The sequence below is a fragment of the Streptomyces sp. NPDC056361 genome (assembly GCF_042262805.1).
Taxonomy (GTDB): domain Bacteria; phylum Actinomycetota; class Actinomycetes; order Streptomycetales; family Streptomycetaceae; genus Streptomyces.
The window spans coordinates 57672-110230 of record NZ_JBHJQI010000008.1 but is presented as its reverse complement, the minus strand read 5'-3'; the positions used below and the strand labels follow the sequence as shown (position 1 = coordinate 110230).

Genomic DNA, 52559 nt, shown 5'->3' with positions numbered 1-52559 from the left:
CGGGCCGCGCCGCCCGCCGCGCGGGAGCCCGCCATAGCGGACCCCGGACAGCTGCCGCTTCGACCCCGGCCCTCCCTGCAAGCCGTGAGGGGCGCTGAGTCCCGCACGGGCGACTCCCGGACGGTGGACCTCACCGCCGAGGACGATACCCAGACGCTGCCCCGGCTCGACTCCCTGGAGCGCAAGCTCAAGGACCTGGAGCAGCAGTTCGGCTGAGCACGGATCGTGGAGCACCCGTAAGACCGGTGGGGCCGCCTCTCAGGCGGCCCCACCGTTCAGTTCGAACCACACCACCTTGCCCACGCCGCTGTCCTCGACCCCCCACGAGTCGGCCAGGGCCTGGACGAGGACGAGTCCCCTGCCGTGCGTACCGTCGTCGGCGGGCGGTGCGGGCGGCGTCTCCAGGCCGGGGACGAAGTCCCGGACCTCGACCCTGAGCTGCTCGGGCACGACCGTCGCCGTGACGACGGCCCCGTGGCCGGTGTGCACCAGGGCGTTGGTCACCAGTTCGCTGGTGAGCAGTTCGGCCACGTCGGAGGCGCCCGGTCCGCCCCACTTCCGCAGCATTTCCCGCAAGGCATGTCGTACCTCCGGCACCGCGGTGAGATCCGCGCCTCCCACCTTCCTGAGCAGTTGAGTCGGCTGTCGCGCCTCCCCGGCCATAACCCCCACCCACAGTCGTCGAACAGGCTCACGGGGATGCATGCCCCGCCGGGGCGCCCGCATTCCCTCAGGGGCGGGGCACGTTCCGGAGGTTGGAGCGGGCCATCTGCAGCATCCGGCCCACTCCGCCGTCGAGGACGATCTTGCTGGCGGAGAGGGCGAAGCCGGTCACCATGTCGGCGCTGATCTTCGGCGGGATGGAGAGCGCGTTGGGGTCGGTGACGACGTCGACCAGGGCAGGGCCCTTGTGCCTGAAGGCGTCCCTGAGGGCGCTCGCCAGCTGCTTGGGCTTCTCGACCCGGACGCCGTACGCCCCGGCGGCCCGGGCGATGGCGGCGAAGTCCGGGTTCTTGTTCGTCGTCCCGTACGAGGGGATGCCGGAGACGAGCATCTCCAGCTCCACCATGCCGAGCGAGGAGTTGTCGAACACGACCACCTTCACCGGCAGGTCGTACTGGACCAGGGTGAGGAAGTCGCCCATCAGCATGGAGAACCCGCCGTCGCCGGAGAGCGAGACGACCTGCCGGTTCCGGTCGGTGAACTGGGCGCCGATGGCCTGCGGCAGCGCGTTCGCCATGGAGCCGTGGGTGAACGAACCGATGATCCTGCGGCGCCCGTTGGGTGAGAGGTAGCGGGCCGCCCAGACGTTGCACATGCCGGTGTCGACGGTGAAGACGGCGTCGTCGTCGGCGAGTTCGTCGATCACCGAGGCGACGTACTCGGGGTGGACGGGGACGTGCTTCTCGACCTTGCGGGTGTACGCCTTGACCACGCCCTCCAGCGCGTCGGCGTGCTTCTTCAGCATCTTGTCCAGGAAGCGCCGGTCGGTCTTGGCGCGGACGCGCGGGACGACGCAGCGCAGGGTCTCCCGCACGTCGCCCCAGACGGCGAGGTCGAGCCGCGAGCGGCGGCCGAGGCGCTCGGGCCGGACGTCCACCTGCACGACCCTGACGTCGTCGGGCAGGAAGGCGTTGTACGGGAAGTCGGTGCCGAGCAGGATCAGCAGGTCGCACTCGTGGGTGGCCTCGTAGGCGGCGCCGTATCCGAGCAGTCCGCTCATGCCGACGTCGTACGGGTTGTCGTACTGGATCCACTCCTTGCCGCGCAGGGCGTGGCCGACGGGCGACTTGATCCGCTCGGCGAACTGCATCACCTCGGCGTGCGCGCCGGCGGTGCCGCTGCCGCAGAAGAGCGTCACCCGTTCGGACGCGTCGATCATCCGTACCAGCGCGTCGATCTCGTCGTCCCCCGGACGGACGGTGGGCCGGGTGGTGACGAGCGCGGTCTCCGCCGTCTTCTCGGGGGCCGGCTGGGAGGCGATGTCGCCGGGCAGTGAGACGACGCTGACGCCGCCGCGTCCGACGGCGTGCTGGATCGCCGTGTGGAGCAGCCGGGGCATCTGGCGCGGGTTGGAGATGAGCTCGCTGTAGTGGCTGCACTCACGGAACAGCTGGTCGGGGTGGGTCTCCTGGAAGTAGCCCAGGCCGATCTCGCTCGACGGGATGTGCGAGGCGAGGGCGAGCACCGGGGCCATGGAGCGGTGGGCGTCGTACAGGCCGTTGATCAGGTGCAGGTTGCCCGGTCCGCAGGAGCCCGCGCAGGCGGCGAGGCCCCCGGTGATCTGGGCCTCGGCGCCCGCGGCGAAGGCCGCCACCTCCTCGTGGCGCACCTGGATCCAGTCGAGCTCCGGGGTGCGGCGGATGGCGTCGACGACCGGGTTCAGACTGTCGCCCACCACTCCGTACATGCGCCTGACGCCGGCGCGCACGAGGATGTCGACGAACTGCTCCGCCACGTTCTGTTTGGCCATGGCTCCATCAACACACGGCCCGGCGCGTTACGCCTCCCAGACGGCGGCCCCCGTGCGGTCGTCGGCGTAGCCGGTCACCCTCAGCTGGGTGTCGGCCAGGAACGCGGCGAGGCCGGGGGGTTCCCGGTCCGTCCAGCGGTCCGCGAGGGCGTGCGCGAGGGCGGGTTCGCCGCGCATCGGCTCGGCCAGACCCGGTGAGGCGAGGAGCAGGGTGTCGCCGGGGCGGGCGACGGAGGCGCGGAAGCGGAACGGCTCGGGCGGCGGCGGTACCGGCTCCTCTATGACCGGCCCGGGCGCGGTCGTGATGCCGAGGTCCATGGTGAGCCGGTCGCCCTCCTCGGTCGCCTCCGCGACCGGCGGCGGTGACCCGAAGCCGAGGACGGGTGCGCCGACGGCGACCGGTTCGGGCAGGAGCGGTTCGAGGTCCTGCCAGGCGCCGTCGCGGAGCCGGAAGAGGCCGCCGCCGCCGATGCCGAAGAAGACCCGGGTGCGGCACTCGGGGTCGGCCGGCAGGAGCAGGCAGCGCAGGGTCGCGGTGTACTCGTCGGGAGCGAGGCCCCGTTCGGCGGCGCGCGCCCTGAGCTTGCCGTACGTGCGGTCGGTGAGCCGGTGCAGACCGGACTTGAGGTCGCCGCGGCGGCCCGACCTGATGTCCTCGGAGAGCCGGGCGTGGCTGCGGCAGACGGCCTCGGCGATCCAGTGGCAGGCGTCGGCGGCGGCCAGGTGGGCGTCCTCGGCGGCGCGGGAGCCTGCGGCGACGGCGACGAGGACGAGCGCGGTCTCGTCGTGGCCGAAGCGGGCGGTGAGCAGGGCGTCGCGGCGGGGCTCGCCCCGGTAGCGGGCGGAGTCGCCGCGGACGGAGGCGGCGCGCAGCGTGCAGGTGCCGTAGCGGGCGCCGTCGAGGACGGTGTCGGGGACGAGATCGGCGAGTTCGCCGGGCCGGGCGACGGGCAGGGCGGTGGGCTCGGCCTCGTAGGTGGGCGGTCTGCTGCCGACGAAGCCGGTCCGCGGCCGGGGCAGGTCCACGGGCACGGAGACCTCGACGGTGAGGTCGGAGTCGCGCCCGGCCGCGGTGTCGGGGCCGGCGTCGGTGTCCGTCCCGGCGTCGGTCCAGGCGTCGGTGTCGGTGTCGGTCCAGGTGTCGGACGCCCGCTCCCCGGCCGTCGGTTCCGGCGGCACCGGCACCTGGACGGTGGGGGTCTCGACGGGCGGGTCGGCGGGTGGCGGCGGCGCCGGGAAGGTCCGCGGCCCCGCTTCGGGCACCTCCCAGGGCGCCCGGCCGGGTACCGGAGGAGGCAGGGCCGGGAGCACGCCGTGCGTGGACGGCGCCGGGCCCGGGAGCGGCGCCGGCTCCGGTGGCGGCGGTGGTGTCCGGCCTGGTGGGCCGGGTGCGGCGCGGGGCGCCGTGTCGAAGTGGTCGTCGAGCGTGTCACCCGAGACCGTCGGGGCCGTGTCCGGCGCCGCGTCGTCGTAGAGCTTGTCCCACCAGTGGTCCCCCTGCTGAGTCATGCCCTTATTGTCCACCGCTCGCGGCGCCCGAAAACGGGACATCGGGAAAACCGCTGCTGCAAATGGGTGGTCCGCACATGGGTGGTCCGCCGGGCGGCCCCACCCCCCACGGGAAGGACGCCCGGCGGACCGGCGTGATCAGCGCACGTCGTAAGCGCGGATCACGGTCTGGGTGACGGAGTTGCCGTTGGCGTCCGTCAGTTCGGTCCTCAGTGTGACCTGCTTGCCGGTCGCGCCCGCGTGGTTCACGGTCGCGGTCCAGCCGCCGCCCTGCTGAGAGACCCGCGCTTCGGTCCAGGTCGTGCCCCCGTCGTAGGAGTACGAAAGCCTGGCCGAGGTGAGCGCTGCGGGAGTGTAGCCCGCGTGACCCGTCGCGGTGAGGCCGATCTGCTGGCCGTCGGTCGCGGCGAGGGTCTTGAGTCCGTCCTCCGGAAGGTCGTACCGGGGGAAGAGAATCGGGATGCCCTGAGAATAGACCGTCTCGTCAAGCTCGGAGGTGAATTTCCATACCGAGTTGACGGACGTGGAGCGGGCCCACACCTTGCTGCCGATCTTCATCGTGTTCTGTTCGAGGGTGTACGCCCCGGCTTCGGCCGGTACCTCGAAGACGCCGAACGGCCAGCTGCTCTCGCCGATGACCTCGCCGTCGCGGCTGAGCCGGACGTTTCCGATGTCGCCGAAGGAGCCCGGCACGGCGTAGTGGGTGCGGTCGCCCCACATGGCGTCGGCGAAGCCGATGAGGTTGCCCTGGCGCTCGGCGACGAGGACCGGCGCGCCGGTCGTGTCGCGCGGGGCCGTGGGGGCGATGACGCCGTCGTACCACTTCTCGGCGCGCTTCTCGCCGGGGGTGTAGGCGTGCGGGGTGGCGACCATGATCTCCCCGAACGGGAAGCTGCTGCCGACCATCGGTTCCCAGGTCGTGTCGCCGGCCGAGTAGTACTCGGTGCGGGTGCCGGGCGCGGGGACCGTCTCCAGCGAGCCGAAGCCGACGCGGACGCCGTCGGGGCGGCGCGCCGCCGGGAAGTCCATGAAGTCGGTGGCGATGCCCGCGGATCCGTAGGTGGAGTCCGTGCGGCCGAGCTCGCCGTCGCGGACGCGGTACGCCTTCTCGTCGCGGATCGCTCCGGTCTCGGGGAACGCGAGGTTGTAGAGGTACGGGCTCTTCGCGGTGGCGTTCCAGGCGAGGGTGACCTCGCCGGCGGCCAGCCTGCCGAGGAGTGCGGTCGCCTCGTCGGCCGGGACGGAGAGTACCGGCAGGCCGAGTCCGGTGAAGCCGCCGCTCGGGTACCAGCGGCCGGGGGCCGCGTGGTGGGTGACGACGGCGACGGCGCCGGCGGCCTTGGCGTTGCGGGCGAGGGTGCCCGCGGCGGTGGAGTCGTCCGGCAGCCGGACGAGGGCGACGCGGCCCTGGACGCCGGCGGCCTTGAGCTCGTCGGGGGTGCCGGTCCCGGCGTCGACGAGGCGGGCGGAGCCGGTGCCGTCCAGGTTGTCGGAGGCGATGGAGGCCGTGAGCGGGTGCAGGGTCAGGCCGTCGGCGGTGCGCAGCGAGGTGATCTGCGGGGCGGCGGCCCGCCAGTAGCTGCCGAACTCGAAGTCGCCCTCGTCGGCCCGGCCTTCGACCGAGGCGTAGTAGCCGCGGATGGTGCGCGGGCCGGAGGCGGTCCCGGCGTGCAGCCAGAAGCCGTCCCAGGAGCGGGCGAACGCCAGGGTGGCGCCGCGGAGTTCGGTGGCCTTGTCGGTCTTCACCGACAGCTTGTGGGCGTCCCGGGCGTCGAGGACGACGGTGGTGTCCTTCTTCAGCTCCAGCTGCGGGCGGCCGAGGTAGCTGAGCGAGTCGGTCAGCCGGGCGTTCTCGCCCGCGTCGGGCGTGGTGACGAAGGAGGAGAGGAAGTAGCTTCCGGGGCGCAGGCGGTAGACCTGGTCGGCGGCCCCGTCGTTGAAGCGGCGCTCGCCGCTCGCGTCGTCGGTGCCGATGACGTCGAGGGAGGACGCGCCGGTCGCCGGCTTGCCCTGACGGTCGATCAACTTGACGCGCAGGGTGACCGTTTCGGGCTCCACGTAGAGCGAGAACGGGGTGGAGACGTGGATGCCGCCGGGGCCGGTGGCGAGGACGCGGCCGGTGACGTCTCCGTACTGGGCGCGCTCCAGGCGGGCGTCGGGGTCGAGTGCGAGGGGGACCTGGACGGTGGCGCCGGCCGGGACGGTGACGGTGCGCGCGCCGAGGCGGGCGACGGCCGTGGGGGTCCCCCCGGACGAAGTCCGGGGGAGGACGGCGGAGCCGTCGTTGCCGGTGACCTTCTCGACGGCCAGCCGCAGGGTGACGGGGGCGTCGGAGGTGTTGGTGTACGGCACGGAGACCGTGGTGCGGTCGCTCCTGTCCTGCGGCCAGGCGAAGGTGCCGCCCTGGACGGCGGGGGCGCCGAGGACCGTCTGGTCGATGGCGGCCTTGACGTCGAGGCGGCCGCCGCCGACCTCGCGGACGTCGCCGGGGAGGTCGCTGTCGGCGGAGGAGACGAGGGCAGCCTTGACCTGCTGGGCGGTCCAGTCGGGGTGGCGCTGCTTGACGATGGCGGCGGCGCCCGCGACGTGCGGGGTCGCCATCGACGTACCGGACATGGACTGGTAGGCGGACACGCCCCGGCCGCCGGCCGCGGCGGCGGAGATGCCGACGCCGGGCGCGGCCAACTCGGGCTTGAGGGTGTGGTTCACGATCGTCGGGCCGCGGCTGGAGAACCACGCGGTGGAGTCGTCGCGGTCGGTGGCGCCGACGGTGAGCACACCGGGCGCGCAGCCGGGCGAGGAGACCGTGTTGAGCGTCGGACCCGAGTTGCCGGCGGCGATGACGAACAACGTGCCCTTGTTCCGGGCGAGTTCCTCGGCGGCGACGCTCATCGGGTCGGTGCAGTCGGTGGGTACGGGGCTGCCGAGGCTCATGGAGACGACGTCGGCGCCCTGGGCGACGGCCCACTCCATGCCGGCGATGATCCAGGAGGCGGCGCCGGAGCCGGAGTCGTTGAGGACCTTGCCGTTGAGGAGCGCGGCGCCGGGGGCGACGCCCTTCTTCCTGCCGCCGCTCGCGGCGCCGGAGCCGCCGACGGTGGAGATGGTGTGGGTGCCGTGGCCCTGGCGGTCGTCGGTGGTCTCGGAGTCGGTGAAGTTCTCCGAGGCGGCGATGCGGCCCTTGAGGTCGGGGTGTTCGGCGTCGGCGCCGGTGTCGAGGACGGCGACCTTGGTGCCCGTGCCGTCGTAGCCGTCGGCCCAGGCCTCGGGGGCGTGGACCTGCTTCGTCGACTGCTCCAGGGTGGCCTCGACCTTGCGGTCGAGCCAGAGCTTCTTCAGTCCGGCGGCGGAGCGGGCGCCGGGGGCCTTGATCTCGGCCCAGAAGACGGCGGCCTGCTTCTTCTCGGCCGTGAGGGCGACGCCGTCGACGGCCTTGAGGACCTGGCCGCGCCGCGCGCCGCGCGGGGCGGCGGGGACGGAGCGGGCGAGGTCGGAGCCGTAGACCGCGATGAGGGGCAGCGTGGTGGTGGCCGCGTCGTCGTAGCCCTGGCGGACGAGGCCGGTGACGTTGAAGAGCTCTTCGTCGACGCGTCCGGCGGCGAGCGCGTCGGCGGCGTCCTCGGGGTAGACGTACAGGTCCTGGCCGGAGCGGCGGGTCTGGACGAGGGGGACGGTGCCGTCCTCACGCGGGAGGACGGTGGCCGCCGGGTCGCCCTGGGCGTCACGGGTGACCAGGACGCGGTCTCCGGTGACGAGGGTCACCGTGGCGGCTCGGCCGCCGGTGCCCTTGCCGGCGCGGGCCGCGGCCTCGCTGCCGACCAGCGGTCGCTTGCCGGTCGTGTCGTCCTGCGGCGCGTCGGCCATGGACGGCGCGACCGCGGTGACGGCCAGGACGGCGGCGGTCGCCGCCCCCAGGGCCGTACGCGAAATCGGGCGCATCGCTCTCCCCATCTGAATTCGGAAAAAGGGCGCAAAAAGCCCTTCTCCGAAGGCTGTTGGTGCTGCGGTGGCGCCACATTGGCAGAGGTGAGGGCGGTGCAGGGATGATGGGCGAGGCGGGAATGCGCCGTGGCCGTTTCCCGCCAGGTCACCAACGGAACGAATGCCTCCGGTGAACGTCCCGGAAAGATCGGGAACGCCCACCGGACGCACGGCGAGGGGTGGGGCATCCATGCTGGGAGCGATAGGACTCGACGAGCGCCAGGAGTCCGCGTACCGGGCCCTGGTGGCGCTGGGCGCCGCCGAGGTCACCGATCTCGCGCACCGGCTCGCCCTGCCCGAACAGGACACCGAGCGGGCCCTGCGCCGACTCGAGTCTCAGGGGCTCGCCGCCCAGTCCTCGGCCCGCACCGGACGGTGGGTCGCGGCGCCGCCCGGGGTGGCTCTCGGCGCGCTGCTCACCCAGCAGCGCCACGAGCTGGAGCAGGCCGAACTGGCGGCGGCGCTGCTCGCCGAGGAGTACCGCGCCGAGGCCGAGGCCGTCGCCGTGCACGACCTGGTGGAGGTGGTGACCGGCGCCAGCGCGGTCACCCACCGCTTCCTCCAGCTCCAGCTGGGCGCGACGGAGGAGGTCTGCGCCCTCGTCACCGGCAAGCCGATCGCGGTCACCGGCATGGAGAACGACGCCGAGGAGCAGGCCGCCGGGCGGGGCGTCCGCTACCGGGTGGTGATCGAGCGCGAGGTCCTCACCCTGCCGTCCGGCCTGCTGGAACTCTCCGCGGCGCTCGGCCGCGACGAACTGATCCGCGTCGCCGACCGCGTCCCCACCAAGCTGGTGGTCGCCGACCGGTCCCTGGCCATGGTCCCGCTGACCGGCCGGGGCGCCGAACCCGCGGCCATCGTCGTGCACGCGAGCGGGCTCCTCGAATCGCTCATGGGCCTCTTCGAGTCGGTGTGGCGGGAGGCCCTGCCGCTGCGTCTCGGGGCCGGCGCGCAGATCATCGAAGACGAGGCGCCCGGTCCTGACGGCATGGACCTGGAGATCCTGTCGCTGCTGCTCGCCGGGATGACCGACGCGAGCGTGGCCAAGCAGCTGGACCTGGGGCTGCGGACCGTCCAGCGCCGGGTGAAGGGGCTGATGGAGCTGAGCGGGGTGACCACCCGGCTCCAGCTGGGCTGGCACGCGTACGAGAAGGGGTGGGTGGCCCGCGGCTGACGTCCGGCCGTATGGGAAGGTGAGCGGCCGGTTCCGCATTCGTGTCCGCGGTCACCCCGGCGACCACCCCGGATTCACCTCAGGATTCGCCTCCGCGCTCACCTCAGGAGTACCCCCATGAACGGAAGGCGCCGTCGCGCCCTGCTCGCCACCGTCCACCCCCTCCTGGAGCCCGGGGAGCGGGTCGAGGTGACGTGCGTCGTGAACCTGAGCAGCGTCTCCGTGCGGCGGACGGCGGCGTTCGCGGTGGCCTCCGCGCTCGCGTCCGGCGGCTCGATGGCGGTGATACCGACGCCCGTGCCGATGTACCTGACGATGACCGACCGCCGGCTCCTCGTCCACCGGGCGGACCCGGTGTTCGCCAAGCCGGTGGAGCACGTCCTCACCGTCGCGCGCGCGGGCCTCGTCCGCTCGGAGATCAAGGAACGGTTCGTCAACTCCTCCTTCGTCGTCTCCCCTGCCGCGGGCGGGGACGGGCTGAAGATCCTCTTCCCGCTGCTCGGCCGCAAGGAGCGCGACCTGGTGGCCGCGGCACTGCCCCTCGCGGCCTGACCGGCACCGGCACCGGCACCGGCAGGACACCCCAGGGCCGGGTGTCCCCCCTTCGGTCCCCCGTCCGCCCGACGCGACCTGCGGAAACCCGTTCCGTCCTGCACCCTGGGCAACGTGGGTGTGTGGCAGCTCCTGATGATCGCGACGGTGATGCTGCTCGGTCTGTTCGGGGTACTGGCCCCCGGCGTGCCGGGGACGTGGCTGGTGTGGGCGGCGATGCTCTGGTGGTCGCTCCACGAGCGGACGAGCCTCGCCTGGATCCTGCTCGTCTCCTCGACCGGCCTGCTGCTCCTCACCCAGGTGATCGTCTGGCAGCTGCCACCACGCCGCTTCCGGGGTGTCGGCATCACCCGCCGGATCGTGGCGTACGCCGGGGTCGGCGCGCTCCTGGGCTTCGTCCTGATCCCCGTGGTCGGCGCCGTCCCCGGCTTCGTCGGCGGCATCTACCTCGCCGAACGGCTCCGCCTCGGCGGCCACGGCCAGGCCCGCGCGGCCACCCGGACCGTCATGCGCGCGGCCGGCACGAGCGTCCTCGTCGAGCTCTTCTCCTGCCTGCTGATCGTGGGCGCCTGGGCGTGCGCGGTCATCTGGGGCTGACGATCCCGGCCGGGGGATGTTCCGGACAGGACCTAGGGCGGAGGGCGGAGTCCGGACCCGTCCCGCCGCCGATCCGCCGGGGGCCCCGAAGCGCGATGCTGGGCGTATGAGGGATTTCGAGGGTTTCAGCGAGGCGGAGCTCGCCTATCTCACGGAGGGCCGGCGGCTCGGCCGGATGGCGACCGTCGACCCGTCCGGCCAGCCACAGGCCAATCCGGTGGGGTTCTTCCCGCAGGACGACGGCACCGTCCTGGTCGGCGGGCTCGCGATGGGCCGTACGAAGAAGTGGCGCAACCTGCGGGAGAACCCGAAGGTGGCGCTGGTCGTCGACGACCTGGCGAGTGTCCGTCCCTGGCGGGTGCGCGGCGTCGAGATCCGCGGTGAAGCGGAACTCCTCGTGGGCCCGCACGAGCTCGGCCCGCACTTCAGCGAGGAGGTCATCCGGATCCATCCGCGCCGGATCCACAGCTGGGGGCTTGAGGAGCCCGGCTAGGAAGGTCGGGACCCGGTTCCGTGTGCCACGGCTCGGGGCGGTTCCCCGAGGTAGCGGGCCGCGTACGAGCGCCACGGCCGCCACTCCTCCGCGTCCGGGCCGTCCGCCGGGGGCACGTCCGGGTCGCCGAGGGCGCGCATCCGGATCAGCGCGGCGGCCCCGGCCGTGACGCCGGGGACGGCGCGCAGGGCCCGCTCGGCGTCGTCGCGGTCGGCGCCGGGGTCGAGGCGCACGGTCCCGTCGGCGAGGGCGCGGGCGAGCGGCCCCGCGACGGGGTGGCCCGTCAGGGCGGCCGGTGCGGGGAAGACGTGGGTGAGGGTGCCGCAGGCCTCGACCAGCGGCGTGCCGTGCGGCACGACGATCCGGGCCGACTCCTCGGGCCCGAGGACCGTCCGCAGGGCGAACTCCTCGGGCTCGGCCGTGCCCGGGGAGCGCACGCCGGGCCGGGCCGCCACCACGGCGGCGAGCCCGGGGGCTGCCCCGAGGCGTTCGGCGACCGCGTAGGGGTCGGCGTCCAGGTCGAAGAGGCGGCGCAGCCGGTGCACGGCGGTGGTGAGGTCGCGCAGCTCGGTGAGGTGGATGCGGGCGTCGAGCCAGCGGCCCGCGGAGCGCTCGTCGACGGAGACGACGCCGGTGCCGTACGGGAGGCGGAGCGTGCGGCGGTAGGTGCGGGCGCCCGGCGCGCCGACGACCTCCTCGACGCGGGGCACCGCCTCGGCCGCCAGCAGGTCGAAGACCTCGCCGGCCGCGTACGGCCCCCGGTGGGCGAGCCGCAGCGGCACCCCGGCGGCGAGCGCGGTGCGGGCTCCCGCGCCGGTGCCCGCTTCGGCGCGCAGCGCGGTCGGGGTGCGGGCGTAGACCGCGCGGATGGTGTCGTTGAACTGGCGGACGCTGGCGAATCCGGCCGCGAAGGCGATCTCCGTGACGGGCAGTCCCGTGGTCTGGAGCAGCAGCCGCGCGGTGTGCGCCCGCTGGGCGCGGGCGAGGGCGACGGGCCCGGCACCGAGCTCGGCGGTCAGCTGGCGCTGCACCTGGCGGGTGCTGTAGCCGAGGCGACCGGCGAGGCCGGGCACGCCCTCGCGGTCGACGACGCCGTCGCCGATCATCCGCATGGCGCGCCCGACGACGTCGGCCCGCACGTTCCACGCGGCCGAGCCGGGCACGGCGTCCGGCCGGCAGCGGCGGCAGGCCCGGAAGCCGTGGCCCTGGGCCGCGGCGGCCGTCGGGAAGAACGAGACGTTCTGCCGTTTGGGCGTGACGGCGGGGCAGCTGGGCCGGCAGTAGATCCCGGTGGTCCGGACCGCGAAGAAGAACTCTCCGTCGAACCGCGCGTCCCTGCTGCTGACCGCCTCGTAGCGGGTGTCGTCGTCCCTCACGCCTCCCAGTGTGCGGCCGGCCGGCGACCGGGGCTCGCGGTTTTCGGACACCACGCTCCCCGGGCGGCCGTACGACCACCACTCCGCACGCGGGGCACTCCCGGGCAGCCGTACGACCGCGGCCCGGTGCGTACGTCGCCTGCCGGGGCCGTACGAGCACGCCCCCGTGCGTACGCGCTGGGCCGGGGCCGTACGACCGCGGCCCCCGTGCGTACGCGCTACCGCACGCGCCCGCTGCGCTTGAACTCCATGGCGGCGCGGCCCGCGTCGCCCTTGCGCTTCCAGTCCTTGCGGATCTCGTTGCGCAGGCGGGCGTCGGTCTTGGCCACGAGACGCTGGTTCTCGCGCAGGAGCTTGCGGAAGCTCTCCAGCCGGCGCACGGGCAGGGTGCCGTCGTCGATCGCGGCGAGGACCGCGCAGCCCGGCTCCGCCTCGTGGGCGCAGTCGGGGAAGCGGCAGTTCCCGGCCAGGTCCTCGATCTCCGAGAAGACCTGGCCGACGCCGGTCTCGGCGTCCCAGAGGCCGACGCCGCGCAGTCCGGGGGTGTCGATGAGGACTCCCCCGCCCGGCAGGACGAAGAGGTTGCGGGTGGTGGTGGTGTGGCGGCCCTTGCCGTCGACGTCACGGGCGGCCTGGACCGTCATGACGTCGTGGCCGACGAGCACGTTGGCGAGGGTCGACTTCCCGGCGCCGGAGACGCCGAGGAGCACGGTCGTGCCGCCGGCGACGGTCGCGGCCAGCGCGTCGAGGCCCTCTCCCGTCGTCGAGCTGACGGGCAGCACCCGGACGCCGGGGGCGATCGTCTCCACGTCCTCGACGAGGTAGGACAGCCCGACGGGGTCGGGCACGAGGTCCGCCTTGCTGAGGACGATCGTCGGCTGGGCGCCGGACTCCCACGCCAGGGCGAGGAAGCGCTCGATCCGGCCGAGGTCGAGTTCGACCGCGAGCGAGACGGTGATGACGGCGTGGTCGACGTTGGCCGCGAGGATCTGGCCCTCGGACCGCTTGGACGAGGTGGAGCGCGCGAAGGCCGTACGGCGCGGCAGGCACGCCCGTACGTAGCGCGGGTCGCTCGCCCCTTCGGGGTCGACGGCGGCCCAGTCGCCGGTGCAGACGACCCGGAGCGGGTCGTGCGGCGTCACGAACGCCGTGTCGGCGCGCACGACCCCGTCGGGGGTGGCGACGTCGCACTGGCCCCGGTCGACACGGATGACCCGCCCGGGGACGAGTCCCTGGGCGGCGTAGGGCGCGAAGTCGGCGGCCCAGCCGGAGTCCCAGCCGTGGGCGTCGAGCAGGGAGGAAGAAGAGGAGAAGTCGCGGGAAAGCGAGAAAGACAAGGGGGACCCTTCAAGGGGCGGCCCCGGCGGAAAGACGAGCAGAGTGAGGTCAGCCGGTGGCCGCGGAGGTGGTGTGGAGGAACATCCGCGTGTGGGCGAGGCCCTTCGTGATGACAGCCATCGGTCACACCTCCTGTGTGTGTCTTTCGCGATCTTGTACGGCATCCACCGTAGCCGGAGCGGTCCGGCGCGCGCCACGGGTTTTTCCGGACCGGATTCCGGCGAGGCCCCGGGCGTCCGGCGGCGCGGCCGCTCGTTCCGCGTCCGATTCGTACAAGACCGTGGCGCCGTGGGCCGCCTAGCGTGCGGGGCATGGACACTGCCCCCCGGGTCACCCCCCGTCTCGACCTCGTCGGCCTCGTCGTCTCGGACATGGCCGCGTCGCTCGCCTTCTACCGCCGGCTCGGCCTGGAGGTGCCGGCCGGGGCCGAGTCGGCGCCGCATGCGGAGGCGGTGCTGCCGGGCGGGCTGCGGATCGCCTGGGACACGGAGGACGTCGTGCGCTCGTTCGACCCGGGGTGGACCCGGCCGACGGGTGGACACCGGATCGAGCTCGCGTTCCGGTGCGGGGCGCCCGAGGAGGTGGACGCCGTGTACGAGGAGCTGGTCACGGCCGGGTACCGGGGGCATCTGAAGCCCTGGGACGCGGTGTGGGGCCAGCGTTACGCGGTGGTGCTCGACCCGGACGGCTCCGAGGTCTCGCTGTTCGCGGACGCGGCGACCGAGCGGGCGTAGGCACCGAGGGTGGTGCCGGCCAGGGCCCGGGTCTCGCGGGCGAGATGGGCCTGGTCGGCGCAGCCGGAGCGGAGGGCCGCCTCCGCATAGGGCACTCCGGCCCTGACCAGGGCGAGGGCCCGCTGGAGCCGGAGGACGCGCGCGAGGGTCTTGGGGCCGTAACCGAAGGCGTCGAGGGAGCGCCGGTGCAGCTGCCGGGCGCCGATTCCGACCGCGTCGGCGGTCTCGGCCACCGGGCGGCCGGCCGCGAGGTGCGCGGCGACGGCCCGGAGCAGCGGGTCGGGGGCGGGACCGTCGGCGGCGCGGCGCAGGACGAGCGCATCGAGGGCGGCGGCCGGATCGGGGGCCTCCGTGACGCGTTCGCCGAGCCGCCGCGCCCGGGCCTCGCCCCACAGCGCGCCGAGGGCGACCCGGCGGTCGCGGAGTTCGTGGGCGGGTACGCCGAGGAAGGCGGGCGCGTCCCCGGGCGCGAAGCGGATCCCGGCGAAGCGTCCGGCGGTCTCCCCCGGCACGTACGCGCGTGTGTCGGGTCCGGCGACGAGCAGGTGTCCGTCGGCCCAGATCAGGTCCATGCAGCCGTCGGGCAGGACGGACGGCGCGGACCGGGTGCCCCGCACGGCGGACCCGGCGGTCCGGGTCCACAGGACGGCTCCGTCGAGCAGGGCGGGGCGCTCCTCGTACATCCTTCGAGCCTAGGCCGTTTCCTTCGGATCACGCCGCGAGCCCGGCGAGGTCCGGAAGGGACGGCCTGGAGCCCGACGGGCGTCAGTCCTTCTCCCAGCCGGAGTGCAGGCGGGACTTCACGTCGTCCGGGGGGAGGAACTTGGACCAGCGCTCGGGGAACTCGGAGGGCATGTCCGGGTCGTCCTCGTCGACGTCGTCCGCCTCGGCGCGGACGCGGGCGACGAGTTCGGCGGCCTGGAGGGCGCGGGCCCGTTCGTTGGCCTCGCGGGCGGCGGCGGTGGCGACGGAGGGCCAGACGCGGTCGATGGCGGCGTTCACGGCGGCGCCGACGAGCACGGCGAAGGCCGAGATGCCGATCCAGAGGAGGACGGCGATGGGGGCGGCGAGGGAGCCGTAGATGGTGGGGCCCTCGACCTGGCTGGTGAGGTAGATCCGCAGCAGGAAGCTGCCCAGGGTCCACATGGCGAGCGCGACGAGGGCGCCGGGGATGTCCTCGATCCACGGCGATCTGACGGGCACGGACACGTGGTAGAGCGTGGTGAGGAAGGCGACCGAGAGCAGGGTGACGGCCGGCCAGTAGAGGACGGCGACGACCTCCGTGCCCCAGGGGACGAGCTCGACGACCCGGTCGGGGCCGACGACCGCGAGGGGCAGCACGACGGCTCCGATGAGCAGCGCCACGATGTAGAGGAGCAGGGCGAGGAGCCGGGTCTTGACGATGCCCCGGTGCCCGTCGAGTCCGTACATGACGGTGATGGTGTCGATGAAGACGTTCACCGCGCGCGAGCCGGACCAGAGGGCGATGGCGAAGCCCAGGGAGATGAGGTCGGGCCGTTTGCCCTGGGTGATGTCGTCGAGGAGGGGTTCGGCGATCTCGTGGACGCCCCGCTCGGACAGGACCGTGCCGGCCGCGTGGAGGATGTTCTCCCGGATGCTGGCGACCGTGTCGGTGTTGGTCCAGTCGTCGGCGTATCCGAGGACGGCGATGAGGCCGAGGAGGAGCGGCGGCAGCGACAGCAGGGTGAAGAACGCGGCCTCGGCGGCCAGGCCGAGGATCCGGTACTCGATGCACGAGTTGACGGTGTCCTTGAGGAGCAGCCAGACCATCTTCCGCTTCGAGACGTTGCGGTAGAGGACGCGCGCGCGGTGGAGCCTGCTCCAGGGCCGCCGCTCGGGCCGTTCGGGTGTTTCGCTTGCTGCCTGCACCTGCTTACCGTATCGGCATGTCAGGGAGCACCCACACAGTGACCAACCAGGCTCCGCCCCTGGTGGGATACGACGTCTTCACGAGCGATCGAGCGCTGGTGGAGGCGGTCGAACGCCACCTCGCGCCGGAGCTCCTCGCGCAGGCCCGCGAGGAGCTCGTCCTGCTGGGCCGGGCGTCCGGGTCCGAGCAGGTGCGGGAGTGGGGAGAGCTGGCGAACGCCTTCCCGCCGCGCCTGCGGACCCACGACCGGTACGGCGTCCGGATCGACGAGGTCGAGTTCCATCCGGCCTGGCACCGGCTCCTCGGCCGGTCCGTGGGCGCCGGACTCACGGACGCGTGGGGCCGTCCGGGTGGTCACGTCCGGCGGGCCGCCGGGTTCCTGGTGGCCTCGCAGCCGGAGGCGGGGCACGGCTGCCCGCTGTCGATGACGCACGCCGCGGTGCCCGCCCTGCGCGCCGAGCCGGAGCTCGCGGAGGTCTGGGAGCCGGCGGCCACGTCGCACGTGTACGAGCGGGGGCTCGCGCCGGTCGCGGAGAAGGCCGGCGTGCTGCTCGGCATGGCGATGACGGAGAAGCAGGGCGGCAGCGACGTACGGGCGAACACGACGGAGGCGCGGCCGCTGGCGGCCGACGGGGAGTACGTCCTGACGGGCCACAAGTGGTTCTGCTCGGCCCCGATGTCGGACGCCTTCCTGGTGCTCGCGCAGGCGCCGGCGGGGCTGACCTGCTTCCTGGTGCCGCGGGTGCTCGCGGACGGCTCGCGCAACGCGTTCGCGCTCCAGCGGCTCAAGGACAAGCTCGGCAACCGGTCGAACGCCTCCGCCGAGGTGGAGTTCGACGGGACGACGTGGGCGCGCCGGGTGGGCGAGGAGGGCCGCGGGATCCACGTGATCATGGACATGGTGGCGGCGACCCGGCTCGACTGCGTCCTCGGCTCCGCGGCGCTCATGCGGCAGGCGGTGGCGCAGGCCGTGCACCACTGTGCGTACCGCGAGGCGTTCGGCGGCCCGCTGATCGACAAGCCCCTGATGCGGAACGTCCTGGCCGACCTCGCCCTGGAGTCCGAGGCTGCCACGGCCCTCGGCATGCGTCTGGCGGCGGCCTACGACGCCGCCGACGCCGGCGGCAGCGACGCCGAGCAGGAGCGCGCCTTCCTCCGTATGACCGTGCCGGTGGCGAAGTACTGGGTGACGAAGCGCTGTACGCCGATGGTGGCGGAGGCGCTCGAATGCCTGGGCGGCAACGGCTACGTGGAGGAGTCCGGCCTGCCCCGGCTGCTGCGGGAGTCGCCGCTCAACTCCGTCTGGGAGGGCTCGGGGAACGTCCAGGCCCTCGACGCGGTGCGGGCGCTGCGCACCGGGCCGGCCGTGCTCGACGCCTTCCTGCGGGAGGTGGGGGCGGCGCGCGGCGCGGACCACCGGCTCGACCGGGCGATCCGGGGCCTGCTCGTCGAACTGGCGGACCTGGAGGGGATCGAGGCGCGGGCGCGCCGGCTCGTCGAGCGGATGGCCCTGGTCCTCCAGGCCTCGCTGCTCGTCCGGTGGGCGCCACCGGAGGTCGCGGACGCGTTCTGCGCCGGGCGCCTCGGCGGGGACGGCGGCACCGCGTTCGGGACGCTGCCGCACACGCTGGACCTGCGCGCGCTCGTGGAGCGGGCACGGGTGGCGGTCTGACGGGCCGTCCGCGGAAAGGTGTGGCCGCGCGTACCAGGGGTGGACCCGGAAGGGTCGGCACGCGCGGAAAAGCGGGGGTGGTGCTGCGCCGACACGGCACCACCCACCGCTCGCACCAGCGTCGCCCACGGCGCCGGTCGATCGCCAGAGTTGCAAAGGGTTGCAGGATTGTGCGAACCGGGCCTCGCGGGACGTCCCGGGACGGCACGATGGGCACCGACACTCCGGACATCTGCCCCGTGCAGAACCGATACAGCACCCCGGGTGGCTGGGAGAGACCGATGAAGAACACGCAGCTCGACATGAGGCGACTGGCCTCCATGGACGCCGCCCAGGCCGCCAGACTGCTGCACCGGGTGCGCGAGGAGACCCTCGCGGGCCGTACGCCCCCGATCGCGCCCCGCGCCGTGATCGACGCGTCCTGGCAGCGGATGGCCCGACTCGGTCTCGACCCCGACCAGAGCACGGACAGCGTGCTGCTCCAGCGGGACGAGCTGGAGGAGCGGCGCAGGACCACGCTCCTGTCCGACGTCATGCACACGCTGAGCGGCGGGCTCGCCGGCATCGCCGACGCCTCCCTCCAGATCATGGTGGTCACCGACGAGCACGGCCGGGTGCTGTGGCGCCAGGGGAACCCCTCGGTACTGCGGCGGGCGAGCGGCATCTGCCTGGAGGAGGGCGCGGCCTGGTCCGAGCACGCCACCGGCACCAACGCGGTCGGCACGGCGCTCGCCATGGGCCGGGCGGTCCAGGTGCACTCCGCCGAGCACTACGTCCAGTCGCTGCACAACTGGACCTGCGCCGCCGCTCCCGTGCACGACCCGCGGGACCAGCGGCTCCTGGGCATCCTGGACGTCAGCGGTCCCGCGTCCAGCTTCCACCCGGCGATGCTGGCGCTCGTCGACTCGGTGGCGCAGCTCGCCGAGGCCGAGATGCGGGAGCGGCACCGCGGGTCGATCGAGCGGCTGCGGGCGGTGGCCGCGCCGATCCTGTGCCGGGTGGGCGGCCGTGCGGTCGCCGTGGACTCCCACGGCTGGACGGCGGCCGTGACCGGGCTCGCGCCGGTGGACCGGATCGCGCTGCCCAAGTCCTTCCGGGCCGGGCGGATGTGGCTCCCGTCGCTCGGCGTGTGCGCGGTGGAGCCGCTGCCGGGCGGCTGGCTGCTGCGGGTCGAGGAGGAGGCCCGGCCCGCGGAGCCCGGCGCGGAGGCGGCGAGCCGGGTCGTCCTCGACCTCAGCCGGCCGCGCCGCTGGACGGTGGCCGTCTCGGGGGTGGCGGGCAGCTGGCAGCAGGAGCTCAGCCCCCGGCACGCCGAGCTCCTCTACGTCCTCGCGCTCCACCGCGACGGGCGGACGGCTGCGGAGCTGGCGGACGACGTCTTCGGCGACCGCACCCGGACGGTCACCGTGCGCGCGGAGATGTCCCGGGTCCGCCGCAACCTGGCCGGGGTCCTCGCGCACCGCCCCTACCGCTTCCGCGAGGAAGTGGCGGTGGAGGTCCTGCGCCCCCGGCTCCCCGCCGACCTGCTCCCCCACTCGACGGCCCCGGCGGTCCGGGCGGGCCGGGCGGGCCGGGCGGCGGCGAACACCTAGGGCCTGCCGAAGAACTCACGGCGCCGCCCTCCGTTCGTTCCGGCCCGGTCGGCCCGGTCGGCCCGACGCCGACGCCGACGCCCGGCACATGACGGATGGCGCATGGCGTCCGAAGCTGTCCAGCATGCGGACGGGCGTCTGTCCGGTGGCCCGCGGGGACGGCCGGGAGCCGGGCCGGTCTGGGAATCCGGCGCTCCACATGATGCGATGGGCCTATGAGCATCACTCTCACCACCTGGTCCCTCGAACAGACCTCGCCGTCCGACCTGCGCCCCGCGACCCCGCCGGCGGGCGACGACGTCACGATCCGACGGGCCGAGGTGCCGTCGGCGGAGTTCAGCCGCTTCCTCTACACCGCGGTCGGCGGCGACATCCGCTGGTCCGACCGGCTGTCGCTGACCTACAAGCAGTGGCAGGAGATCGTGGAGAAGCCGGGCGCCGAGATCTGGGTGGCGTACGAGAAGGGGACGCCGGCCGGGTACGTGGAGCTGGACCCCCAGGACGACGGCGTGGTGGAGATCGTCTACTTCGGCCTGATCCCCGCCTTCCGGGGCCGCCGGATCGGCGGACACCTCCTGTCGTACGGAGTGGAGCGGGCCTGGGACCTGGCGGCGCGCTGGCCGGGCCGCGAGGAGACGAAGCGGGTGTGGCTGCACACCTGCTCGCTCGACGGCCCGCACGCGATGGCCAACTACGAGCGGCGCGGCTTCCGGCTCTTCGACACCAAGGTCGAGGAGGCCGAGGAGGCCGAGACCCCCGGCCCGTGGCCCGGCGCCCACGCCTGAGGCGCGTCCGGAGTACCGTCGAAGCACCGCAAAGGGGCCCTGGTCAGGGCCCCTTTCGCGTGACCCAGAACACATTGTCTCGACAAGCGAGACCACTACGTCCGAATGCTGGACGATGCTGGACTGGGTCCAAAGTCCCGTGACACGCTTCCGTCATGTCTGGAACTGGAATTGCCTTGGTGAGTCGGCGGCACGTCGACCTCGGCCGCATGTCCAGCGCCATCTGTCCGGCGCGCTGAGAGAACCAGCACCGCCGCGATTTCCTTTCAGCCCGACTCTGCCCCACCCTGCTGCGCACTGACGCGCCACCCTCTGACCTGAGCGCGAGTGTGCAGGTCAGAGCCGCCCTCTCGCAGTCCCGAAGGACAAGACGCCATGGCCGCCACCCCGGAAAACCCCACCCCCGCCGCTGCCCGCCGCAAGACCGGGCGCCACCGTGGCGAGGGTCAGTGGGCCGTGGGGCACTTCACCCCCCTGAACGGCAATGAGCAGTTCAAGAAGGACGACGACGGTCTCAATGTGCGGACACGTATTGAGACGGTCTACTCGAAGCGCGGCTTCGACTCCATCGACCCCAACGACCTGCGCGGACGCATGCGCTGGTGGGGCCTCTACACCCAGCGCAAGCAGGGTCTGGACGGCACCAAGACGGGTGTCCTGGAGCCGGAGGAGCTGGACGACGAGTACTTCATGCTCCGCGTCCGCATCGACGGTGGCCGGCTGACCACCGAGCAGCTCCGCGTCATCGGCGAGATCTCCGAGGAGTTCGCCCGCGGCACCGCCGACATCACGGACCGGCAGAACATCCAGTACCACTGGATCCGCATCGAGGACGTCCCCGAGATCTGGAACCGCCTGGAGGCGGTCGGCCTGTCGACCACGGAGGCCTGCGGCGACACCCCGCGCGTCATCCTGGGCTCGCCGGTGGCCGGCATCGCCGCCGACGAGATCATCGACGGCACGCCCGCGATCGACGAGATCCAGCGGCGGATCGTCGGCAACAAGGACTTCTCCAACCTGCCCCGCAAGTTCAAGTCCGCGGTCTCCGGCTCGCCGCTCCTCGACGTGGCGCACGAGATCAACGACATCGCGTTCGTCGGCGTGCGTCACCCCGAGCACGGCCCCGGCTTCGACGTCTGGGTCGGCGGCGGCCTCTCCACCAACCCGAAGCTCGGCGTCCGCCTCGGCACCTGGGTCTCGCTCGACGAGGTCCCGGACGTCTACGAGGGCGTCATCTCGATCTTCCGCGACTACGGCTACCGCCGGCTGCGCAACCGCGCCCGCCTGAAGTTCCTCGTCGCCGACTGGGGCCCGGAGAAGTTCCGCCAGGTCCTTGAGGACGAGTACCTGAAGCGCAAGCTGACGGACGGCCCGGCCCCCGAGCAGCCCGCCGGCCAGTGGCGCGACCACGTCGGCGTCCACCGGCAGAACGACGGCCGCTTCTACGTCGGCTTCGCGCCGCGCGTCGGACGGGTCGACGGCGCCACCCTGACGAAGATCGCCGAGATCGCCGAGACGCACGGCTCCGGCCGGGTCCGCACCACCGCCGAGCAGAAGATGCTCGTCCTCGACGTCGAGGAGGCGCAGGTCGACGGCATCGTCGCCGCCCTGGAGGCGCTGGACCTGCGGGTCACCCCCTCGCCGTTCCGGCGCGGCACGATGGCCTGCACCGGCATCGAGTTCTGCAAGCTCGCGATCGTCGAGACGAAGGGCCGCGGCTCCTCGCTCATCGACGAACTGGAGCGCCGCATCCCGGAGTTCGACGAGCCGCTGACGATCAACATCAACGGCTGCCCGAACGCCTGCGCCCGCATCCAGGTCGCCGACATCGGCCTCAAGGGCCAGCTGGTCCTGGACGACGACGGCAACCGCGTCGAGGGCTACCAGGTGCACCTGGGCGGCGCCCTCGGCCTGGAGGCCGGCTTCGGCCGCAAGGTCCGCGGCCTCAAGGTCACCGCGGCCGAGCTCCCCGACTACGTGGAGCGCGTCCTCAAGCGCTTCCAGGCGGAGCGCGAGACCGGCGAGCGCTTCGCGACGTGGACGGCCCGCGCCTCGGAGGAGTCCCTCTCATGAGCGAGCGTGCCGCCCCGTTCTTCTGCCCCTACTGCGGCGACGAGGACCTGCGTCCGAACGAGCAGGGTCACGGCGCCTGGGAATGCGCAGCGTGCAGCCGAGCCTTCCAGTTGAAGTTCCTGGGGCTGCTCGCCCCGGCGACTTCGAGCAACACCCCTGGAAGGGACGAGATATGACGATCACTCAGCACGAAGAAGGCCAGGAAGCCACCGCAGCCGACCTCAAGGCACTCGCCGAGCAGGCCGGCCGCGATCTGGAGGACGCCCCCGCCCTCGAGATCCTCCGGTGGGCCGTGGACACCTTCGGCGAGCGGTTCTGCGTCACCTCCTCCATGGAGGACGCGGTCGTCGCCCACCTGGCCTCCCGGGTCCGCCCCGGCGTGGACGTCGTCTTCCTCGACACGGGCTACCACTTCGAGGAGACCATCGGCACCCGCGACGCCGTGGACGCCGTCATGGACGTCAACGTCATCACGCTGACCCCGCGGCAGACCGTGGCCGAGCAGGACGCCGAGCACGGCCCCCGACTGCACGACCGCAACCCCGACCTGTGCTGCGCGCTGCGCAAGGTCAAGCCGCTGGAGGAGGGCCTGACCGCGTACCGCGCGTGGGCCACCGGCCTGCGCCGCGACGAGTCCCCCACCCGGGCGAACACCCCGGTCGTCGGCTGGGACGAGAAGCGGCAGAAGGTCAAGATCTCCCCCATCGCCCGCTGGACCCAGGACGACGTCGACGCGTACGTCATGGAGCACGGGGTCCTCACCAACCCGCTCCTGATGGACGGTTACGCCTCCGTCGGCTGCGCGCCCTGCACCCGCCGCGTCGTGGAGGGCGAGGACGCCCGCGCCGGACGCTGGGCGGGCCGCGCCAAGACCGAATGCGGGATCCACGGCTGATGACCACGACCCCTCAGACCTCCCAGACCTCCCAGGAGAACCACGTGACCGGTGCCACCATCTGGCTCACCGGCCTGCCGAGCGCCGGTAAGACGACCATCGCGTACGAGCTGGCCGGCCGGCTCCGCGACGAGGGCCACCGCGTCGAGATCCTCGACGGCGACGAGATCCGCGAGTTCCTCTCGGCGGGCCTCGGCTTCACCCGCGAGGACCGGCACACCAACGTGCAGCGCATCGGCTTCGTCGCCGAGCTGCTCGCCTCGCACGGCGTGAAGGTCCTGGTCCCGGTCATCGCCCCGTACGCCGACAGCCGCGAGGCGGTCCGCAAGCGCCACCAGGCCGAGGGCACCGCCTTCGTCGAGGTGCACGTGGCCACTCCGGTGGACGTCTGCTCGGTCCGCGACGTGAAGGGCCTCTACGCCAAGCAGGCCGCGGGCGAGATCTCCGGCCTCACCGGCGTCGACGACCCGTACGAGGCTCCCGAGACCCCCGATCTGCGGATCGAGTCCCAGAACCAGACCGTGCAGGAGTCCGCGGCGCAGCTCCACGCGCTGCTCACCGAGAGGGGTCTGCTGTGACCACCGTTGCCCATGCTCACGACACCACGGACAGTCCGTTCGCGCTGTCGCACCTCGACTCCCTGGAGTCCGAGGCCGTCCACATCTTCCGTGAGGTGGCGGGCGAGTTCGAGCGGCCGGTGATCCTCTTCTCCGGCGGCAAGGACTCCATCGTCATGCTGCACCTGGCGCTGAAGGCCTTCGCGCCGGCGCCGGTGCCCTTCACGCTGCTGCACGTCGACACCGGGCACAACTTCCCCGAGGTCCTCGCCTACCGCGACCGCGTGGTGGCCGAGCACGGGCTGCGCCTGCACGTCGCCTCCGTCCAGGAGTACATCGACGCCGGCAAGCTGCGCGAGCGCCCCGACGGCACCCGCAACCCGCTGCAGACCGTCCCGCTGACCGAGGCGATCCAGCAGCACCGCTTCGACGCGGTGTTCGGCGGCGGCCGCCGCGACGAGGAGAAGGCCCGCGCCAAGGAGCGGGTGTTCTCGCTGCGCGACGAGTTCTCGCAGTGGGACCCGCGCCGCCAGCGCCCCGAGCTGTGGCAGCTCTACAACGGCCGCCACGCGCCCGGCGAGCACGTCCGCGTCTTCCCGCTCTCCAACTGGACCGAGCTGGACGTCTGGCAGTACATCGCCCGCGAGGGCATCGAACTGCCGGAGATCTACTTCGCGCACGAGCGCGAGGTCTTCGCCCGCAACGGCATGTGGCTGACGGCCGGCGAGTGGGGCGGCCCCAAGGACACCGAGACGGTCGAGAAGCGGCTCATCCGCTACCGCACCGTCGGCGACATGTCCTGCACCGGCGCCGTCGACTCCGACGCCACCACGCTCGACGCCGTCATCGCCGAGATCGCCGCCTCCCGCCTCACCGAGCGGGGCGCGACCCGCGCCGACGACAAGATGTCCGAGGCCGCGATGGAAGACCGCAAGCGCGAAGGGTACTTCTAATGAGCACGTCCACCGAGCAGTTCGCCGACGTCTCGGCCACCACCCTGCTGCGCTTCGCCACCGCCGGGTCCGTCGACGACGGCAAGTCCACCCTGGTGGGCCGGCTCCTGCACGACTCCAAGTCGGTCCTCACCGACCAGCTGGAGGCCGTCGAGGCCGCGTCCATCAAGCGCGGCCAGGAGGCGCCCGACCTGGCGCTGCTCACCGACGGCCTGCGGGCCGAGCGCGAGCAGGGCATCACCATCGACGTGGCCTACCGCTACTTCGCGACCGCCCGCCGCCGGTTCATCCTCGCCGACACCCCCGGGCACGTGCAGTACACCCGGAACATGGTCACCGGCGCCTCCACCGCCGAACTGGCCGTGGTCCTCGTCGACGCCCGCAACGGCGTCGTCGAGCAGACCCGCCGGCACGCCGCCGTCGCCGCCCTGCTGCGCGTCCCTCACGTCGTCCTCGCCGTCAACAAGATGGACCTCGTCGACTACGCCGAGCCCGTCTTCGCCGCCATCGCCGAGGAGTTCACGACGTACGCGTCCGAGCTCGGCGTCCCGGAGATCACCGCGATCCCGATCTCGGCGCTCGCCGGCGACAACGTCGTGGAGCCGTCCGCGCACATGGACTGGTACGGCGGTCCGACGGTCCTGGAGCACCTGGAGACCGTCCCGGTCAGCCACGACCTGACGGCCTGTCACGCGCGCTTCCCGGTCCAGTACGTGATCCGCCCGCAGACCGCCGAGCACCCCGACTACCGGGGCTACGCCGGCCAGATCGCGGCCGGTGCCTTCCGGGTCGGCGAGGAGATCACCGTCCTGCCGTCGGGGAAGACCTCCACGATCACCGGGATCGACGCGCTCGGCGAGTCCGTGGACATCGCCTGGGCCCCGCAGTCGGTCACGATCCGGCTCGCCGACGACATCGACATCTCGCGCGGCGACCTGCTCGCCCCGGTCGGCGACGCCCCGGCGACCAGCCAGGACGTCGAGGCGACGGTCTGCCACGTGGCCGACCAGCCGCTCTCGGTGGGCCAGCGGGTCCTGCTCAAGCACACCACGCGCACGGTCAAGGCGATCGTCAAGGAGATCCCCTCGCGGCTGACCCTGGACGACCTGTCCCAGCACCCGAACCCCGGGCAGCTGGTCGCCAACGACATCGGCCGGGTGGTCGTGCGTACGGCCGAGCCGCTCGCGCTCGACTCGTACGCGGACTCCCGGCGCACCGGTTCGTTCCTGCTGATCGACCCGGCGGACGGGACCACACTCGCGGCGGGCATGGCGGGCGAGTCCTTCGCCACGACCAAGGCCGTCGCCGCGGTGGACGAGGAAGAAGGGTGGGACTTCTGACATGAACCAGGACTTCTACGCCACCTTCGCGAAGGAGGGCGGCCGAGTCGGTTCCGGCGCCCTCGGCGCGGGCCGGGGAGGTGTCGCGCGATGTGCGTGCTGACCTCGATGCGCCGCATGAGCGGTGCGACACGGCTCCACCCGCTCCACCCCGAACGACATAAACGAAGACTTCGCAGAAGCTGAATCGAGGGGAACACTTCCCGTGCCTGCCACCACCCGTACCACCCTGCGCCGCGGCCTCGCCGCCGCCGCCGCCCTTCCGCTGCTGATCGGCGCGCTCGCCTCGTGCGGTTACGGCTCCGAGGCCAAGAACGACGAGAAGAAGGTGGCCGCCGAGGGCGACAAGCTCTCCGCCGACACCGTACGGCTCGGGTACTTCCCCAATCTCACGCACGCCACCGCGCTCGTCGGTGACCAGGAGGGCATCCTCCAGAAGGAGCTGGGCGGCACGAAGCTGGTGCCCACCACCTTCAACGCGGGCCCGTCCGAGATCGAGGCGCTGAACGCCGGCTCGATCGACATCGGCTTCATCGGCCCCTCGCCGTCCATCAACGGCTACGTCAAGACCAAGGGCACCAACCTCCGCATCGTCGGCGGCTCCGCCTCCGGTGGCGTGAAGCTCGTGGTGAACCCGGCGAAGATCAAGACCCTGGACGACCTCAAGGGCAAGAAGATCGCCACCCCGCAGCTCGGCAACACCCAGGACGTGGCCTTCCTCAACTGGATCTCCGAGAAGGGCTGGAAGGTCGACGCCCAGAGCGGCAAGGGCGACGTCTCCGTGGTCCGCACGGACAACAAGGTCACCCCGAACGCCTACGCCTCCGGCGCCATCGACGGTGCCTGGGTCCCCGAGCCGACCGCCTCGAAGCTGGTCAGCGACGGCGCGAAGGTCCTGCTCGACGAGTCCGACCTGTGGCCGGACAAGAAGTTCGTGATCACGAACATCATCGTGTCGCAGAAGTTCCTGGCGGCGCACCCGGACGTCGTCGAGGCGTTCCTGCGCGGCGCGGTGAAGACCAACGAGTGGATCAACGCCAACCCGGACAAGGCGAAGGCCTCGGCCAACGCCAAGCTGAAGGACCTCTCGGGCAAGGCACTGGGCGCCAAGGTGATCGACGCCGCGTGGCCGTCCATCCAGTTCACCAACGACCCGCTGGCGGCCACCCTCCAGGCCCAGGCCGACCACGCGGTGAAGGCCGGTCTCCTGAAGGAGCCCGAGCTGTCCGGCATCTACGACCTGAAGCCGCTCAACAAGGTCCTGAAGGCCGCGGGTCAGCCCGAGGTCTCCGACGCCGGTCTCGGCGCCGAGTAGTACCCCGAGCAGTCGGCTTCGGACACCCGTGCAGCAGCCCGAGTTCAGCATTACCAGGAGGTGACGACCATGGCCACGACCACGACGCTCGCCAAGGCCGAGGAAGGTGCGGCGGTGACCCATGCCGCCCGCATCGAGCATGTCTCGAAGTCCTTCGGCGGACCCGCCGGCGGGCAGCTCGTCCTCGACGACATCTCGCTCGATGTCGCCCCGGGCGAGTTCGTCACCCTCCTGGGCGCCTCGGGCTGCGGCAAGTCCACGCTGCTCAACCTGGTCGCCGGGCTCGACCGGCCGTCCGCGGGGTCCATCGAGACCCCCGGCGGCCGGCCGGCCCTGATGTTCCAGGAGCACGCCCTCTTCCCGTGGCTCACCGCGGGCAAGAACATCGAACTGGCCCTGCGACTGCGCGGGGTGCCCAAGGCCGACCGCCGCACCGAGGCCGAGCGGCTGCTCGACCTGGTGCGGCTGGGCGGCTCGTACGACAAGCGGGTGCACGAGCTGTCCGGCGGCATGCGGCAGCGGGTCGCGCTGGCCCGCGCGCTGGCCCAGGCCAGCGACCTGCTCCTGATGGACGAGCCGTTCGCCGCGCTCGACGCCATCACCCGGGACGTGCTGCACGACGAGCTGACCCGGATCTGGCGGGAGACGAAGCTGTCGGTGCTCTTCGTCACCCACAACGTGCGCGAGGCCGTGCGGCTGGCCGAGCGTGTCGTCCTCCTCTCCTCGCGGCCCGGCCGGATCGCGCACGAGTGGACCATCGACATTCCTCAGCCGCGTCGTATCGAGGACGCCGACGTCGCGGAACTGTCCCTCGAGATCACCGATCACCTGCGTGGGGAGATCCGCCGCCATGGCCAGCACTGAAACCGCCCTGAAGACGGAGAAGGCCGACGACCTCGCCGGCCTCGAAGCCGGCCTGGACGCGCTCGACAGCGTGCAGATCCGGCGGACCCCGGTCCGTGAGGTGCTGCTCAAGAAGGTGTTCCCGCCGGTCGTCGCCGTCGTGCTCGTCCTGGTCGTGTGGCAGCTCCTCGTCACGCTGAAGGTGACGGACGAGTACAAGCTGCCCGCCCCGTCCGCGGTGTGGGACAGCCTGACCGTGATGTGGAAGGAGGGGACGCTCCTCGGCGTCCTGTGGACCAGCGTGTCCCGGGCGCTCTACGGCTTCGTCCTCGCGCTGGCCATCGGCACCCCGCTGGGCCTGCTCGTCTCGCGCGTGAAGTTCGTGCGGGCGGCGATCGGCCCGATCCTGGCGGGTCTCCAGTCGCTGCCCTCGGTCGCCTGGGTGGCACCGGCCGTCCTGTGGCTCGGCCTCAACGACAGCATGATGTACGCGGTGATCCTGCTCGGCGCCGTCCCCTCCATCGCCAACGGCCTCGTCGCCGGCGTCGACCAGGTCCCGCCGCTCTTCCTGCGGGCGGGCCAGACACTCGGCGCGACGGGGCTCAAGGGCGCCTGGTACATCGTGATGCCGGCCGCGCTCCCGGGCTACCTGGCCGGCCTCAAGCAGGGCTGGGCGTTCTCGTGGCGTTCGCTGATGGCCGCCGAGATCATCGCGTCCTCCCCCGACCTGGGCCTCGGCCTCGGCCAGCTCCTGGAGAACGGCCGCAACAACATCGACATGGCCGGGATCTTCCTGGCGATCATCCTCATCCTGATCGTCGGCATCGCCATCGACCTGCTGATCTTCAGCCCGCTGGAGCGCACGGTGCTCCGCCGCCGTGGTCTGCTGACGAAGAGCTGAGCGCACCCGTGAACCGTCCTGCCCTCCCGTCGCCCACCACCGCCCTTGCGGGGAGGCGCTCCGCGCCCGTCCTCCTGGTCGTCGCCCACGGCAGCCGCGACCCGCGGCACGCGGCGACCGTCCAGGCGCTGGTGCGGCGGGTCGGCGCGCTGCGGCCGGGGCTGCGCGTGGAGACGGCGTTCCTGGAGTTCAACCTGCCGTCGGTGCCGGGGGTGCTCGACCGGCTCGCCGCCGACGGGGTGCGGGACGTGGTGGCGCTGCCGCTGCTGCTGACCCGCGCCTTCCACGCGAAGGCCGACATACCCGCCGCACTGCGCCAGGTGCCCCCGTCCCTGAGCATCCGCCAGGCGGAGGTCCTCGGCCCCTCGCCGCTGCTGATCGCGGCGGTGGAGCGGCGGCTGTACGAGGCCGGGCTCACGCCCGGCGACAAGAGCGCGACCGGGGTCGTCCTGGCCTCGGCGGGCTCCACAGACCCGGAGGCGATCGCGGTGATCGCAGAAACGGCGCGGGAGCTGCGGCGCACCGGTTGGTGCTCCGTGCGGCCCGCCTTCGCCTCCGCATCCCTTCCCCGTACGGACGAGGCCGTCCGCGCCCTGCGCGCGGAGCCGGGCGTCCGGCGGGTGGCCGTCGCCCCGTACGTCATCGCACCCGGCCGCCTCCCCGACCGCATCGCGGCCGGTGCCGCGGAGGCGGACGTCCTCGCGGACGTCCTCGGCCCCTCGCCCGAGCTGGCGCGTCTCCTGCTCGATCGGTACGACGGTGCGCGGGCGGCGCGGCACGCGGTGGCGCGTACCGCCTGAACGGCGGGCGTGAATGCCGGCGCGTGCGCCGACGCGTGCGCCGACGCGATGAAAATCACGCCTCCAACCGCACATCCCTTGAGCCCTCTTGTGCGTCTAGTGTGCGCCGGGTCCGTTTCGGACCGGGCGCACACCGACTCCTACCAAGGGCAGAACACTTTGCTGACTTCGACACTCGGCGTACGCCGTGCCGTCACCGTCTCGCTGACGACGTCGGCCGTACTGGCCGGGGGCCTGTTCGCGGGCCAGGCGCACGCCGCGACGCCCGCCCCGTCGATCACCGCCCCGGGCGGCTTCGTCATGAACAACGGGACGGGCGCCACGCTGTACGGGAAGGCCGCGGACACCCGCAGGTCCACCGGTTCCACCACGAAGATCATGACCGCGAAGGTGGTGCTGGCCCAGCGCGGTCTCAACCTCGACGCCAAGGTCACGGTCCAGAAGGCCTACAGCGACTACATCGTCGCCAAGAACGCCTCCTCCGCCCGGCTCATCGTCGGTGACAAGGTGACGGTCCGGCAGCTCCTCTACGGCCTGATGCTGCCGTCGGGGTGCGACGCGGCCTACGCGCTGGCCGACAAGTTCGGCACCGGCACCACCCGGGACGCCCGGATCAAGTCGTTCATCGGGAAGATGAACGACGAGGCCCGCAAGCTCGGCATGCGCAACACCCACTTCGACTCGTTCGACGGAATAAGCAATGGCAGCAACTACTCGACTCCGCGCGATCTGACGAAGCTCGCGAGCAGTGCGATGAAGGACGCCACCTTCCGCACCGTGGTGAAGACGAAGTCCACGAGCCAGAAGGTCACCACGAAGACCGGTGGCTACCGGTACATGTCGTGGACCAACACGAACAAGCTGCTGAGCACCTACAGCGGCGCGATCGGCGTGAAGACCGGTTCGGGTCCGCAGGCCAAGTACTGCCTGGTCTTCGCGGCCACCCGCAACGGCAAGACGGTCATCGGCGCGGTCCTCGGTGCGCCTTCCGAGACGAACCGGGCGGCCGACGTCAAGAAGCTGCTGGACTACGGCTTCAGCAGGTAGGAGGCACCCGCCGGCGGCCGCGGCTAACCGAAGTCGAGGCCGCCGGTGCGGGTCCGCTTGAGTTCGAACAGGTCCGGGTGGTTCGCGAGGACCCGGAAGCCGTCGAAGAGTTCGGCGGCGCGCTCGCCGCGCGGGATGGCCCGCAGGACGGGCCCGAACCAGACGGTGCCGTCGACGTGGATCGTCGGGGTGCCGACGTACCCGTCGGTCTCGGGCTCCTTGCCGGCGTCGTGGCTGCGGCGGACGGCCTCGTCGTAGGACGGGTCGTGGGCGGCGGCGGCGAGCTCGGGCGGCAGGCCCAGTTCGGTGAGCGACTCCGCGATGACGGCGTCGAAGTCCTTCTGCTTCTTCTCGTGGATGCGGGTGCCGTACGCGGTGTAGAGCGGGCGCAGGATCTCCTCGCCGTGCCGCTCGGCGGCGGCGACCGCCACCCGGACCGGGCCGATGGAGGCGTCGACGAGCTCGCGGTACCAGTCGGGCAGGGTGTTGCCCTCGTTGTGGACGTACAGGCTCATGACCTTGAAGCGGAGGTCGATGTCCCGGTGCTCCTCGACCTCCAGGATCCAGCGCGAGGTGATCCAGGCGAAGGGGCAGGCGGGGTCGAAGTAGAAGTCGACGGTGGGGCGGGACGGGGTCCCCGGCCGGGTCTCGGTGGTCGTCATACCGTCGAATCTAGCCAGGAGGTGGCCTGTCGTCCTGGTCCAATCACGGGCCGTCGCAGTGGGCCACTTCGCGGGTCGGTCAGTCCTCCCGGGTCATCTCGACGAGCTTGACCACGGTGTTCCAGTTCCTGGCGGTGACGACCAGCCCCTTCACGACGGACGGCCGGGACACCGCCTCGCCCAGCTTCGAGGTCCCGAGGCCGCCGGGGGTGTGGAGGTACAGCACCCGGTCGCCGAGGGCGAAGTCCTCCGGGGCGTACGCCTCGCGGTCGATCGCGGCGAACCGCTCGGGTTCGGCGGGCCCGGAGTAGTAGACGGCGTGCAGCTGCTTGCCTTCGAGCTCCGCGGCGGGGAACGGGCAGGCCTCGGCGACGGCGGCGAGGTAGTCGCCGTCGCGGACGATGCAGTCGACGCGGAAGCCGAAGCGGCTCTCGATCGCGTCCTCGAGCTCCGTGGTGAGCGCGCCCTCGGAGGCCCCGGAGTCGGTCGTGAAGACCGCGTTCCCGCTCTGGAGGTACGTACGGACGCCTCCGTGCCCGAGGCCTTCGAGGAGCTCGCGGAGCTCCGCCATGGGGACCTTCCGGCGCCCGCTCACGTTGATGCCGCGGAGCAGGGCCGCGTACGTCTTCGTCATGGGGCCCAATGTAGGCGGCCACCGCGCCTCGTGGGGGGCGGCACGGTGGCCGGTTCGAACACTGTCCGATGAAGGGTTCCCGGAGAAGACCCTTCACCCATCTGTGACTTATTCAACAAGGTTTCGTAATCGCGAATCCATCGATTGCGCCGATAGCGGGCGAGAACGCGGTTGCCGTCCGTGACCGGTCGCCTCCGCAGCCCGCCCGCGCCGACGTCGAGGCGACCGGCTCGGCGAACCGCGCGGGTGCGAGACTTTGGCGCAACGCACGCGTGAGGGAGAGGTCGATGGACGAGGCGAGGGCACGAGAGGTCCTGGGGGCGGCGGGGCTGCCCGTCGCGGAGGCGCGGCTGCTCGCCCTCGGGGAGAACGCGGTCTTCGCCGTGGACGCCCTGGTGGTGAAGGTGGGCCGGGACGCCGAGTTGTTCGAGCGGGCGGAACGGGAGCTCGCGCTGGCCTCGTGGCTGGCGGAGGCGGGCGTTCCGGCGGTCCGGGCCGCCGAGGAGAAGCCGCGCCTGGTCGAGGGGCACCCGGTGACCGTGTGGCACCGGCTGCCCGACGCGGTCCGGCCGACCGAGCCCCGTGACCTGGCCCCGCTGCTCCGCGCCGTGCACGCGCTGCCGGAGCCGGCGGGCCTCGCCCTCCCCCGCCGTGACCTGCTCGGCGGGGTCGAGCGGTGGCTGCGGCTGGCGGGTGACGCGATCGACCCGGCGGACGCGGCGTTCCTGCGGGAGCGCCGTGACTCCTTCGCGCCGGCGGCGGCCGCGCTGACCCCGCACCTGACGCCGGGGCCGATCCACGGCGACGCCCTCCCCCGGAACGTCCACGTCGGCCCGGACGGTCCGGTCCTGGTGGACCTGGAGACCTTCTCGTCCGACCTGCGCGAGCACGACCTCGTGGTGCTCGCGCTCTCCCGGGACCGGTACGGCCTCGACCCGGCCGCCTACGACGCCTTCACGGAGGCGTACGGCTGGGACGTCCGGGAGTGGGACGGGTGCGCGGTGCTGCGCGGCGCGCGGGAGACCGCGAGCTGTGCGTGGGTGGCGCAGCACGCGCCGGCGAACCCGAAGGCCCTGGCCGAGTTCGAGCGGCGGGTGGCCTCGCTGCGGGAGGGCGACCCCCAGGTCCGCTGGTACTCGTTCTGACATCATGGCCGGTGCCGAAACCGGCCTGAGGAACGGGGTGTCGAGATGCGTGTCGAACTGTCCGAGGTGTCCCTCGACGTCGAGGTGAGCGGCGAGGGACCGGCGGTGCTGCTGGTGCACGGCTTCCCCGACAGTCACCATCTGTGGCGCCATCAGGTCGCGGCCCTCACGGCCGCCGGCTTCCGGTGCGTCACGCCCACCCTGCGCGGCTTCGGCGCGTCGGACCGCCCGGAGGGCGGCCCGGAGGCGTACCACCCGGCGAAGCACGTGGGCGATCTGCTCCAGCTCCTCGCCCGGCTGGAGCTGGACCGGGTCCACCTCGTCGGCCACGACTGGGGTTCCGGCATCGTCCAGGGCCTCGCCGGCGTGGTGCCGGACCGGGTGCGCAGCCTGAGCCTGCTGTCGGTGGGGCACTTGGGCGCCATCCGGGCCGCCGGCTGGGAGCAGAAGCAGCGGTCCTGGTACATGCTGCTGTTCCAGCTGGCCGGGGTGGCCGAGGACTGGCTCTCGCGGGACGACTTCGCCAACCTCCGCGAGATGCTGGCCGAGCACCCGGACGCGGACGCGGTGATCGAGCCGCTGCGCGCCCCCGGCGCCCTCACGGCCGCGCTGGACATCTACCGCGCCGGCCTCCCGCCGGAGGTCCAGTTCGGCGCCGACCTTCCGCTGGTCCCGCTGCCGATGACGCTGCCGGTGATGGGCCTGTGGTCCACCGGCGACCGCTTCCTGACCGAGCGGTCGATGTCCGGCTCGGGCGACTTCGTGAACGGCTCCTGGCGCTACGAGCGCGTCGAGGAGGCCGGTCACTGGCTCCAGCTCGACCAGCCGGAGCGGGTGAACGACCTGCTGCTCTCCTTCCTGAAGGAGAACGGCTGAAGGGCCGGTTCCGGTCGATCACCGGTGATCCTGGGTGACCGCTTCCGTGAGACGGTCGACAGAAGGTGACCGTTTCCGTGGGCGGAGCCAGCGGCGGGCATATTCAAACCCGCCGGGAGGGTGAGTCCGACTCCGTCGCGGGCAGCGGTGGCGGTGTCCATTTTCCGCGCTGCCATCGCCTCTGAGCTGGGACGCTGCCGCCGTCCTCGCCACGCGGGCCTACCGGCCCGGGAACCGGCGGGGACGCCCCGGTACCCGGCGCCGGCCGGCTGGTCGGCCACAGTGAAGAGGACGGCTTCGTGAGCAACCCGCAGGACGACAACGAGATCAGCGCGGTCACCCAGGCCCAGGTGGCGCGGATCGCCGACCACGGCATCTACGCCTCCGCCACCGAGCTCGACCCGGACGCCGTCCACCTGGCCGAGGCACTGGTCGCCACGCTGAGCGGCTCGACGGAGCAGCCCCTGCTCACGCCCGAGCTCCAGCAGCTCGTGGAGCAGGTGCGGGCCAAGGCGACCTTCGGCTTCCCGCGGATCACCGCGGGGGACGGAGTGCGCCTTTCGGCGTTCACGATCAAGCTGAACGGTGACGAGCCCCGCCCGGTGGTGATCGTGCCCGCGGGCTGGACGCCGCTCGGCTGGACCCTCTTCGTGTACACCTACCTCCAGCTTGCGCTGCGCGGCTACCACGTCCTCGCGTACACCCCGCGGGGCATCGGGCAGACGTTCCCGCTGCCCGGCGGCGGTTACCTCGACGCGCCGTTCACCTCCGGCGGCACGATCGACGTCGCCGGGCCGAACGACTGGACCGACGGCTCCACGGTCATCGACTACGCGCAGGAGCACTTCGAGCCGAGCAGGGTCGCCTTCCTCGGCGAGTCGTACGGCTCCGGCATCAGCCAGCTCGTCGCGGCGCACGACCCGGCCGCCCGCGTCGACGCCGTCGTCGCCCTGAGCACCTGGGGCAACCTCGCCACCAGCATCTACGACAACGGCACCCGGCACCTGAAGGCCGTGGACGCCCTCGTCAAGCTCACCGGCGGCCCCAAGGAACGGAAGTTCGACCCCGACACCCTGCAGCTCCTGGCGGACTTCGAGGCCGGGGTGAACCTCGAGGACGTGGAGGCCTGGGGCACGGAGCGGGCGCCTTCGACGTACGCGGACGAGACCAACGCCCGAGGCGTCCCCACGTTCTTCTCCAACACGTGGCACGAGACGCTCTTCCCGGTCAACCAGGTCGTCGAGCACTTCGAGCGGCTGACCGTGCCCAAGCACCTGAACCTGTGGATCGGCGACCACGCCGCTCCCGAGGGCGCCGGTCTGACGATCCCCTTCAGCGGGCCGAACCTCCCCGTCGAGGAGGCCTTCGCCTGGCTCGACCACCACGTGCTCGGCGCCGCCAACGAGGTGCCCTCGTGGCCCACGGTCAACAACCAGATCATGTTCACGTACCAGACCCAGACCGACCCGGAGACCGGCCAGAACGTCATCACCCAGCCCGCGCGCCGCGAGTCCGCGGACTCCTGGGCGGACGTCACCACCTCCACCGAACACTGGTACCTGACCTCCGTCGGCCCCGACAGCCGTGACGGCGGCCTCGCCGCGGACGAGGAGTCCGGCTGGAAGCGGGAGTTCACCGCGGGACAGCTCACGGACGCCACCGCGGTCGACGCGCTCATCGCCACCGGCCAGGCCGAGTGGAAGGGCAACCCGAAGACCTACCCCACGGACAAGTTCGACCGGCAGCACCTCGCCGTCTGGACCAGCGCCCCCCTCCCGGCCGGCGCGAAGGGTACGGCCCGGCGCGTCCGAGGAGTCCCCGAGCTCACGCTCACCGTCCGCAGCAGCGCCACCTCGACGACGCTCGTGGCCTACCTCTTCGATGTCAGCCCTGACGACACGGCCCGCATCATCACCCACGAGCCGCGCACGCTGACCGACCTGACCCCCGGCCAGGACCGCACCGTGACCTGGAGGCTCCAGGCGGCGGGCTACGACCTGGCGGCGGATCACCGCCTCATGCTGGTGGTCAACAGCAAGGACATGCTCTACTCCGACGCCCTGACCGACGCCGGCGCCGACAGCAGCACCACCACGATCACGTCGGTCGACGGCGCGGCCGCCCGACTGACCCTGCCCCTGGGCTGACAGGACCGCGACACCCGCTCCTAGACCGCCGCCGCGACCGCCTCGCGCAAGGGCCACGTCGGGTCGACGACCGCCTCGGCGTCGCCCTTGCCGCGCAGGAAGGCCTGGAAGTTCTCGGCCCAGGCGCGGTACCAGCCGATCTGGCGGTCGTGGAGCTCGGCCGGGTCCAGGTCGGCCACCTGGGGGTGGCGCTCGGCTATCGCGACGGCGACCCGGACGGCGGCGAGCGCGTCGGCGGCGGCCTGGTGCGCGGCTTCGAGCACGACGCCGTACTCGGCGCAGACCGCTTCCAGGTTGCGCTTGCCGCGCCGGTAGCGGTCGACGGCCCGGTCGATGGTGTAGGGGTCGACGACCGGGCCGATGGCCGTGCCGCCGAGCCGCTCCTCCAGGGAGGAGAGTCCGTGGCGGCGCAGTTCGGCGGCGAGGAGCGTGAGGTCGAAGGAGGCGTTGTACGCCACGACCGGGACGCCGTCCTCCCAGTACGCCGCGAGGGCCTCGGCGATCTCGTCGGCGACCTCGCGCACCGGCCGGCCCTCGGCCGCCGCGCGCTCGGTGCTGATGCCGTGGATCGCGGAGGCCTGCTCCGGGATCCGGATGCCCGGGTCGGCCAGCCAGTCCCGCCGGCGTGTGACCCGTCCCCCGCCGTCGACCTCGACGATCGAGGCCGTGACGATGCGGGCCTCCAGCGGTTCGGTGCCGGTCGTCTCCAGGTCGAAGCCGACCAGCGTGTCGCCGTGCCAAGCCATCGGGTCCTCCTTACGTGATCTCCCCCGTGGTGTTGTCCACCCTCGCACGCACCACTGACAACGCCGCCGGCTGCCCCCGGCGAGGGGTCAGGACACGGGCCGGGAATCGAGCCAGACCGACTCGAATTCCTCCCGGTACGTCTCGAAAAGTCCGTGATCTCCCTCACGGGAGGGCTGTCCGTGCCGGACGACGTTCCGGCCGCCGCCGCGCAGGACGAGGACCGGGGCCTCCATGCCGCGGGCCCGGCGCAGATAGGACTGGACGACGCCGACGCCGTCCGGGCCGTCGCCGTCCACCAGGTAGGCGGTGAAGCGGGGGGTCTCGTCGAAGACGTGGATCTGGAAGGCGCCCGGGTCGCGCAGCTTCGAGCGGACCCGGCGCATGTGCAGGATGTTCATCTCGACGGAGCGGCTCAGCTCGCCCTTCTTGAGGCCCAGCTCGCGCTCGCGCCGCTTGACGGCGCTGCTCGCGGGGTTGAGGAAGAGGAGCCGGGTGCGGCAGCCGGACTCGGCGAGCCGGACCATGCGGCGGCCGGAGAAGTTCTGCACGAGCAGGTTGAGGCCTATGCCGGTGGCGTCGAGGCGGCGGGCGCCGCCGAACAGGTCCTCGGCGGGCAGCTGCCGCTGGAGCCTGACCCGGTCGGGGTGGACGGAGACGACGTCCGCGTACCGGTCGCCGACGAGGTCCTCGACGGCGTCGACGGGAAGCCGGTCGGCGGAGGGCACTCCGGCCCCGCTGCCGAGGATCTCCAGGATGCGGGCGGAGGCGCGCTCGGACTGGGCGAGGACGGTGAGCGAGAGGGCCCGGTTGCGGGAGACCACGTTCCGCGTGACCTCCAGCTCGTCGAGGGCGAGTTCGACCTCGCGCCGGTCGTCGAAGTAGGGCTCGAAGCAGGGCCAGTGCTGCACCATCAGCTCGCGGAGCTGGGGCAGCGTCAGGAAGCTGAGCACGTTGTCGTCGGCCGGGTCGAGGAGGTAGCCCTTGCGCCGGGAGACCTCGCGGACGGCGACCGCCCGCTGCACCCACTCCTGGCCGGCCGGTCCCGCCGCGGCCACCACCCACTCCTCGCCGTGCACGGGTTCGTACACGGGCCGCAGGACGGCGGCGACCACGGCGCGCAGCCGCTGTTCGACGAGGTTCAGCCAGATGTACGCGCGCCCGGCCCGCTGGGCGCGGGTGCGGACCTCGCTCCAGGCCTCGGCGCCCCAGTCGAGTTCCGCCCCGATCTCCACCGGCCGGGCGACGGTGACCGCGCCGGGCGGGACGACCGCGCCGGGCGGCGCCTCGGCGGGGTCGGCCGGACCCCCTTCGTGACCCGCGTCACCTGGGGGCAGCTCCAGACCTCCCGAGCTCACCCGCGCACCGCCTTCTGCTCCTGGAAGCCCGTTTCGACCACTACGACAACGATCAAGGAAGGGTACTCCGGGAGCGGGAGGCGGTGCAGCAGGATCGTCAGGCTGCTTGTTCAACTCCCCAGATCGGGCTGCCCGTTCTGAGAGGCGAGATCGGCCGGAGTGAGCGGATTCATAGCGGTTACGTCCCTGGGGGCGAGCTGGAAGCCCTGCCAGTGGACCGGCATCGGCTGCTGGTCCTCGTCCCGGGCGATGTGGTGGAACCCGATGTTGACCCACACGGACGGCTTGGTCAGGGTCTCGCCGTTGACCCATTTGTCCACACTGTTACCGGCGTTGGGCGCGCAGTTGCCGATGTTGTCGCTCGCGAACTGCTCGCAGGCGCGCGACTGGGTGAAGTACACGTCGTGCTTGGTGAAGCCGCGCCCGGCGTGGGTGTCGGTGTGGCCGGGCACGATCTCGTACGAGCGGGCGTGGCCGTCGGCGTTCTTCCCGGTGTCGCTGACGACGCGCCACCAGCGCATGTTCTTGGCGTCGCCGGCGAGTTCCTTGGTGACGAGGGTGCGCTTGGTCGTCACGGTGGGGCCGCCGCCGCCCGCGGGCGGCGGGGTGACGGTGGAGTCGTACTGCTCGATCCGGTCCTTGGTGGAGCCGTCCAGGCCGAAGTCGAGTTTCCAGAAGACGTTGTGGGCGTGGCTGGTGGCGTAGGAGCGGGCTCCCTTGCCGATGGGCCAGCCGCGGCCGTCGGTGGCGTTGTAGTCGACCGGCGAAAGGCTGCCGGTGGCACCGACGTTGGCGCCGATGGTGCCGTCGGCGGCGAACCGCCACTCGGTGATGTACTCGTACCAGCCGACCTTGTTCACGGTGTAGACGAGCAGGTCCTTGGCCTGGGCGTGCCAGACCTTGGCGCCGCTGTCGCTGGCCATGCGGTAGGCGTGGCCGCGGGCCCGGGTCGTGGTGCACAGGCCCTTGACGTCGCCGACCTCGGGCACCTTGATCGTGGTGAGGGTGCCGCCGGGGCATTCGGCGGGCTTGAGGGCCTGCAGGCCCCAGCCGAAGCCGGCGCCGGTGAGGTCGTCGTACTCGGCGCCGCCGTCGTCGTACGGCACGTGGATCTGGGCGAGCCGGGCGCTGGCGAGGACCTTCACGGGGGCGGCCGCGCCGGGCGGCTGGTAGGTGATCTTGTCGAGGACGAGGCCGGCGTCGGTGCTGTACCGCCAGCACATGCGCCAGCTCGCGCCGCCGTCGAGCGTCTTCATGACGCGGTAGGCGGAGGAGCAGTCGGGGCCGGCCGCGTAGGCGGTGCGCGGGGGCGGCGGGGTGGGTGCGGCGGTGGCGCCGGTCGCGGGGCCGGCGGCCGCGGTGGCGGTGCCGAGCAGGGCGGCCGCGGTCAGGGCGGCGCCGCGCCCGCGGACTCGCCGCTGCCGGGTGGACAGGCTGCGCTGGGTGGACATGGGAACGTACTCCCTCGTACGGAGATGCGACAGGAGAGGACCGGGGCGGCGGTGGTCAGCCGACGCGGGTGACGGTCCTCGCGGAGAGGTCGACGATCAGGTTCCGGGTGTCGATCCAGGCCCCGTTGAGGACCTTGGTGACGAGCCGGACGCAGCGGTGCTCGCCGCACTCGGCCAGCTGCGCGGGCACGGAGGCCTCGCGGTAGGGGCGGTAGGCGTCGCCGTTGAACCACAGCTGGGCGGTGGAGGTGAGCTCCTTGCCGGTGGCGTCCTTGTAGTCCTCCTTGACGCCCTTGCCGAGCGGGCTCGCGAGGATCAGTTCCAGGGCCTCGCGCAGCTCCTCCGGGTGGGCGGAGGGCTGGACGCCCTTCTGCGTACCGGACTTCTCGACCTTGCCCGTGTCGAGGTTGACGGTCCGGGTGACGAGTTCGTCCCGGGCGTAGTCGTAGAAGCGCACGTCGGCGCGGCGGGTGGGGTCGCCCTGCCGGGGTTCGGCGAGCTCGGTGGCGAGGTGCTGCGGGCCCCGGCCGCCCTCGACGTTCTGCTGGGCGGAGGCGCCGGGCGGGGTCAGCGCGAGCGCCTCGGCCCGGGCGAGCTCGGCGTCGGTGAGCGGGTCGCTGCCCACGCCCTTCGCGCCTTCCGCCGGCGCGGGCACCACGGTCGCGGGCGGGGGCGCCGAGCCGGCGGCCTGCGCTCCGGTACCGTCCTGTCCTGCGGTCGCGCCGGCGGACTCCCCCGCGGCCGCGTTCGCTCCGTCGGCCCCCACCGACACGGTGCCGCGGCCGCCCGGCGTGTCGTCGGCCCCCGCGGTTCCCGGCAGGGTGATCGCGACCGCGACGGCGGTTCCCGTCACCGCCATGGCCGCTCCGGCCACCACCTTCCCCAGGTGGCGGCGCGCTATTTCGTACACACTTCCCCCTCTATCCCCCTCTTGGTCCTGCGGTCACCCGGTAGGACGGGGCGAAGTCCTAGGAGGTTGCGCCTCTTTCGGGCAGGATCTGGCCAAAGAACACCACCTGAACCCGGACAGAAGAGGAAGATTCGTACCCATGCAGGTCTGGCCGGGACAGGCGTACCCCCTGGGCGCCACCTATGACGGAGCGGGAACCAACTTCGCGGTCTTCTCGGAGGCCGCCCACAGGATCGAGCTGTGTCTGCTCCACGACGACGGCTCGGAGACGGCGGTGGAGCTGCGCGAGACGGACGCGTTCGTCCGGCACGCGTACCTGCCGGGCGTGATGCCGGGCCAGCGGTACGGGTTCCGGGTGCACGGCCCGTACGCCCCGGAGCGGGGACTGCGCTGCAACGCGGCGAAGCTGCTCCTCGACCCGTACGCGCGCGCGGTGTCCGGGCAGGTGAAGTGGGGCGAGGCGGTGTACGGGTATCCGTTCGGGCGGCCGGACGCCCGCAACGACCTGGACTCGGGCCCGCACACGATGACCTCGGTGGTCGTCAACCCGTACTTCGACTGGGGCGACGACCGGCGCCCGCGCACCGAGTACCACCACACGGTGATCTACGAGGCCCACGTGAAGGGCCTGACGATGCTCCACCCGGACCTCCCCGAGGAGCTGCGCGGCACGTACGCGGGGCTCGCGCACCCCTCGGTGATCGGCCATCTGAAGGAACTGGGCGTCACGGCGCTGGAGCTGATGCCGGTCCACCAGTTCGTGAACGACCACCGGCTGGTGGACGCGGGCCTTTCCAACTACTGGGGCTACAACACGATCGGCTTCTTCGCCCCGCACAACGCGTACGCGTCCTGGGGCGACCGGGGACAGCAGGTCCTGGAGTTCAAGTCGGCGGTGCGGGCGCTGCACCAGGCGGGCATCGAGGTCATCCTCGACGTGGTCTACAACCACACCGCCGAGGGCAACCACCTGGGCCCGACGCTCTCCTTCCGGGGGCTGGACAACCCCTCGTACTACCGGTTGTCGAACGACCCCCGGTACTACACGGACACCACGGGCACCGGGAACTCGCTGCTGATGCGCTCCCCGCACGTACTCCAGATGATCATGGACAGTCTGCGGTACTGGGTGACCGAGATGCACGTGGACGGCTTCCGCTTCGACCTGGCGGCCACCCTGGCCCGCCAGTTCCACGAGGTGGACCGGCTGTCGTCGTTCTTCGACCTGGTGCAGCAGGACCCGGTGGTCAGCCAGGTGAAGCTGATCGCCGAGCCGTGGGACGTCGGCGAGGGCGGCTACCAGGTGGGCAACTTCCCTCCGCTGTGGACCGAGTGGAACGGCAAGTACCGCGACTGCGTGCGGGACCTGTGGCGGGGCGAGCCGCGCACGCTCGCCGAGTTCGCCTCCCGGCTCACCGGCTCCTCGGACCTCTACCAGGACGACGGGCGGCGCCCGCTCGCCTCGGTCAACTTCGTGACCTGCCACGACGGTTTCACGCTGCGCGACCTCGTCTCGTACAACGACAAGCACAACGAGGCGAACGGCGAGGGCAACCGGGACGGCGAGAGCCACAACCGCTCCTGGAACTGCGGCGTGGAGGGCGATACCGAGGAGGTGGGGATCACCGAGCTGCGCGCCCGCCAGACGCGCAACTTCCTCGCCACCCTGATGCTGTCGCAGGGCGTGCCGATGCTCAGTCACGGCGACGAGTTCGGGCGGACGCAGGGCGGCAACAACAACGCCTACTGCCAGGACAACGAGGTGTCCTGGGTGCGGTGGCCGAAGGAGAACAGCGAGACGGAGGGCACGCTGCTCCGCTTCACGCGCGCGATGGTCCGGCTGCGGCACGACCATCCGGTCTTCCGCCGCCGCCGCTTCTTCCACGGGCGGCCGGTGGAGGGCACCCACGACGAGCTCACCGACATCGCCTGGTTCACGCCCGAGGGCGAGGAGATGACGTCCCGCGACTGGCAGGCGGCGCACGCCCAGGCGCTGACCGTCTTCCTCAACGGCAACGCCATCTCGGAGCCGGGCCCCCAGGGCGAGCGGATCGCCGACGACTCCTTCCTGCTGATGTTCAACGCCTCCTCGAAGGAGCTGGAGTTCGCGGTCCCGGACAGTCACGGACGCTGCTGGCGGATGGTCGTCGACACCTCCGACCCGGAGGGCATGCCGCCGCAGGAGGGCCCGGAGCTCGCGGCCGGCGAGCGGGTGTCGCTGGCGCCGCTCAGCCTCACCGTCCTGCGCCGGCCGGCCTGACCTCCCGTACGCCGGTGGCGGGGGCCGTCACCCGCACCGACCAGGACAGCACGGCGCAGGCCGCGGCCGCCCCCACCGCCACCGCGAAGGCGGCGGGGGCGCCGTGGGTCTCGGCGAGCCGGCCGGAGAGCGCCAGGGCGAGGGCCTGACCGCCGACGATCCCGCTGGTCAGGAAGGCCATGGACTCGGCGAGCCGGGCGGCCGGCACGGTCCGCTCGGTGAGCCCGAAGACGGTGATCAGATGCGGGGCGTAGGCGGCGCCGAGGACCACCACCACCGCGTACAGCGCGCCGAGGGAGCCGGCGAACAGCAGGGGCACGGAGAGCACGACGAGCCCGGCGGTGGCCGCGCGCCAGCGGGTCGTCAGCCCGACGCGGGCGGGCACGGCGGCCATCGACAGCCCGACGGCCGCGCTCATCACCCCCATGGCCGCGTAGACGAGACCGGCCTGGGCGGGCGCGCCGAGCTCCTCGGTGAGCGCGGTGATCCCCGCCTGGGAGGCGCCGAACATGGCGCCCTGGAGCACCATCGTGCCGCGCAGGGCGTACGCCGATCCCGGCAGCCGCGTCCGTTCGGCGGCACTCTTCCGGGTGGAAGCGGAGGGTTCGGGGGCGGTGGCGCGGGCGGTGGGGTGCAGGGCGAAGGCGGAGCCGCAGACGACGAGCAGGAGCGCGGCCGCGAGGAGGGCGGCGGCCGGGTGGGCGAGCGCCGCGGCGAGGCCGACGAAGGCCGGGCCGAGGACGAAGGAAACCTCGTCGAGGGTGCCCTCGAAGGAGAGCACCGCGCCGACGAGCCGGTCGTCCGCCCCCGACCGGCGGGCGAGGGCCACCGACCGGGTCCGGGCGAGCGGGCCGACCTGGGGCACGGTGGCCCCGGCGAGCACGCCGAGCGCCATCAGTCCGCCGGTGGGCGCATGGGCGAGCGCGGCCAGGACGAGGGCGGTGACGGCGACCGCGTTGGCGAGGGAGGCGGCGAGGACGACCCCGCGCTGCCCGTGCCGGTCGGCGAGGCGGCCGACGAGGGGTCCGGCGACGGTCTGCCCGGCCGCGAGCGCGCCGCCCGTGAGGCCCGCCGTGGCGAGGGAGCCGCTCGTCTCGGCGACCAGGAGGAGGCTGCCGAGCTGGCACATGGCGGTGGGCAGCCGGCCGAGGAAGGACACCACCGGGAGGGCCGGGCCGAGCAGGGACAGCGTGTCGCGATACATCCGGAGCATCACGCGAACGTAACGCGATGCACACGAACGGGTGCATGGGGCGATGACACAGAAGCCCTCCGACGGGGTACGTACGTTCGCATGACCTCTCTCCCGGTCCCGCCCGAACCGTCCGCGCCGTCCACCCCCGCCGTCCCCACCGCGACCTACCGGCTCCAGCTCCAGCCGGAGTTCCCCTTCGCGGCCGCCGAGCGGGCCGTGCCGCACCTCGCCGGGCTCGGGGTCTCGCACCTCCACCTGTCGCCGGTCCTGGAGGCGGTGCCCGGCTCGACCCACGGCTACGACGTGACCGACCACCGGTCCGTACGGGCCGAGCTGGGCGGCGAGGAGGGGCTGCGGGCGCTGGCCGCGACCGCCCGGGCGCACGGCCTCGGCCTCGTCGTGGACCTGGTGCCCAACCACATGGCGGCCTCCCCGCGGCACAACCACGCCCTGCGCGCCGTGCTCCGCGACGGCCCCGACTCGCCGTACGCCCGCTGGTTCGACATCGACTGGCGGGCCGGCGACGGCCGGCTGCTGCTCCCGGTCCTGCCCGCGCGGCTCCCGGAGGTACGGGACCGGCTACGGGTCTCCGGCGGGTCCCTGCACCTGGACGGGCAGGAGTTCCCGCTCCGCCCGGGCACGGAGGGGCTGCCGCTCGACGAACTCCTCGACGCCCAGTGGTACCGGCTCGGCTGGTGGCGCCTGGCCCGCACCGAGCTCGACTACCGGCGCTTCTTCACCGTCTCGGAGCTCATCGGGGTGCGGGTCGAGGACCCCGGGGTGTTCGCGGCGACCCACGCGAAGATCGTGGAGCTGGTCGCGGACGGGGTGATCGAGGGGCTGCGCATCGACCACCCGGACGGGCTCGCCGACCCGCAGGGCTACCTGGAGGACCTGGCGGCGGCGACCGGCGGGCGCTGTTGGACGGTGGTGGAGAAGATCCTCACCGGTCCCGAGACGCTGCCGTCGGCCTGGCCGGTCGCCGGCACCACCGGGTACGACGCGCTCCGGCAGCTCGACGGCGTGTTCACCGACCCGGTCGGCTACGACGAACTCGCGGACGTGTACCGGGAGTTCGTGGGCAAGGCCGCCGACCGCGGCGGCCGATGGGAGGCGACCGCGCGGCGCGCCGCGTACGAGGTGGTGACCCACGACCTGGCCTCCGAGACGGCCGCGCTGACCCGGATCGCGGGCCGGATCTGCGCCGCCGATCCCGCGCTCCGGGACCACGCCCCCTGGGCGCTCGCCACCGCGGTTCGCGAACTCCTCGTCCGCGTACCGGTCTACCGCCCCTACCGGACCGGCGGCGAGGAGGTGCTGACCCCGGAGGCGGCGCGCGGCGCGAAGGCCGCTTTCGCGGTGCCGGAGGAGGCGACGGCGGTCGACGTGGTACGGGACCTGGCGCTCGGGTTGCGGGGCGACGGGCCCGAACACCGGGCGTTCCGGGCCCGGTTCGCGCAGACGTCGTCGGCGCTGCGGGCCAAGTCCGTGGAGGACACCGCCTTCTACCGGTACACCCCGCTGCTGTCGGCGAACGAGGTGGGCGGCGACGCGGGGCGCCCGGCGGTGCCGCCCGCGGAGTTCCACGCGTACTGCGGGCGGATCTCACGGGACTGGCCGGCCGCCGGCACCGTGCTGTCCACGCACGACACCAAGCGCAGCGCCGACGTCCGGGCCGCCATCGCGGTGCTCGCCCAGTGCCCGCGGGTGTGGGCGGGCCTCCTCGCGGAGGTCGCGGAGGTGCCCGCGCCGGATCCGCACGTGGCGTGGACGGCCTGGCAGACGGCCTTCGGCTTCGGCACCCCGGACCCGGACCGGCTCGTGCCCGCGATCCTCAAGTCCGTGCGGGAGGCGGGGCTTCGGACCAGCTGGACCGAGCCCGACGCCGGATACGAGCGGGCGGTCGCCGACTTCGCCGCGGCCGGCCCCGGCCGGATCCCGCTGCGGACCGCCTCGGAGGCCGCCTTCGCCCTGGAGCCCCACATCCGGGCGCACGCGCTCGGCGCGGCCCTCGCCCAGCTGACGATGCCGGGGGTGCCGGAGCTCTACCAGAACACGGAGCGGGAGTACCGCGCCCTCGTCGACCCGGACAACCGGGCCCCGTTCGCAGTCGGCCCGGACGACGACCGGACGGCGCTGGTCCGGGCCGCGCTCCGGCTGCGGCGGGACCGCCCGGAGGTGTTCGGCCCCGGCGGCACCTACACCCCGCTGGCGGCCGAGGGCCCGGCGGCGGCCCACTGCCTCGCCTTCGCCCGCTCGGGGGCGGTGGTGACGGCCGTCACCCGGCTGTCCCTCCGCCTCGCCGAGGCGGGCGGCTGGCAGGACACCGAGCTGGTCCTCCCGGAGGGCCGCTGGGCGGATCTCCTGGACGGCGTACGGGAGTTCACCGGCGGCCCGGCGACCGAGCTCAAACTCGCGGAGCTCTTCGCGGACCGCCCGGTGGCGCTGCTCGTACGGACGGGGTGAGGCGCCTCCGGCGGCCTCGGGCGGCTGCGGAGGGTCAGGAGCGGGAGGCTCGCGAGACCTCGCACTTGGTGTACTCGGAGCCGTCGCCGGTGCCCGTGTACGGGGTGGTGAGCTCGGCCTTCTCGGAGGCACCGGCGGCGACCGCGATGGCGGTCTTCGTGGCGGAGGCCGGGGTCGCGGTGCCGCCCGTGAACTTCATGGTGACGCTGTAGTCGTAGTCGAGCACGCCGTCGTTGTTCACGGTGATCCGGGCGACGAGGTTCTTGGACGCGGCGTCGTACGTGCACTCGTTGATGGTGATGTCGCGCTCGGCCTTCCTGGCGCTGCCGGAGCCGCCGGACACCGAGCCGCCGGACGTGCCGGAGGTGCCGTCGTTGTCGTTGCTGCTGCTGCCGTGCGAGCCGCTGCCGGAGCTGCTGCCGCCGCAGCTGCCGCCGTGCGAGCCGCGGGCACCGGTCAGGGCGACGACCGCGATACCGAACACAGCGATGGCGCGGACATGACGAAGCTTCATGTGTGGATCCCCGTTGGAAGTGTGGCGCGAAAGCGCTCCTTGACGAGCGCACGTCACCCTAACAGCGGTCGCGGGGGCCTCCCGCCCCCGCCCGGGACCCGCCTCAGCCGCCCGGGCGGACGATCAGGCTGCGCGGGGCACGGGTGATGAGGCCGGTGAAGACGGGCCGGAAACCGTCGGCGAGACGCAGCCCGGGCATCGCCTCGAAGAGGGCGCGCAGGGCGAACTCGGCTTCGAGACCGGCGAGGAGGACGGCCGGGCAGCGGCCGCTGCCGTAGGTGAGCTGGCCGGGGTCGTCGCGGAACGGATCGAAGCGGTCGGGCTCGCGGAAGCGCTCCGGGTCCCGGCCCGCCGAGCCGATGAGCAGGGCGACGGACGCGCCCGCCGGGACGGTGCCGCCGCTCACCACGACCTCGCCGCGGGTCCGGCGCATCGCGATCTGCACCGGCGGGTCGCGGCGCAGCGACTCGGTCCAGGCGCGGGCCACGAGCCCGGCGGGGGCGTCGCGGAGCGCGGCCACCAGGTCGGGGTCGGTGAGCACGTTGGCGAGGAAGGACGCGAGCGCCTTCTCCCGTACGGCGATCTGCCCGCCGCACTCCCCCGCGAGCGCTCCGGCCGCCCGGCCGCGCACCAGCCGCATCATGTCCCGGTACGGCACGCCGACGGCGGCGGCGACGGTGCCGGCGGGCAGCCAGTGGCAGAAGTCGGCCACCAGGTCCGCCTGTCGGCGTTCGGCGATCCGGCGGGCGAGGACGTACGCGGTGCGTTCCGCGACGGCGGCCAGCGCGTTCACCCCGATGTCGACGTGGGCGTCGTCGCAGGGCGGGTCACCGGGCCGGTGCCCGTGCGTGAAGCGGCTGTCGGTGAGGGCCACGGCGACGTCCGCGTACCGGCTCAGGACCCACGCCCTCAGCAGCGGGTCGTACGTGAGCGGGAACTCCTCGCGCAGGGTGCGGTGGATCGCGTGCGGGTCGCGCGAGGCACCCGGATCGAGGGGGCTCGGCGCGACGGTCCGCCCGGACGGCCCCGCGGGCCCGGCCGCCGCCGGGTCGGCCGCGGTCCGCACCCGGCCCGGCACGGAGCCGCCGGCGGGGGTACGGGGCGGAGTGCCGGTCCGGGCGGGCGTCGCGGCGGGTCCGGCGCCCGACGGCGCCGCCGGCGCCATCGACGGAATCCGGGTCCACGGGTCGCCCGGCGCGTCGGTCCGGGGCGCCCACGGGTCGCCCGCCGGTTCCGGCGGCTCGTTCCCTATGCCCCGGTTCGGCTCGTCGCTCATCGCGCCCCCTGTCGATCGGCGGTGGGTGCCGCGGCCGGAGAACGTGGCGCGCGTCCCCCCAGACCATCACCGGACGGACCCGGCCGCCCGCCACGTACGGCCGAACGGGTGAACGGACTCGGGGGCGGGGGCGGCTCGGGGCCTGGATCGCGGCCGGGATCCGGATCGGGCCGGGGCTCGCGTCGGGCTCGGCTCAGTCGTGCGACAGCCGAAACGACATCTGGCCGAATCCGACCACGTCGCCCGGCCGGACGACCACGGCGCCGGTGACCCGGCGGCCGTTGACGGTGGTGCCGTTCGTCGAGCCGAGGTCGCGCAGCACCCACATCCCGCCCTGGAGGGAGAGTTCGGCGTGCAGCCGGGAGGCGGTCTCGTGGCTGAGCCGCAGCCCGTTCACCGGGTCGCGCCCGATCCGCAGCGGGTGCGGGCCGGGACGGGGCATCAGGAGCTTCGGCAGCCGCTCCGCGTGCCAGGCGCGCCCGAGGCGGGCCGTGAAGGCGGACATCCGCTCGACCGCGCCCACCACCCGCTTGGTCCAGGTCCCCTCGGTCCGCAGGTCGGCGGTGAGCAGCTGGAGTTCGTCGGACCTGCGGGCCTGGAGCGCGCGCTCCATCCGGAAGACGAAGGTGTCGTGCGAGATGCGGCCCTGCGCGGCGCCCTCACGGAGCAGCACCAGCGCGCGGTCCCGCTCGGCGTCGGTCAGCCGAGGGGAGTTCGCCGGAAGCTCGAAAGGGGTCGTCACATGCATGATTGTCCGTCCGCCGGGCCCGCAGTGTCCAGAAGCGGCCCTGGCCAGCGAATATCCGTACCGGTCGCCCCGGGATCGCTGCTACGGTCCGCTGTCTCCGCACCACGGATCCCCAGGGGGAAAACCCGACGTGACCACGTCTTCTTCGTCCGCTTCCTCGTCCGATTCACGGGCTGCCTCCGCGTCCGCTTCCCCGGCCGCGCGCGCCCTCGTCATCCGTCCGCTCGCCGGACCGGAGGAACTCGACCTGTTCCTCCGCCTCTCCTACTCGCTCGACCACGAACTCGCCGACGACCTCGCGGCCGGGCGCCGGCTGCCGGAGTGGATGTGGGTCGCGCTCGACGGCGACCGGCTGCTCGGCCGGCTCTCCTGGTGGGCGAAGGCGGCCGGTTCCGCGCCGCAGGCGCTCGACTTCCTCGACCTCGACCCGGGGCTTCCGCCGGAGGAGCGCGTCGACGTCGGCCTGCGGCTCCTGGAGACGGCCACGGCCGCCGTGATCCCGGCCGGGGCGCGGCGCCCGGAGTTCGAGCGGTACATGCCGGCGGACTGGCGCGACGTGCCGGAGACCCGCTCCCTCCTGGAGTCCGTGTTCGGCGTGCTGGAGCGGGCGGGGGCCCGCCCGCTGGTCGAGCGGCTCCGCCTGGAGTGGCTGCCCGGCACGCCCGTGCCGGAGCCGGAGGGCCGCCTGGAGTTCCGGCCGGTGCGGGACCGCGAGGACCTGGTGGCCCTGATGACTCCGGTGATGGAGGGCACGCTCGACGCGCACGGGAAGGCCGATCTGGCGGCGGGCCTGTCGGCGCGGGAGGCGGCGGAGCTGCACTACGACGAGGAGCTCGCGCAGTACACCTCGCCCCGCGCGTGGTGGCGGGTGGCCCTGGCGCCTGAGAGCGGCGAGCCCGTCGGCTTCGTCGTCCCGGCGCGCAACAACTACAACCACACGATCGCGTACATCGGCGTGCTGCCCGCGCACCGCGGCCGGGGCCACGTCGACGACATCCTGGCGGAGGGGACCCGCGTCCTGGCCGCCGTCGGCGTGCCCCGCATCCGGGCGGCGACGGATCTGGGCAACGTGCCGATGGCGGCGGCCTTCGCCCGGTCGGGCTATGCCGCGTTCGAGCGCGCGATCAACTACGTGTGGGACGCGCCGGGCGCGTCGGGGTCCTGACTGCCAGGATGGACGCGGCAGTCATGCGGTGAGTGGCTGGTCCGTCGACGAGGGGATTCCCGTGCTCTTCGAGGTGTGGGCGCCGAGCGCCCGTGACCGGGTGGTGCTGGCACTGAACGGCACCGACCATCTCCTGGAGCGGGACCCCCGACGGGACGGCTGGTGGTCCGGTGTCGTGCCCGCCGAGGACGGCGACCGCTACGGCTTCGCCCTCGACCACCGGTCCGTCCTGCCGGACCCGCGCTCGCGCAGGCTCCCCGACGGGCCCGACGGCCTGAGCGCGGTGGTCGACCACTCCGCGTACGCCTGGCGCCACGAGTCGCCGCGCCTGCGGCTGCGCAGCGCCGTCCTGTACGAGCTGCACGTCGGCACCTTCACCCCGGAGGGGACCCTGGACGCGGCGGCCGCGCGGCTCGGGGAGCTGGCGGGCCTCGGCATCACCCATGTGGAGCTGATGCCGCTGTGCCCGTTCCCCGGGGTGCGGGGCTGGGGGTACGACGGGGTGGCGCCGTGGGCGGTGCACGAGCCGTACGGCGGCCCCGAGGCGCTGAAGCGGTTCGTGGACGCGGCGCACGGGCTCGGCATGGGCGTGGTGCTCGACGTGGTGCACAACCACCTGGGCCCTTCCGGCAACCATCTCCCCTCCTTCGGGCCGTACTTCACGGAGACCCACCACACGCCGTGGGGCGCGGCGGTGAACCTGGACGCGCCGGGCTCGGACGAGGTGCGGGCGTACTTCCTGGGCAGCGCGCTCGCCTGGCTGCGGGACTACCGGATCGACGGGCTGCGGCTCGACGCGGTGCACGCGCTCGCGGACACCCGTGCGCTCACCTTCCTGGAGGAACTGTCTTCCGCAGTCGACGAGTTGGCGAAGGAGCAGGGTCGCCAGCACTTCCTGATCGCCGAGTCCGACCTCGCCGACCCGCGCACGACGACTCCGCGCACGCTCGGCGGCCTCGGCGTCCACGCGCAGTGGAACGACGACTTCCACCACGCGCTGCACACCGCCCTCACCGGCGAGTCCCAGGGCTACTACGGCGACTTCGCCCGCGCCCCGATGGCGGCGCTCGCGAAGACGCTCACCCACGTGTTCTTCCACGACGGCACGTACTCCACGTTCCGGGGCCGCCACCACGGCCGGCCGGTGGACCGCGAGCGCACCCCCGCCCACCGGTTCCTCGGCTACGCGCAGACCCACGACCAGATCGGCAACCGGGCGCTCGGCGACCGCCTTTCGGAATCCCTCTCCCCCGGACTGCTCGCCTGCGCGGCGACCCTCGTGCTCACCGGCCCGTCCGTGCCGATGCTGTTCATGGGCGAGGAGTGGGGCGCGTCGACGCCCTGGCAGTACTTCACCGACCACACGGACCCGGAGCTCGCGGAGGCCGTACGGCAGGGCAGGCGGCGGGAGTTCGCGGCGCACGGCTGGGCGGCGGCCGACGTCCCCGACCCTCAGTCGCCGACGACCCGCGACCGCTCGGTCCTCGACCGCGCCGAGCGCGAGCGCGACCCCCACAACCGGCTCCTCGCCTGGCACCGCCAGCTCATCGCGCTCCGCCGCACCCTTCCCGACCTCACCGATCCCGACCTGTCGGGCATCAGGGTCGCCTTCGACGAGCTCGCCCGCTGGCTCGTCTTCCGCCGCGGCGACCTGCGCGTGGCGGTCAACCTCGGCCGCGAGCCCGTCGTCATCCCCCTCGGCACCAACGGCCGCGACCGCGTCCTCGCCTCCTGGGACCCGGTCGACGGCCCGGACGCGGACGGGGTCCTCCGCCTCCCCGGCGAGTCCGCGATCGTCCTGACGGACGGCTGACCGCCCGGCCCGCCTCGGTGGATACTCTCCGAATGACCTCCATCTACCGCACCGAGGCGGGCAGGGACCGGATACGGGACTGGTGCTCCGCCCGGCTCGACGCGTGGCAGGTGCCGCACGAGCGGGACGTCTTCAGCGCGGGAGGCGCGGCGACGCACGTGGTGGCGACCGGCTCCCCGGGCCCTGCGGGAACGACGGTCGTCCTCGTGCCCGGCACCGACTTCAACGCCGCCGCCTCCCTGCCCCTCGCCGACGCCCTGCTCGCGGCCGGCCACCGGGTCGTGCTGCTCGACGTACCCGGCCA

46 protein-coding genes and 1 pseudogene (1 of these 47 only partly in view) are annotated in these 52559 nt (G+C 73.0%); 29 read left to right on the top strand and 18 right to left on the bottom strand.

What is annotated here, in order from left to right; translation table 11 throughout:
* A pseudogene (locus tag ACFCY7_RS04630) lies at positions 1-216 on the top strand (hypothetical protein); the annotation flags it as partial.
* Between the two features lie 42 nt (positions 217-258).
* Here ACFCY7_RS04630 and ACFCY7_RS04625 read toward each other — a convergent pair.
* The 4 genes from ACFCY7_RS04625 to ACFCY7_RS04610 all read right to left on the bottom strand — a co-directional run bounded on the left by ACFCY7_RS04625 (position 259) and on the right by ACFCY7_RS04610 (position 7921).
* A complete protein-coding gene (locus tag ACFCY7_RS04625) occupies positions 259-663 on the bottom strand; it encodes an ATP-binding protein (protein ID WP_376481266.1) in 405 nt (134 codons plus the stop codon).
* Between the two features lie 67 nt (positions 664-730).
* Positions 731-2473 (bottom strand): pyruvate dehydrogenase, encoded by a 1743-nt coding sequence (locus ACFCY7_RS04620; RefSeq protein WP_376481265.1) that lies wholly within the window; start codon positions 2471-2473, stop codon positions 731-733.
* 27 nt (positions 2474-2500) lie between these two features.
* Positions 2501-3982, bottom strand: a complete 1482-nt coding sequence (locus tag ACFCY7_RS04615; RefSeq protein WP_376481264.1) for a protein phosphatase 2C domain-containing protein — start codon at positions 3980-3982, stop codon at positions 2501-2503.
* Positions 3983-4120: 138 nt separating this feature from the next.
* Positions 4121-7921, bottom strand: a complete 3801-nt coding sequence (locus ACFCY7_RS04610) for a S8 family serine peptidase (protein ID WP_376481262.1) — start codon at positions 7919-7921, stop codon at positions 4121-4123.
* A gap of 232 nt (positions 7922-8153) precedes the next feature.
* Here ACFCY7_RS04610 and ACFCY7_RS04605 point away from each other — a divergent pair, with 232 nt between their 5' ends.
* The 4 genes from ACFCY7_RS04605 to ACFCY7_RS04590 all read left to right on the top strand — a co-directional run bounded on the left by ACFCY7_RS04605 (position 8154) and on the right by ACFCY7_RS04590 (position 10779).
* On the top strand, positions 8154-9137 hold the full coding sequence (locus tag ACFCY7_RS04605; RefSeq protein ID WP_376481261.1) for a helix-turn-helix domain-containing protein: 984 nt from the start codon (positions 8154-8156) through the stop codon (positions 9135-9137).
* 117 nt (positions 9138-9254) lie between these two features.
* Entirely contained in the window at positions 9255-9689 is a 435-nt protein-coding gene (locus ACFCY7_RS04600) for a hypothetical protein (protein ID WP_376481260.1), read from the top strand.
* Positions 9690-9803: 114 nt separating this feature from the next.
* The gene (locus ACFCY7_RS04595) at positions 9804-10286 is read left to right on the top strand and encodes a DUF456 domain-containing protein (RefSeq protein ID WP_376481258.1); all 483 of its coding nucleotides are present in this window, start codon (positions 9804-9806) and stop codon (positions 10284-10286) included.
* A 106-nt stretch (positions 10287-10392) separates the two neighbouring features.
* Positions 10393-10779, top strand: coding sequence for a PPOX class F420-dependent oxidoreductase (locus tag ACFCY7_RS04590; RefSeq protein WP_017238264.1), 387 nt, complete (start codon positions 10393-10395; stop codon positions 10777-10779).
* On the opposite strand, the gene ACFCY7_RS04585 is transcribed toward ACFCY7_RS04590, so the two are convergent.
* Together ACFCY7_RS04585 and rsgA are read right to left on the bottom strand one after the other, a co-directional pair.
* The gene (locus ACFCY7_RS04585; protein WP_376481256.1) at positions 10776-12155 is read right to left on the bottom strand and encodes a DNA-3-methyladenine glycosylase 2 family protein; all 1380 of its coding nucleotides are present in this window, start codon (positions 12153-12155) and stop codon (positions 10776-10778) included. The genes ACFCY7_RS04590 and ACFCY7_RS04585 overlap by 4 nt on opposite strands.
* A 218-nt stretch (positions 12156-12373) precedes the next feature.
* Positions 12374-13492 carry a ribosome small subunit-dependent GTPase A gene (gene rsgA / locus ACFCY7_RS04580; RefSeq protein WP_376481254.1) on the bottom strand — a complete coding sequence of 373 codons (1119 nt, stop codon included), beginning with the start codon at positions 13490-13492 and terminating at the stop codon, positions 12374-12376.
* 312 nt (positions 13493-13804) lie between these two features.
* Here rsgA and ACFCY7_RS04575 point away from each other — a divergent pair, with 312 nt between their 5' ends.
* Positions 13805-14227: a VOC family protein gene (locus tag ACFCY7_RS04575; RefSeq protein ID WP_376481252.1), complete on the top strand. Its 423-nt coding sequence runs from the start codon at positions 13805-13807 to the stop codon at positions 14225-14227.
* Here ACFCY7_RS04575 and ACFCY7_RS04570 read toward each other — a convergent pair.
* Positions 14155-14910 carry a helix-turn-helix domain-containing protein gene (locus tag ACFCY7_RS04570; protein ID WP_376481250.1) on the bottom strand — a complete coding sequence of 252 codons (756 nt, stop codon included), beginning with the start codon at positions 14908-14910 and terminating at the stop codon, positions 14155-14157. The genes ACFCY7_RS04575 and ACFCY7_RS04570 overlap by 73 nt on opposite strands.
* Positions 14911-14992: 82 nt before the next feature.
* Complete coding sequence (locus ACFCY7_RS04565) at positions 14993-16117, bottom strand: YihY/virulence factor BrkB family protein (RefSeq protein ID WP_376481249.1); 1125 nt, start codon at positions 16115-16117, stop codon at positions 14993-14995.
* A gap of 17 nt (positions 16118-16134) precedes the next feature.
* Between ACFCY7_RS04565 and ACFCY7_RS04560 the strand changes: the two genes are divergently transcribed.
* The 15 genes from ACFCY7_RS04560 (at position 16135) to ACFCY7_RS04490 (ending at position 30891) form a co-directional block, all read left to right on the top strand.
* Positions 16135-17790, top strand: a complete 1656-nt coding sequence (locus tag ACFCY7_RS04560) for an acyl-CoA dehydrogenase family protein (protein ID WP_376481247.1) — start codon at positions 16135-16137, stop codon at positions 17788-17790.
* Between the two features lie 281 nt (positions 17791-18071).
* Positions 18072-19382, top strand: a complete 1311-nt coding sequence (locus tag ACFCY7_RS04555; protein WP_376481245.1) for a GAF domain-containing protein — start codon at positions 18072-18074, stop codon at positions 19380-19382.
* Between the two features lie 215 nt (positions 19383-19597).
* Positions 19598-20167 carry a GNAT family N-acetyltransferase gene (locus ACFCY7_RS04550; protein WP_376481243.1) on the top strand — a complete coding sequence of 190 codons (570 nt, stop codon included), beginning with the start codon at positions 19598-19600 and terminating at the stop codon, positions 20165-20167.
* A gap of 155 nt (positions 20168-20322) precedes the next feature.
* A complete protein-coding gene (locus ACFCY7_RS04545) occupies positions 20323-20406 on the top strand; it encodes a putative leader peptide (RefSeq protein ID WP_310591794.1) in 84 nt (27 codons plus the stop codon).
* A 136-nt stretch (positions 20407-20542) separates the two neighbouring features.
* Positions 20543-22240: a nitrite/sulfite reductase gene (locus tag ACFCY7_RS04540; protein WP_376481242.1), complete on the top strand. Its 1698-nt coding sequence runs from the start codon at positions 20543-20545 to the stop codon at positions 22238-22240.
* On the top strand, positions 22237-22416 hold the full coding sequence (locus ACFCY7_RS04535; protein WP_376481240.1) for a hypothetical protein: 180 nt from the start codon (positions 22237-22239) through the stop codon (positions 22414-22416). Before ACFCY7_RS04540 ends, ACFCY7_RS04535 begins: the two co-directional genes overlap by 4 nt.
* Positions 22413-23135, top strand: a complete 723-nt coding sequence (locus ACFCY7_RS04530) for a phosphoadenylyl-sulfate reductase (protein WP_376481239.1) — start codon at positions 22413-22415, stop codon at positions 23133-23135. The genes ACFCY7_RS04535 and ACFCY7_RS04530 overlap by 4 nt, the downstream gene beginning before the upstream one ends.
* The gene (gene cysC, locus ACFCY7_RS04525) at positions 23135-23713 is read left to right on the top strand and encodes an adenylyl-sulfate kinase (RefSeq protein WP_376481238.1); all 579 of its coding nucleotides are present in this window, start codon (positions 23135-23137) and stop codon (positions 23711-23713) included. The genes ACFCY7_RS04530 and cysC overlap by 1 nt, the downstream gene beginning before the upstream one ends.
* The gene (gene cysD / locus ACFCY7_RS04520) at positions 23710-24645 is read left to right on the top strand and encodes a sulfate adenylyltransferase subunit CysD (RefSeq protein WP_033210002.1); all 936 of its coding nucleotides are present in this window, start codon (positions 23710-23712) and stop codon (positions 24643-24645) included. The genes cysC and cysD overlap by 4 nt, the downstream gene beginning before the upstream one ends.
* Positions 24645-25985: a sulfate adenylyltransferase subunit 1 gene (locus ACFCY7_RS04515; RefSeq protein WP_376481236.1), complete on the top strand. Its 1341-nt coding sequence runs from the start codon at positions 24645-24647 to the stop codon at positions 25983-25985. Before cysD ends, ACFCY7_RS04515 begins: the two co-directional genes overlap by 1 nt.
* Before the next feature lie 205 nt (positions 25986-26190).
* Positions 26191-27300, top strand: a complete 1110-nt coding sequence (locus ACFCY7_RS04510) for an aliphatic sulfonate ABC transporter substrate-binding protein (protein WP_376481234.1) — start codon at positions 26191-26193, stop codon at positions 27298-27300.
* 69 nt (positions 27301-27369) lie between these two features.
* On the top strand, positions 27370-28164 hold the full coding sequence (locus ACFCY7_RS04505; protein WP_376481233.1) for an ABC transporter ATP-binding protein: 795 nt from the start codon (positions 27370-27372) through the stop codon (positions 28162-28164).
* The gene (locus ACFCY7_RS04500; RefSeq protein ID WP_376481231.1) at positions 28151-29044 is read left to right on the top strand and encodes an ABC transporter permease; all 894 of its coding nucleotides are present in this window, start codon (positions 28151-28153) and stop codon (positions 29042-29044) included. The genes ACFCY7_RS04505 and ACFCY7_RS04500 overlap by 14 nt, the downstream gene beginning before the upstream one ends.
* Before the next feature lie 8 nt (positions 29045-29052).
* Entirely contained in the window at positions 29053-29844 is a 792-nt protein-coding gene (locus ACFCY7_RS04495) for a sirohydrochlorin chelatase (protein WP_376481229.1), read from the top strand.
* A 162-nt stretch (positions 29845-30006) separates the two neighbouring features.
* Positions 30007-30891, top strand: a complete 885-nt coding sequence (locus ACFCY7_RS04490; RefSeq protein WP_376481273.1) for a D-alanyl-D-alanine carboxypeptidase family protein — start codon at positions 30007-30009, stop codon at positions 30889-30891.
* A gap of 23 nt (positions 30892-30914) precedes the next feature.
* Here ACFCY7_RS04490 and ACFCY7_RS04485 read toward each other — a convergent pair whose 3' ends face one another.
* Positions 30915-31553: a DsbA family protein gene (locus ACFCY7_RS04485; protein WP_376481228.1), complete on the bottom strand. Its 639-nt coding sequence runs from the start codon at positions 31551-31553 to the stop codon at positions 30915-30917.
* Positions 31554-31632: 79 nt separating this feature from the next.
* Entirely contained in the window at positions 31633-32187 is a 555-nt protein-coding gene (locus ACFCY7_RS04480; protein ID WP_376481226.1) for a DUF1697 domain-containing protein, read from the bottom strand.
* Positions 32188-32474: 287 nt separating this feature from the next.
* On the opposite strand from ACFCY7_RS04480, the gene ACFCY7_RS04475 reads away from it, so the two are divergent.
* The 3 genes from ACFCY7_RS04475 to ACFCY7_RS04465 all read left to right on the top strand — a co-directional run bounded on the left by ACFCY7_RS04475 (position 32475) and on the right by ACFCY7_RS04465 (position 36355).
* Positions 32475-33332 (top strand): phosphotransferase enzyme family protein, encoded by an 858-nt coding sequence (locus ACFCY7_RS04475; RefSeq protein ID WP_376481224.1) that lies wholly within the window; start codon positions 32475-32477, stop codon positions 33330-33332.
* Positions 33333-33377: 45 nt separating this feature from the next.
* Positions 33378-34208, top strand: coding sequence for an alpha/beta fold hydrolase (locus ACFCY7_RS04470; protein WP_376481222.1), 831 nt, complete (start codon positions 33378-33380; stop codon positions 34206-34208).
* Positions 34209-34507: 299 nt separating this feature from the next.
* Entirely contained in the window at positions 34508-36355 is a 1848-nt protein-coding gene (locus tag ACFCY7_RS04465) for an alpha/beta fold hydrolase (RefSeq protein ID WP_376481220.1), read from the top strand.
* 20 nt (positions 36356-36375) lie between these two features.
* On the opposite strand, the gene ACFCY7_RS04460 is transcribed toward ACFCY7_RS04465, so the two are convergent.
* The 4 genes from ACFCY7_RS04460 to ACFCY7_RS04445 all read right to left on the bottom strand — a co-directional run bounded on the left by ACFCY7_RS04460 (position 36376) and on the right by ACFCY7_RS04445 (position 40818).
* Complete coding sequence (locus tag ACFCY7_RS04460) at positions 36376-37101, bottom strand: 3'-5' exonuclease (RefSeq protein WP_376481219.1); 726 nt, start codon at positions 37099-37101, stop codon at positions 36376-36378.
* Between the two features lie 87 nt (positions 37102-37188).
* Complete coding sequence (locus ACFCY7_RS04455; protein WP_376481218.1) at positions 37189-38457, bottom strand: SAV2148 family HEPN domain-containing protein; 1269 nt, start codon at positions 38455-38457, stop codon at positions 37189-37191.
* A 110-nt stretch (positions 38458-38567) separates the two neighbouring features.
* Complete coding sequence (locus tag ACFCY7_RS04450; RefSeq protein ID WP_376481216.1) at positions 38568-39908, bottom strand: copper amine oxidase; 1341 nt, start codon at positions 39906-39908, stop codon at positions 38568-38570.
* Positions 39909-39963: 55 nt separating this feature from the next.
* On the bottom strand, positions 39964-40818 hold the full coding sequence (locus tag ACFCY7_RS04445) for a Tat pathway signal sequence domain protein (protein WP_376481214.1): 855 nt from the start codon (positions 40816-40818) through the stop codon (positions 39964-39966).
* 139 nt (positions 40819-40957) lie between these two features.
* Here ACFCY7_RS04445 and glgX point away from each other — a divergent pair, with 139 nt between their 5' ends.
* On the top strand, positions 40958-43078 hold the full coding sequence (gene glgX, locus ACFCY7_RS04440) for a glycogen debranching protein GlgX (protein ID WP_376481212.1): 2121 nt from the start codon (positions 40958-40960) through the stop codon (positions 43076-43078).
* Here the strand turns inward: glgX and ACFCY7_RS04435 are convergent.
* On the bottom strand, positions 43053-44282 hold the full coding sequence (locus ACFCY7_RS04435) for an MFS transporter (RefSeq protein ID WP_376481271.1): 1230 nt from the start codon (positions 44280-44282) through the stop codon (positions 43053-43055). The genes glgX and ACFCY7_RS04435 overlap by 26 nt on opposite strands.
* A 90-nt stretch (positions 44283-44372) precedes the next feature.
* Here ACFCY7_RS04435 and treY point away from each other — a divergent pair, with 90 nt between their 5' ends.
* Positions 44373-46739, top strand: coding sequence for a malto-oligosyltrehalose synthase (gene treY / locus ACFCY7_RS04430; RefSeq protein ID WP_376481210.1), 2367 nt, complete (start codon positions 44373-44375; stop codon positions 46737-46739).
* Between the two features lie 34 nt (positions 46740-46773).
* On the opposite strand, the gene ACFCY7_RS04425 is transcribed toward treY, so the two are convergent.
* The 3 genes from ACFCY7_RS04425 to ACFCY7_RS04415 form a co-directional block, all read right to left on the bottom strand.
* Complete coding sequence (locus ACFCY7_RS04425; protein WP_376481209.1) at positions 46774-47253, bottom strand: hypothetical protein; 480 nt, start codon at positions 47251-47253, stop codon at positions 46774-46776.
* Between the two features lie 103 nt (positions 47254-47356).
* Positions 47357-48418 carry a cytochrome P450 gene (locus ACFCY7_RS04420; protein WP_376481270.1) on the bottom strand — a complete coding sequence of 354 codons (1062 nt, stop codon included), beginning with the start codon at positions 48416-48418 and terminating at the stop codon, positions 47357-47359.
* A gap of 304 nt (positions 48419-48722) precedes the next feature.
* A complete protein-coding gene (locus ACFCY7_RS04415; protein ID WP_367821147.1) occupies positions 48723-49271 on the bottom strand; it encodes an FHA domain-containing protein in 549 nt (182 codons plus the stop codon).
* A gap of 253 nt (positions 49272-49524) precedes the next feature.
* Here ACFCY7_RS04415 and ACFCY7_RS04410 point away from each other — a divergent pair, with 253 nt between their 5' ends.
* The 3 genes from ACFCY7_RS04410 to ACFCY7_RS04400 all read left to right on the top strand — a co-directional run.
* Positions 49525-50442, top strand: a complete 918-nt coding sequence (locus ACFCY7_RS04410; RefSeq protein WP_376481268.1) for a GNAT family N-acetyltransferase — start codon at positions 49525-49527, stop codon at positions 50440-50442.
* A gap of 61 nt (positions 50443-50503) precedes the next feature.
* Positions 50504-52255 (top strand): malto-oligosyltrehalose trehalohydrolase, encoded by a 1752-nt coding sequence (gene treZ, locus ACFCY7_RS04405; RefSeq protein WP_376481267.1) that lies wholly within the window; start codon positions 50504-50506, stop codon positions 52253-52255.
* A gap of 32 nt (positions 52256-52287) precedes the next feature.
* Positions 52288-52559, top strand: partial view of an alpha/beta fold hydrolase gene (locus ACFCY7_RS04400; RefSeq protein ID WP_376481208.1) — the 5' portion only. The gene runs 589 nt beyond the window's last position; only the first 272 of its 861 coding nucleotides appear in the window; the start codon lies at positions 52288-52290; its stop codon lies off the right edge, out of view.

Bases quoted from the DNA above. Each gene is read 5' to 3' on its own strand.
- ACFCY7_RS04610 (WP_376481262.1), bottom strand. From the start codon at position 7,921: ATGCGCCCGATTTCGCGTACGGCCCTGGGGGCGGCGACCGCCGCCGTC.
- ACFCY7_RS04550 (WP_376481243.1), top strand. From the start codon at position 19,598: ATGAGCATCACTCTCACCACCTGGTCCCTCGAACAGACCTCGCCGTCC.
- ACFCY7_RS04470 (WP_376481222.1), top strand. From the start codon at position 33,378: ATGCGTGTCGAACTGTCCGAGGTGTCCCTCGACGTCGAGGTGAGCGGC.
- glgX (WP_376481212.1), top strand. From the start codon at position 40,958: ATGCAGGTCTGGCCGGGACAGGCGTACCCCCTGGGCGCCACCTATGAC.
- ACFCY7_RS04620 (WP_376481265.1), bottom strand. From the start codon at position 2,473: ATGGCCAAACAGAACGTGGCGGAGCAGTTCGTCGACATCCTCGTGCGC.
- ACFCY7_RS04485 (WP_376481228.1), bottom strand. From the start codon at position 31,553: ATGACGACCACCGAGACCCGGCCGGGGACCCCGTCCCGCCCCACCGTC.
- ACFCY7_RS04540 (WP_376481242.1), top strand. From the start codon at position 20,543: ATGGCCGCCACCCCGGAAAACCCCACCCCCGCCGCTGCCCGCCGCAAG.
- ACFCY7_RS04535 (WP_376481240.1), top strand. From the start codon at position 22,237: ATGAGCGAGCGTGCCGCCCCGTTCTTCTGCCCCTACTGCGGCGACGAG.
- treY (WP_376481210.1), top strand. From the start codon at position 44,373: ATGACCTCTCTCCCGGTCCCGCCCGAACCGTCCGCGCCGTCCACCCCC.
- ACFCY7_RS04425 (WP_376481209.1), bottom strand. From the start codon at position 47,253: ATGAAGCTTCGTCATGTCCGCGCCATCGCTGTGTTCGGTATCGCGGTC.
- ACFCY7_RS04530 (WP_376481239.1), top strand. From the start codon at position 22,413: ATGACGATCACTCAGCACGAAGAAGGCCAGGAAGCCACCGCAGCCGAC.
- ACFCY7_RS04420 (WP_376481270.1), bottom strand. From the start codon at position 48,418: ATGGCGCCGGCGGCGCCGTCGGGCGCCGGACCCGCCGCGACGCCCGCC.
- ACFCY7_RS04605 (WP_376481261.1), top strand. From the start codon at position 8,154: ATGCTGGGAGCGATAGGACTCGACGAGCGCCAGGAGTCCGCGTACCGG.
- ACFCY7_RS04515 (WP_376481236.1), top strand. From the start codon at position 24,645: ATGAGCACGTCCACCGAGCAGTTCGCCGACGTCTCGGCCACCACCCTG.
- ACFCY7_RS04435 (WP_376481271.1), bottom strand. From the start codon at position 44,282: ATGTATCGCGACACGCTGTCCCTGCTCGGCCCGGCCCTCCCGGTGGTG.
- cysC (WP_376481238.1), top strand. From the start codon at position 23,135: ATGACCACGACCCCTCAGACCTCCCAGACCTCCCAGGAGAACCACGTG.
- ACFCY7_RS04615 (WP_376481264.1), bottom strand. From the start codon at position 3,982: ATGACTCAGCAGGGGGACCACTGGTGGGACAAGCTCTACGACGACGCG.
- ACFCY7_RS04575 (WP_376481252.1), top strand. From the start codon at position 13,805: ATGGACACTGCCCCCCGGGTCACCCCCCGTCTCGACCTCGTCGGCCTC.
- ACFCY7_RS04480 (WP_376481226.1), bottom strand. From the start codon at position 32,187: ATGACGAAGACGTACGCGGCCCTGCTCCGCGGCATCAACGTGAGCGGG.
- ACFCY7_RS04590 (WP_017238264.1), top strand. From the start codon at position 10,393: ATGAGGGATTTCGAGGGTTTCAGCGAGGCGGAGCTCGCCTATCTCACG.
- ACFCY7_RS04450 (WP_376481216.1), bottom strand. From the start codon at position 39,908: ATGTCCACCCAGCGCAGCCTGTCCACCCGGCAGCGGCGAGTCCGCGGG.
- ACFCY7_RS04460 (WP_376481219.1), bottom strand. From the start codon at position 37,101: ATGGCTTGGCACGGCGACACGCTGGTCGGCTTCGACCTGGAGACGACC.
- ACFCY7_RS04560 (WP_376481247.1), top strand. From the start codon at position 16,135: ATGTCAGGGAGCACCCACACAGTGACCAACCAGGCTCCGCCCCTGGTG.
- ACFCY7_RS04600 (WP_376481260.1), top strand. From the start codon at position 9,255: ATGAACGGAAGGCGCCGTCGCGCCCTGCTCGCCACCGTCCACCCCCTC.
- ACFCY7_RS04555 (WP_376481245.1), top strand. From the start codon at position 18,072: ATGAAGAACACGCAGCTCGACATGAGGCGACTGGCCTCCATGGACGCC.
- ACFCY7_RS04545 (WP_310591794.1), top strand. From the start codon at position 20,323: ATGTCTGGAACTGGAATTGCCTTGGTGAGTCGGCGGCACGTCGACCTC.
- ACFCY7_RS04625 (WP_376481266.1), bottom strand. From the start codon at position 663: ATGGCCGGGGAGGCGCGACAGCCGACTCAACTGCTCAGGAAGGTGGGA.
- ACFCY7_RS04500 (WP_376481231.1), top strand. From the start codon at position 28,151: ATGGCCAGCACTGAAACCGCCCTGAAGACGGAGAAGGCCGACGACCTC.
- ACFCY7_RS04570 (WP_376481250.1), bottom strand. From the start codon at position 14,910: ATGTACGAGGAGCGCCCCGCCCTGCTCGACGGAGCCGTCCTGTGGACC.
- ACFCY7_RS04505 (WP_376481233.1), top strand. From the start codon at position 27,370: ATGGCCACGACCACGACGCTCGCCAAGGCCGAGGAAGGTGCGGCGGTG.
- ACFCY7_RS04475 (WP_376481224.1), top strand. From the start codon at position 32,475: ATGGACGAGGCGAGGGCACGAGAGGTCCTGGGGGCGGCGGGGCTGCCC.